40 protein-coding genes, 2 tRNA genes and 2 pseudogenes are annotated in these 50,174 nt (G+C 40.5%); 16 read left to right on the top strand and 28 right to left on the bottom strand.

The genetic code is table 11. The annotated features are described in order from the left end of the window. Both Q0X72_RS05745 and ruvB read right to left on the bottom strand, forming a co-directional pair. A partial coding sequence (locus tag Q0X72_RS05745) for a cytochrome P450 (protein WP_297762744.1) occupies positions 1 to 852 on the bottom strand: 852 nt, incomplete at its 3' end. Beyond that, positions 853 to 1,875, bottom strand: coding sequence for a Holliday junction branch migration DNA helicase RuvB (gene ruvB, locus Q0X72_RS05740; RefSeq protein WP_297762742.1), 1,023 nt, complete (start codon positions 1,873 to 1,875; stop codon positions 853 to 855). It lies immediately after the preceding gene. A gap of 168 nt (positions 1,876 to 2,043) precedes the next feature. Between ruvB and pckA the strand changes: the two genes are divergently transcribed. Then, the gene (pckA, locus tag Q0X72_RS05735; protein ID WP_297762739.1) at positions 2,044 to 3,645 is read left to right on the top strand and encodes a phosphoenolpyruvate carboxykinase (ATP); all 1,602 of its coding nucleotides are present in this window, start codon (positions 2,044 to 2,046) and stop codon (positions 3,643 to 3,645) included. A gap of 55 nt (positions 3,646 to 3,700) precedes the next feature. Here the strand turns inward: pckA and Q0X72_RS05730 are convergent, their stop codons facing one another. From Q0X72_RS05730 to Q0X72_RS05690, 9 genes and pseudogenes are all read right to left on the bottom strand, one after another. Continuing rightward, on the bottom strand, positions 3,701 to 4,528 hold the full coding sequence (locus Q0X72_RS05730; RefSeq protein ID WP_297762737.1) for a head GIN domain-containing protein: 828 nt from the start codon (positions 4,526 to 4,528) through the stop codon (positions 3,701 to 3,703). Positions 4,529 to 4,667: 139 nt separating this feature from the next. Beyond that, the gene (locus Q0X72_RS05725) at positions 4,668 to 6,488 is read right to left on the bottom strand and encodes a cbb3-type cytochrome c oxidase subunit I (protein WP_297762735.1); all 1,821 of its coding nucleotides are present in this window, start codon (positions 6,486 to 6,488) and stop codon (positions 4,668 to 4,670) included. Between the two features lie 43 nt (positions 6,489 to 6,531). Next, positions 6,532 to 7,590, bottom strand: a complete 1,059-nt coding sequence (locus Q0X72_RS05720) for a cytochrome c oxidase subunit II (protein ID WP_297762733.1) — start codon at positions 7,588 to 7,590, stop codon at positions 6,532 to 6,534. A gap of 28 nt (positions 7,591 to 7,618) precedes the next feature. After that, the gene (locus Q0X72_RS05715; RefSeq protein ID WP_297762731.1) at positions 7,619 to 8,941 is read right to left on the bottom strand and encodes a quinol:cytochrome C oxidoreductase; all 1,323 of its coding nucleotides are present in this window, start codon (positions 8,939 to 8,941) and stop codon (positions 7,619 to 7,621) included. Between the two features lie 16 nt (positions 8,942 to 8,957). Beyond that, on the bottom strand, positions 8,958 to 9,518 hold the full coding sequence (locus Q0X72_RS05710; protein ID WP_297762729.1) for a cytochrome c: 561 nt from the start codon (positions 9,516 to 9,518) through the stop codon (positions 8,958 to 8,960). Between the two features lie 10 nt (positions 9,519 to 9,528). Further along, entirely contained in the window at positions 9,529 to 10,050 is a 522-nt protein-coding gene (locus Q0X72_RS05705; RefSeq protein ID WP_297762727.1) for a DUF3341 domain-containing protein, read from the bottom strand. 2 nt (positions 10,051 to 10,052) lie between these two features. After that, on the bottom strand, positions 10,053 to 11,777 hold the full coding sequence (gene nrfD / locus Q0X72_RS05700; protein ID WP_297762725.1) for an NrfD/PsrC family molybdoenzyme membrane anchor subunit: 1,725 nt from the start codon (positions 11,775 to 11,777) through the stop codon (positions 10,053 to 10,055). Positions 11,778 to 11,812: 35 nt separating this feature from the next. Next, a pseudogene (locus Q0X72_RS05695) lies at positions 11,813 to 14,790 on the bottom strand (TAT-variant-translocated molybdopterin oxidoreductase). Between the two features lie 36 nt (positions 14,791 to 14,826). Beyond that, positions 14,827 to 16,209 carry a c-type cytochrome gene (locus Q0X72_RS05690; RefSeq protein ID WP_297762723.1) on the bottom strand — a complete coding sequence of 461 codons (1,383 nt, stop codon included), beginning with the start codon at positions 16,207 to 16,209 and terminating at the stop codon, positions 14,827 to 14,829. A gap of 235 nt (positions 16,210 to 16,444) precedes the next feature. On the opposite strand from Q0X72_RS05690, the gene Q0X72_RS05685 reads away from it, so the two are divergent. Then, positions 16,445 to 16,690: a hypothetical protein gene (locus tag Q0X72_RS05685; RefSeq protein WP_297762721.1), complete on the top strand. Its 246-nt coding sequence runs from the start codon at positions 16,445 to 16,447 to the stop codon at positions 16,688 to 16,690. A gap of 80 nt (positions 16,691 to 16,770) precedes the next feature. Here the strand turns inward: Q0X72_RS05685 and infB are convergent, their stop codons facing one another. Genes infB through rimP form a run of 3 tightly spaced genes read right to left on the bottom strand, consistent with a single transcriptional unit; the run spans position 16,771 to position 21,195 of the window. Continuing rightward, on the bottom strand, positions 16,771 to 19,446 hold the full coding sequence (gene infB, locus Q0X72_RS05680; protein ID WP_297762719.1) for a translation initiation factor IF-2: 2,676 nt from the start codon (positions 19,444 to 19,446) through the stop codon (positions 16,771 to 16,773). A 42-nt stretch (positions 19,447 to 19,488) separates the two neighbouring features. Further along, positions 19,489 to 20,721, bottom strand: a complete 1,233-nt coding sequence (gene nusA / locus Q0X72_RS05675) for a transcription termination factor NusA (RefSeq protein WP_297762717.1) — start codon at positions 20,719 to 20,721, stop codon at positions 19,489 to 19,491. A 12-nt stretch (positions 20,722 to 20,733) separates the two neighbouring features. Next, positions 20,734 to 21,195, bottom strand: a complete 462-nt coding sequence (gene rimP, locus Q0X72_RS05670) for a ribosome assembly cofactor RimP (RefSeq protein WP_297762715.1) — start codon at positions 21,193 to 21,195, stop codon at positions 20,734 to 20,736. Positions 21,196 to 21,396: 201 nt separating this feature from the next. Between rimP and Q0X72_RS05665 the strand changes: the two genes are divergently transcribed. Then, a complete protein-coding gene (locus Q0X72_RS05665) occupies positions 21,397 to 22,716 on the top strand; it encodes a cation:proton antiporter (RefSeq protein WP_297762713.1) in 1,320 nt (439 codons plus the stop codon). Between the two features lie 40 nt (positions 22,717 to 22,756). On the opposite strand, the gene Q0X72_RS05660 is transcribed toward Q0X72_RS05665, so the two are convergent. Continuing rightward, a tRNA-Gln gene (locus Q0X72_RS05660) sits at positions 22,757 to 22,828 on the bottom strand. Positions 22,829 to 22,999: 171 nt separating this feature from the next. On the opposite strand from Q0X72_RS05660, the gene Q0X72_RS05655 reads away from it, so the two are divergent. Further along, a complete protein-coding gene (locus tag Q0X72_RS05655; RefSeq protein WP_297762711.1) occupies positions 23,000 to 26,335 on the top strand; it encodes a DUF2723 domain-containing protein in 3,336 nt (1,111 codons plus the stop codon). A gap of 32 nt (positions 26,336 to 26,367) precedes the next feature. Here the strand turns inward: Q0X72_RS05655 and Q0X72_RS05650 are convergent, their stop codons facing one another. The 3 genes from Q0X72_RS05650 to Q0X72_RS05640 form a co-directional block, all read right to left on the bottom strand. Then, positions 26,368 to 26,664, bottom strand: a complete 297-nt coding sequence (locus Q0X72_RS05650) for a co-chaperone YbbN (protein WP_297762709.1) — start codon at positions 26,662 to 26,664, stop codon at positions 26,368 to 26,370. A 92-nt stretch (positions 26,665 to 26,756) separates the two neighbouring features. Then, positions 26,757 to 27,989, bottom strand: a complete 1,233-nt coding sequence (locus Q0X72_RS05645; protein ID WP_297762707.1) for a metallophosphoesterase — start codon at positions 27,987 to 27,989, stop codon at positions 26,757 to 26,759. Positions 27,990 to 28,044: 55 nt separating this feature from the next. After that, positions 28,045 to 28,767 carry a copper homeostasis protein CutC gene (locus Q0X72_RS05640; RefSeq protein ID WP_297762705.1) on the bottom strand — a complete coding sequence of 241 codons (723 nt, stop codon included), beginning with the start codon at positions 28,765 to 28,767 and terminating at the stop codon, positions 28,045 to 28,047. A gap of 41 nt (positions 28,768 to 28,808) precedes the next feature. Between Q0X72_RS05640 and Q0X72_RS05635 the strand changes: the two genes are divergently transcribed. Together Q0X72_RS05635 and polA are read left to right on the top strand one after the other, a co-directional pair. Next, positions 28,809 to 29,801 carry an isoaspartyl peptidase/L-asparaginase family protein gene (locus Q0X72_RS05635; RefSeq protein WP_297762703.1) on the top strand — a complete coding sequence of 331 codons (993 nt, stop codon included), beginning with the start codon at positions 28,809 to 28,811 and terminating at the stop codon, positions 29,799 to 29,801. Between the two features lie 56 nt (positions 29,802 to 29,857). Further along, positions 29,858 to 32,692 (top strand): DNA polymerase I, encoded by a 2,835-nt coding sequence (gene polA, locus Q0X72_RS05630; protein ID WP_297762701.1) that lies wholly within the window; start codon positions 29,858 to 29,860, stop codon positions 32,690 to 32,692. Positions 32,693 to 32,767: 75 nt separating this feature from the next. On the opposite strand, the gene Q0X72_RS05625 is transcribed toward polA, so the two are convergent. Next, on the bottom strand, positions 32,768 to 33,265 hold the full coding sequence (locus Q0X72_RS05625; protein ID WP_297762700.1) for a lipocalin family protein: 498 nt from the start codon (positions 33,263 to 33,265) through the stop codon (positions 32,768 to 32,770). Positions 33,266 to 33,504: 239 nt separating this feature from the next. On the opposite strand from Q0X72_RS05625, the gene rplM reads away from it, so the two are divergent. From rplM to tsf, 4 genes are all read left to right on the top strand, one after another. Continuing rightward, on the top strand, positions 33,505 to 33,960 hold the full coding sequence (rplM, locus tag Q0X72_RS05620) for a 50S ribosomal protein L13 (protein WP_297762698.1): 456 nt from the start codon (positions 33,505 to 33,507) through the stop codon (positions 33,958 to 33,960). Next, positions 33,960 to 34,346, top strand: a complete 387-nt coding sequence (gene rpsI / locus Q0X72_RS05615; RefSeq protein WP_297762696.1) for a 30S ribosomal protein S9 — start codon at positions 33,960 to 33,962, stop codon at positions 34,344 to 34,346. Before rplM ends, rpsI begins: the two co-directional genes overlap by 1 nt. 224 nt (positions 34,347 to 34,570) lie before the next feature. Further along, on the top strand, positions 34,571 to 35,761 hold the full coding sequence (gene rpsB, locus Q0X72_RS05610) for a 30S ribosomal protein S2 (protein ID WP_297762694.1): 1,191 nt from the start codon (positions 34,571 to 34,573) through the stop codon (positions 35,759 to 35,761). Positions 35,762 to 35,817: 56 nt separating this feature from the next. Beyond that, complete coding sequence (gene tsf, locus Q0X72_RS05605) at positions 35,818 to 36,642, top strand: translation elongation factor Ts (protein ID WP_297762692.1); 825 nt, start codon at positions 35,818 to 35,820, stop codon at positions 36,640 to 36,642. 61 nt (positions 36,643 to 36,703) lie between these two features. Here tsf and Q0X72_RS05600 read toward each other — a convergent pair whose 3' ends face one another. After that, positions 36,704 to 38,575 (bottom strand): peptidase M61, encoded by a 1,872-nt coding sequence (locus Q0X72_RS05600; protein WP_297762690.1) that lies wholly within the window; start codon positions 38,573 to 38,575, stop codon positions 36,704 to 36,706. 146 nt (positions 38,576 to 38,721) lie between these two features. On the opposite strand from Q0X72_RS05600, the gene pyrH reads away from it, so the two are divergent. The 6 genes from pyrH (at position 38,722) to Q0X72_RS05570 (ending at position 46,461) form a co-directional block, all read left to right on the top strand. Further along, positions 38,722 to 39,429, top strand: a complete 708-nt coding sequence (pyrH, locus tag Q0X72_RS05595) for a UMP kinase (RefSeq protein ID WP_297762688.1) — start codon at positions 38,722 to 38,724, stop codon at positions 39,427 to 39,429. 40 nt (positions 39,430 to 39,469) lie between these two features. Next, complete coding sequence (frr, locus tag Q0X72_RS05590; protein ID WP_297762686.1) at positions 39,470 to 40,024, top strand: ribosome recycling factor; 555 nt, start codon at positions 39,470 to 39,472, stop codon at positions 40,022 to 40,024. Positions 40,025 to 40,425: 401 nt separating this feature from the next. Continuing rightward, the gene (locus tag Q0X72_RS05585) at positions 40,426 to 42,831 is read left to right on the top strand and encodes an MMPL family transporter (RefSeq protein WP_297762684.1); all 2,406 of its coding nucleotides are present in this window, start codon (positions 40,426 to 40,428) and stop codon (positions 42,829 to 42,831) included. Between the two features lie 89 nt (positions 42,832 to 42,920). Continuing rightward, a complete protein-coding gene (gene asnS / locus Q0X72_RS05580; RefSeq protein ID WP_297762682.1) occupies positions 42,921 to 44,354 on the top strand; it encodes an asparagine--tRNA ligase in 1,434 nt (477 codons plus the stop codon). A 44-nt stretch (positions 44,355 to 44,398) separates the two neighbouring features. Beyond that, positions 44,399 to 45,856, top strand: a complete 1,458-nt coding sequence (gene rpoN, locus Q0X72_RS05575) for an RNA polymerase factor sigma-54 (protein WP_297762680.1) — start codon at positions 44,399 to 44,401, stop codon at positions 45,854 to 45,856. Beyond that, positions 45,856 to 46,461 (top strand): hypothetical protein, encoded by a 606-nt coding sequence (locus tag Q0X72_RS05570; RefSeq protein ID WP_297762678.1) that lies wholly within the window; start codon positions 45,856 to 45,858, stop codon positions 46,459 to 46,461. The genes rpoN and Q0X72_RS05570 overlap by 1 nt, the downstream gene beginning before the upstream one ends. 20 nt (positions 46,462 to 46,481) lie before the next feature. Here the strand turns inward: Q0X72_RS05570 and Q0X72_RS05565 are convergent, their stop codons facing one another. The 8 genes and pseudogenes from Q0X72_RS05565 to Q0X72_RS05530 all read right to left on the bottom strand — a co-directional run. After that, positions 46,482 to 46,748: an outer membrane beta-barrel protein gene (locus Q0X72_RS05565; protein WP_297762676.1), complete on the bottom strand. Its 267-nt coding sequence runs from the start codon at positions 46,746 to 46,748 to the stop codon at positions 46,482 to 46,484. After that, on the bottom strand, positions 46,723 to 47,061 hold the full coding sequence (locus Q0X72_RS05560) for an outer membrane beta-barrel protein (protein WP_297762674.1): 339 nt from the start codon (positions 47,059 to 47,061) through the stop codon (positions 46,723 to 46,725). The genes Q0X72_RS05565 and Q0X72_RS05560 overlap by 26 nt, the downstream gene beginning before the upstream one ends. 92 nt (positions 47,062 to 47,153) lie before the next feature. Further along, positions 47,154 to 47,636 (bottom strand): biopolymer transporter ExbD, encoded by a 483-nt coding sequence (locus Q0X72_RS05555; protein ID WP_297762672.1) that lies wholly within the window; start codon positions 47,634 to 47,636, stop codon positions 47,154 to 47,156. Between the two features lie 21 nt (positions 47,637 to 47,657). Further along, positions 47,658 to 48,269 carry a biopolymer transporter ExbD gene (locus Q0X72_RS05550; RefSeq protein WP_297762670.1) on the bottom strand — a complete coding sequence of 204 codons (612 nt, stop codon included), beginning with the start codon at positions 48,267 to 48,269 and terminating at the stop codon, positions 47,658 to 47,660. 10 nt (positions 48,270 to 48,279) lie between these two features. Further along, positions 48,280 to 48,723, bottom strand: coding sequence for a hypothetical protein (locus tag Q0X72_RS05545; protein WP_297762668.1), 444 nt, complete (start codon positions 48,721 to 48,723; stop codon positions 48,280 to 48,282). Positions 48,724 to 48,747: 24 nt separating this feature from the next. Continuing rightward, complete coding sequence (locus Q0X72_RS05540) at positions 48,748 to 49,533, bottom strand: MotA/TolQ/ExbB proton channel family protein (protein WP_297762666.1); 786 nt, start codon at positions 49,531 to 49,533, stop codon at positions 48,748 to 48,750. A gap of 343 nt (positions 49,534 to 49,876) precedes the next feature. Beyond that, positions 49,877 to 49,964, bottom strand: a tRNA-Ser gene (locus tag Q0X72_RS05535). A gap of 69 nt (positions 49,965 to 50,033) precedes the next feature. After that, positions 50,034 to 50,174: pseudogene (locus Q0X72_RS05530) on the bottom strand (L-asparaginase 1); the annotation flags it as partial.

The following is a 50,174-nucleotide window of genomic DNA, read 5'->3' as shown; positions in this document are numbered from 1 at the left end:
CTGGAATACTTTTTCCTGAATTTTTGGATACTTGCCCAATAAAAAAAGAGTGAAACTCAAGGCGTTCGCCGTAGTCTCGTGCCCTGCTGTAAAAAGGATGAGCACCTCATCTATCAACTGCCTCCTGGGCATATGAGATCCGTCCTCATAGGTCGACTTTAAAAGCATATCCAGCAAATCATCTTTGTCATTTTCCAAGGCGATTCTATCTTCAATTAGTCCATTGAGCAACTCACGACTCTCCTCGGAATACTTTAAATGTTTTTTTATTTTTCCACTAAGTTTAAACCACCACTTCAGATAAGGCTGACGCATCTCCCGGATCAGCATTTTCTGATTCGTCTCTGTGATTTGCTGAAGTCTATGCATCTTATCCTGAATATCAGCACGACTAAAAAGGGCTTTTGACACTACCTGAAAGGCCAGATCGCCCATTAAAGGAAAAACATCCTGATCCTGATTAGGCTTAATGCGCTTTAGTTCTTCCCGTATCGCCTGCTCCATGATATCTAACAACCCTACCAGCTTCTTTTTATGAAATGCTGGTTGTATCATGCGCCTGTGGGTCCGCCAATGCTCTCCTTCTGAAGTAAGGAGTCCAAACCCAATATATTTGGCCAGATCTCTGGTTTGCAGGGGCGACTTTTGGAATTTCTTATGCTGTTTTTGGAGCACCTTTTGTACAATGTCAGGATCCCTTGTAAAGTCTATATTTTGCCAAGGACCTACCTTAACGCGGAAGGTATCTCCGTATTTTTTAAAATTTTCTGAATGGAAGGGCAAGGGATTTGCCAGGATTCGTTTTCGGTTCTTTAAAACCTCTATATAAGAAACGGTGGTTAGTTCTCGCATTTAAAAAAGGCCTGGCTGATTTTCTCCCTTGATCCTGCCTAAATGTTTGTAAGCCAATTCCGTGACCTCTCTTCCCCTGGGCGTTCTCATGATAAATCCCTGCTGAATAAGGAAAGGTTCATAGACTTCCTCAATGGTTTCAGAACTCTCAGATACAGCGGTGGCTAGCGTAGAGATCCCAACCGGACCGCCTTTGAACTTGTCAATGATGGTCAATAATATCTTATTGTCCATTTCATCCAAACCATGTGTATCTACATGAAGTGCTTTGAGGCCGTATTGGGAAATATCTATATCAATAGAACCATTTCCTTTGATCTGTGCAAAATCGCGTATCCGCCTGAGCAATGCATTACAAATTCTTGGGGTTCCCCGGCTTCTCCCTGCAATTTCGATGGCCGCATCATTGCTGATAGGCACTTTAAGGATATCTGCGCTGCGCTCCACTATGGTCGACAAAAGTTCTGTATTATAGTATTGTAATCTGCTTTGTATTCCGAAACGGGCGCGCATAGGTGCAGTTAGTAATCCGGACCTGGTAGTTGCTCCTATTAATGTAAAGGGGTTTAAGTTGATCTGTACAGATCTTGCATTGGGTCCGGTTTCAATCATAATATCGATCTTATAATCTTCCATGGCAGAATAGAGGTATTCTTCCACTATAGGACTCAGGCGGTGTATCTCATCAATAAAAAGTACATCGCGTTCTTCAAGATTTGTAAGTAATCCTGCAAGGTCTCCCGGCTTATCGAGCACGGGTCCGGAAGTAACCTTGATCCCAACACCCAGCTCATTGGCCAGGACATGTGCCAAGGTGGTCTTCCCAAGCCCGGGTGGTCCGTGAAACAGGGTATGATCCAGGGCTTCATTACGCATATTAGCGGCCTGCACAAAGATCTTAAGGTTTTCCAATACCGATTCCTGACCGGTGAAATCGTCAAAGGTTATGGGCCGTAATGCTCTTTCTATGTCGAGCTCCTCCTGCGAGAAATTTTCTGCCGTTGGGTCCAAATGTTCATTCATACTTTCAAAGATAGTGAAAATCGTAAGGGATTATTACCGCTTAATTTTAATCCATGACATAAAGCTGTAGAATATTTGATTATGATAAAAATCATCTTTTCTTTGATTATTAATTCGCTTCTTTGTATCCTAGAATTAAGTAATTAAATTGTAATTAAAATAATATCCATGACAACATTTGATTTGCACAAATACGGAATTGAAGTAAAAGAAGTTTACAGAAATAGCAGTGTTCCTGTTTTATACGAGCTGGGATTACAACAAGAAAAAGGAACGGCAATTTCTGATGTGGGGGCCCTGATGGTATATTCCGGGGAAAAAACAGGCAGGAGTCCGAAAGACAAACGAATAGTAAGACACCCAGACTCTGAGAAAAATATAGACTGGGGTAATATAAATATTGGGCTGGATGAGCATACCTATATGGTAAACCGGGAACGTGCCCTGGATTACCTCAACACCAGACCCCAACTGTATGTTGTGGATGCCTATGCCGGATGGGACCCAAAATACAGGCTAAAAGTTAGGATCATTTGTACCAGAGCATACCATGCCCTGTTTATGCAAAATATGCTGATTATGCCCACTCAAAAAGAATTGGCCCAATTTGGTGAACCAGACTATGTGATCTTTAACGGGGGAGGTTTCCCTGCCAACAGATACACCTCAGAGATGACCTCCAAGACCAGTGTAGATCTTAATTTGGAAGAGAAAGAGGTTGTGATCCTGGGAACCCAATATGCAGGAGAAATGAAGAAGGGTATTTTTTCTATCATGAACTATTTAATGCCATTGGAAGAAGTACTCCCCATGCACTGTTCTGCGAATGTAGGCGATGCCGGTGATGTTACCATTCTATTTGGTTTATCGGGTACCGGAAAAACCACTTTAAGTGCCGATCCTAAGCGCAAGCTTATCGGAGATGATGAACATTGCTGGACAGACGAAGGAACCTTCAATATTGAAGGTGGCTGTTATGCCAAAGCCATCAACTTATCAGCAGAAAATGAGCCCGATATTTTCAATGCTATCAGATTTGGCACCGTGCTGGAGAATGTGGTCTATGACAAGGATTCTCGCACAGTAGATTATACCGATACTTCCATCACACAGAATACCAGGGCTTCATACCCTATTCAGTTTATAAATAATGTTCAAATGCCATGTATTGCAGGACATCCGGAAAACATCATTTTCCTAACCTGTGATGCCTTTGGAGTCTTACCTCCTGTGAGTAAACTAACTCCAGAGCAGGCAAGCTACCATTTTATCTCAGGTTATACAGCAAAAGTGGCCGGTACAGAAATGGGAGTGACGGAACCTCAGGCTACATTTAGCGCCTGTTTTGGAGCGGCTTTTATGATGTGGCACCCCAACAAATATGCAGAGCTACTGGCCAAAAAGATCAAAGATCACAAGGCCACAGCCTGGTTGGTGAATACCGGTTGGACAGGTGGAGCACATGGAGTAGGCTCAAGGATTAAATTGAAGTATACCAGAGCCATGATAGATGCTATCCATCACAATGAATTTGATAAGGTATCATTTATTAAGGACGAGGAGTTTGGTTTTCAGATCCCTCAAAGTTGTCCGGGAGTTCCAGCCGAAGTATTGATCCCTAAAAATACATGGGACGATAAAGGCAAATACGATGAAGTGAAGAAAAAACTGGTCGGACTCTTTAATACCAATTTTAAAAAGTTTGAGGCCAACGTAAATAAAGAGATCGTTGACGCCGGACCAAAAGCATCCCTATCCTTACAATCATAAAGGAATTGGTTGTTGTTGTATCCCCTTTTCTTATAGAAGAGGGGATTTTTCTTTTCTATTTCTTTCGTTTGAACAATTCAGCGGTGTCTGTGAATTGCTTTAATTCTATTGCAGGATTTCCGTAGAGGTAACAACGAGAAGAGCCTTGTTGTCTTAGGTTTATAGTATCAGTGATATAAAAACGGGCGTTGGATGATGCCATAAGACTAGCGGTTATTTTCCGGGCCTCAAGATCTTCTGCTTTGAGATTGGCATCTCCATCTAAAGTGATCTCAAAATTATCTGCAGTACCCTCTATTTGTAGACGGGTATTGTCCTTCATTGAGAGTGCATTGTTGAATGAATTGGAATAGATACTGGCATCTGCTTTATTCATTAGCATTACAGATAATGAATCTGCAGTAAGATTGAACGTACCTGAACTGTTATCCTGCATGTCTATTTTAACAAGACCAGCATCTGCACCCAGCTCAATTTTGGCAGATCCCAAAGTAGTGATTTTTAATACTTCCGAACTGATCTTGTCTATTGAAGTAAGTTTTCCATCACTGAGCATGATAGAATTAAGTTGTGTATAGGCTATTTCTATATCCAATTTCTTTTTTGAGGTGATCTGGTAAAAAGAAGTGATCACCAGGGTACTATCCACTATCTTAAATTTTAATACATCAATGAGATTATCATCTGCTGTAACGGTATAGGCTTCTTCCGTTGATCTGCGAAGGATAACATCCAGATCATCCCGAAGTTCTAATTTTGTAAATGGCGGTAAGGCATCCTTTACTTCTATTACTGTACGATTTCCTTTGATCTTTGGTTTGCGCTGAGCTTGTATGGCCAATGTGGTGCACAAAAGTATTAAAAGTAGCAATTTTATCTTCATGAGACTTAGGGTATTAAACTATTTGTTGGATTAAAGATATTACAATTTATTGAAGGATGAGATTATTGATATTTACAATAAAAAAAGACCCATACTGTGTAAACAACAGCACGGGTCCTTTAATATCTTGATAGCATCTTTAATGATGTAACTCCTCTTCTTTCTCTTGCAGAGGTACATCCTGAGGCACAAAATCCTGGTCTTTTATCACATAGTCGCCATTAGGCAGTGTCTTACTGTAATCATATGCCCAACGGTGTACTTCAGGTATTTTTCCTTCCCAGTTACCGTGGATATGCTCAATAGGTGCTGTCCATTCTAGCGTATTCGATTTCCATGGATTTTGAACTGTAGGCTTGCCGTAAAAAATACTATGTACAAAATTGTATAGGAACACTAGCTGAGCTGCTCCGGCTATCAGAGCAAATATGGTTATAAGTATATTCAAATCTGTTAATTCATCGAACATTGGGAACGCTGTGTTCTCATAATATCTTCTTGGTACACCTGCCATCCCAACAAAGTGCATTGGGAAGAAAACCCCATAAGCACAAATAGCTGTTACCCAGAAATGTACATACCCAAGGTTCTTATTCATCATCCTCTTAAACATCTTAGGGAACCAGTGGTATACTCCGGCAAAAAGTCCGTAGAGTGCCGATATTCCCATTACCAAATGGAAGTGTGCTACCACAAAATACGTATCGTGTACATTAATATCTAAGGTACTATCCCCTAATATGATCCCGGTTAAACCTCCTGTAATAAAGGTAGAGACCAGGCCAATAGAAAATAGCATGGCGGGGTTTAGCTGTAGATTCCCCTTCCAAAGTGTCGTAATGTAATTGAAGGCTTTCACCGCAGACGGGATGGCTATCAATAAGGTTGTAAAGGTGAAGACAGATCCCAGAAATGGATTCATCCCGGAGATAAACATATGGTGCCCCCATACAATAGTAGACAAAAAGGCAATAGCCAAGATAGAAGCTACCATTGCTCTGTATCCGAAAATAGGTTTTCTGGCATTTGTAGACATCACTTCAGATGTAATTCCCAGTGCCGGCAATAATACGATATATACTTCAGGGTGACCCAGGAACCAAAACAAGTGTTCGTATAGTACAGGAGACCCGCCCTGATAGTGAAGTACTTCTCCCTGGATAAAAATATCCGATAAGAAAAATGAAGTACCAAAACTTCTGTCCATAATAAGTAGTAATGCTGCAGATAATAATACGGGGAAAGAAACCACCCCAATAATTGCAGTTACAAAGAAGGCCCAGATTGTTAGTGGTAGTCTGGTCATAGACATCCCTTTGGTCCTAAGATTGATCACGGTAACAATATAATTCAGGGAACCTAGTAATGAAGATGCAATGAAAATAGCCATTGAGACCAGCCAAAGCGTCATTCCCATACCAGATCCTGGTTGAGCCATGGGTAGTGCACTTAAGGGTGGATAAATGGTCCAACCTGCTGCTGCCGGACCTGCCTCTACAAATAAAGAGATCAACATAATCACACTAGATATAAAGAACATCCAATATGAAAGCATGTTCAGGAATCCTGAAGCCATATCGCGAGCACCTATCTGTAACGGAATAAGGAGGTTACTAAAAGTACCACTTAAGCCTGCAGTAAGAACAAAGAATACCATGATGGTCCCGTGAATGGTAACCAAAGCCAGGTACATATTGGCATCCATTACGCCATCTGGCGCCCATCTTCCTAGAAGAGTTTCAAAGATCGGGAAGGATTCTCCCGGCCAGGCCAGTTGCATTCTGAATAATAAGGACATGGCAATTCCTATGATCCCCATGATCAAACCTGTTATCAGATACTGTTTAGAGATCATTTTATGATCCTGACTAAATATGTATTTGGTAACAAAGGTTTCTTTGTGATGATGTCCATGATCATCTGCATGATCATCAACGTGTGCATGTGCTGTAGCAGACATAATCTAATTTGATTTTATATTAATTTTCTTCTCTAGCCTAATTTTATTGCATGGATGCCATTAACTGGGAGAAGGTCTGTTGACTTTCAATCCAGGCGTTGTATTCTTCTTCTGTTTCTACAATAATCTTCATCTGCATATTGTAATGAGATTTACCACAGATCTTATTACATAAAAGGATATAATCGAACTCCCAGGGATCTGAGTTAGGCTCTCCGTTGGCAGCTCTTTCAGCCCTGATAGCATTTGTTCTTTTCACTTTGTCTACCACATCCGGATTTAAACGCATTTCTTCCGTGGTAATGGAGGGAGTAAAGGAAAATTCAGTGATCATCCCGGGAACACAGTTCATTTGTGCCCTAAAGTGAGGCATGTAAGCAGAATGCAAAACATCCTGTGAACGAAATTTGAAATTGACCTTCCGTCCTACTGGTAAATGCAATTCTTTAACGATCACATCATCGTTGGAATAGGGGTCAGATTCATCTAATCCAAGTACATTGGCTCTGTTTATATCGATCATACGAACATTGGCTCCTCCAAGGACGTTATCGCCTCCTCCGTAACGGGCTGTCCAGTTGAACTGCTGGGCATACAATTCCACGATCAGGGGATCGTCTTCATCATTTATGTCCATTATGTTGGTCCAGGTATACAGCCCCCATAAGATCAAGCCGGCCAGAACAATGACGGGAATAATGGTCCAAATAAATTCAAGTCGATCATTGTCTGCATAAAAGAGTGCTTTTTTTCCTTTTTCGCCCCTGTACTTATACCCAAAATAATGTAATAAAGCCTGAGTGATTGTTTGAACAATAAAAATGATCACCATAGACCATAACATCAAACTGTCATATTCGGCACCGTGTTCTGAAGCTGCTTCCGGGAGTAAGAACTTAGCATATTTCCAAAAGCTAAAAATGGTGATGCCGTAAATAAAGATCAAAAAGGCAAACATCAGATAACCATTATACTTGTTATCCTTATCACTGGCTACCTGTGAATTATCTGCTTTGATCTGCGACAATTCAAAGATCTTGGTCATTTGCCAGATCGCAATTGCCACTAGGACCAAAACAAGTATAGTAAGTAATGTAGTCATTGTCTAAACTAAAAGGTTACTGTATTTTTTAATAGTGAAAATGTCTGCTTTCTTCAATAAACGGATTTCTCTTTGGCTGCAAGGGTGCCTTTGTTAAGGCTCTGAATACCCAAAATATAAATAGCCCTGCAAAGAAACAAACAGCGCCTATTTCAGGAATTCCTATGGCCCACTGGTCACCAACTGTTGCCGGCATTATCATGTTGAAAACATCTAAATAATGTCCTGCCAGTATTACGATCCCGGTCATAACCACAAACCAATTGATTCGTTTATAATCGCTGTTCATCAAAAGTAAAACTGGAAATATAAAGTTCATGGCCACCATTCCAAAGAACGGTAGATTAAAATCTTCAATTCTTGTAACAAAATAGGTTACCTCTTCCGGAATATTCGCGTACCAGATCAACATAAACTGGCTAAACCAAAGGTACGTCCAGAAAATACTGAATCCAAACATAAACTTTGCCAAATCATGGATATGGCTGTCATTAACATCGGGAAGATATCCTTTTGATTTTAAATAAATTGTGATCAAAGCAATGACCGTGATCCCGGATACCATCATACTTGCAAATACGTACCACCCAAAAAGAGTACTAAACCAATGCGGATCTACACTCATGATCCAGTCCCATGACATAATGGATTCTGTAACCAGATAAAAAACCAGGAAACCTGCAGACCATCTGAAATTTTTCTTGAAGTTGCTATCGTCATCAGAAGCATCCTGTGCCAGTGATAATTTCCTTGAAACTTCACGATATAAGATCCATCCTCCCAGAAATATCGCCGCTCTGATCAGGAAAAAGGTTGGATTCAAATACCCGGCTTTTCCCTGTAATAAAGCATCCTCTGCTACCACCTCAGCATCCATCCAAACAAACATGTGATTGAAGTGCATTATGGACAGTACAAAAATGACAATAATTATAATGCCTCCAGGCACCAAATATGCTGTAATTCCTTCCATGACCCTAAACAAGAGAGGTGACCAACCAGCCTGGGCTGCCCTTTGAATGGCATAGAAAGCCAGTACCCCAAGAGCGATCATAAAGAAAAAGAAGGCGGCAACATATAATGCAGACCAGGGCCTGTTTTGTAATTGATGTAATAAATGCTCATCATGTGCCGCATCGTGTTCTGCTACCATTGCATGATCAGCTTCTGCTACCCCATGATCCACTTCTTCGGCATGAGCTTCACCATGACCTTCGTCATGAGCAGCTACCATTGCTTTGGCATCTTCTACTGTGGTAGGAGCAGATACAAAACCAATCCCCATCCCCAAGATCCCAATACCCATAAGGATAAGAGCTCCAATTTTTAATCTGTTAGAAAATGTATACATAGTTTATGTCTGAGTCTTATTTAGTTAGGTCCTGTTTCAGTTGCATAACATACTCGGCCACTTGCCATCTCTCTTCATAGTTGATCTGCCCTGCATAAGATCCCATAGAGTTGAGACCATAATATATAGTGTGATAGGTAGAGCCTACAGAAATATTCCTGGCTGCATCGGCATAACTTGGCACACCTAGTATCTTTTCCCTTTTCACCAATGTTCCCTGGCCTTCTCCTTTTGCCCCATGACAGATGGCACAATAAATATCATATAATTCCTTCCCTTTGGCCAAATTAGCCTCAGTATTTAGAGAATCCAAAGGACTTGGCTGTAACTTAGCCATATCCTTCCCTTCAAGATCATTTGCAAATTCATAAGGCAGCCATCCACGGGATATGGTATTATCCGCAGGTTGCATTGCCTCAGATCCACTGGGTAAGAAATTTACCTGTTGATAGGTTTCGTAGCCCACAGGGAAATACATGTTAGGCATGTACTCATAGTTCCTGTTATTCTTGTCCGCACAAGAAACCATCACAAGTACGGCACTTAACAAAATTCCTATTTTTAGTATACTCTTCATAATTCCTGAACTACTTTTCTACCTTATTAATCTCAACTGCTCCAGATTCCTTAAGCATCGCCATTAATGTTTTCTCATCTCCATGTACTTCTATCTCCATGACAAAATGATCATCGGTGGTACGAGGATCGGGATTTTCCGACTCTTTAAAGGGCCACAACCTACTTCTAAGGTAGAACGTGATCACCATTAAGTGAGCGGCAAAAAATACCGTTAATTCAAACATAATAGGCACAAAGGCCGGCATGTTCTCTATATAACTAAAACTGGGCTTACCCCCAATATCCTGAGGCCAATCATCTATCATGATATAATTCATCATCACTATAGACACTATTAGACCCAGACAGCCATACATAAAAGAAGTAATTGCGATCCTAGTTGGAGCCAATCCCATAGCCTTGTCTAATCCATGAACCGGGAATGGGCAGTACACTTCTTCAATATGATGTTTGGTAGCCTTTACCTTCTTGACCGCCTGCATGAGGATGTCGTCATCATTGTAATAAGCATGTATAACTTTAGAGGCCATATCTATGAGTTCTTATTTAATTTACCGGCCTGTCCGGCCCAATCATCTCGCTGTGCCCTACCAGGGAACGACCCTGTTATTTCATCTAAGAGATCATATTCTGTGTTGGTCATCCTACTAACCTGAGCAAAAGTAAAAATGCCTATCTCATTGAGGGTCTTTTCCATTTTTGGTCCGATCCCTTTTACCTTTTTAAGATCATCTGCTTTGTCTTTTGAAGGATCAAAAGCACCCAATTTGGCTAGAAGATCCGAGACATTGCCTTCCGCCTTAGCCGGAGGTGCAGCTGCCGCCTTTACTTCATTTTTCCCTGCCTTTACAACGGGCATTTGGTACAATGGTTTGCCGGCATCTCTAAGTTTTTTGTATTTAGATCCTGAAGCTTTTAATATTGATTTTACCTCTGCCTGAGCAATTACCGGGAAGGTTCTTGAGTACAATAAGAATAGAACAAAGAAGAAGCCTATGGTACCAATAAATATTCCTATATCGACGAATGTTGGCGAGAACATGGTCCAAGATGATGGAAGGTAGTCTCGGTGAAGTGATGTAACAATGATCACAAAACGTTCGAACCACATCCCAACATTCACAACAATGGAAATTATAAAAGAGACAACGATACTGGTCCTGATCTTTTTGAACCACATGATCTGTGGCGATACCACATTACAACTCATCATCAATAAATAGGCCCACCAATAAGGTCCTGTTGCCCTGTTAAGAAATGCATATTGTTCGTATTCTACTCCGGAATACCATGCAATGAACAACTCAGTAATATAGGCACAACCTACAATAGACCCCGTAACCATGATTACGATGTTCATCAATTCTATATGCTGTACGGTGATATAATCTTCCAGGTGGCTTACTTTTCGCATAATGATCAACAAAGTTTGCACCATGGCAAACCCAGAGAAAATTGCCCCGGCCACAAAATATGGAGGGAAGATTGTGGTATGCCATCCAGGGATAACTGAAGTAGCAAAGTCAAAGGATACAATAGTGTGTACAGAAAGTACAAGAGGTGTAGCCAAACCGGCCAGCACTAAAGATACTTCCTCAAAACGCTGCCAGTCCTTGGCTCTGCCTGTCCATCCAAAACTCACCAGGCCATAGATCTTTTTCTGGAAAGGCTTTACAGCCCTGTCCCGGATCATAGCAAAATCTGGTAATAGACCGGTCCACCAGAAAACAAGGGAAACTGAAAGATATGTCGAGATCGCAAAAACGTCCCACAATAAAGGTGAATTAAAGTTTACCCATAAAGATCCAAACTGGTTGGGAATTGGGACCACCCAATAGGCCAGCCAGGGTCTACCCATGTGAATGATAGGAAATATTCCTGCCTGGATCACAGAAAATATGGTCATTGCTTCCGCAGAACGGTTAATTGCCATTCTCCATTTCTGACGGAACAGTAATAGTACCGCAGAGATCAGTGTCCCGGCATGACCAATACCTACCCACCATACAAAGTTAGTGATATCCCATGCCCAGTTAACTGTTTTATTGAGTCCCCAGGTACCAATACCTGTAGAGATCGTATATATTATAGCACCAATTCCCCAAAGGAGTGCAGCCAATGCGATGGAAAATACTATCCACCACTGCATGCTGGCTCTCCCTTCAATTGGAGCAGAAATGTCTACCGATACGTCATGGTAGCTTTTGTCTCCAATAACAAGGGGTTTCCGTATAGGTGCTTCGTAATGCGACGCCATAGATTTCTGTTATAGTTACGTTCTTTATTTCTTGATTAAGCTTCGTTGGTATTACGCACTTTCACATGATAGAATACATTTGGCTTGGTGCCTACGGCTTCTAACAAGTGGTACATTCTATCTTCTTTTTTCAGTTCGGCTACCTTACTTTCTTCATTGTTTATATCTCCAAAAACAATAGCTCCGTTGCTACAAGCATTAGAACAAGCCGTTTGAAACTCTCCGTCTTCTATAACCCTTCCATCGCGTTTTGCATCCAGGATCGTTTTTTGTGTCATTTGGATACAAAGGGAACATTTTTCAATAACTCCTCTTGATCTTACGGTAACATCCGGATTAATGACCATTTTACCAAGGTCATTGTTCATATGGAAATCGAACTCGTCATTGTTGTTATACAAGAACCAGTTGAAACGTCTCACTTTATAAGGACAGTTGTTAGCACAGTATCTTGTTCCCACACATCTGTTATAAGCCATATGATTTTGTCCTTGTCTACTATGTGAAGTAGCCGCAACCGGACATACAGTTTCACATGGCGCATGGTTACAATGCTGACACATTACTGGCTGAAAGGCTACCTGCGGATTAATCGCTGATCTTTCCATTTCCTCAAAGCCCGATTTTGATTCGAAAGCTCCTGAAAACTCGTCTTTCTTTATATTGTCATCCTCAAAAGTATCTTCCGATGAATAGTATCTGTCTATACGCAACCAGTGCATATCTCTGGACCTGCGAACCTCTGTTTTCCCAACAACAGGTACGTTGTTTTCCGCATGACATGCAATAACACAAGCTCCACAGCCGGTACAAGCATTGAGGTCTATGGACATGTTGAAATGATGTCCGATAGAACGATCAAAAGACGCCCAAAGATCTACTGTTGTAGCAGGCACTTCCTGATGATCCAATGATACCACAGGAACAGGGTTCCACTCGTGTGCATCTTCTGTTGTATATTTCTCAAGGGTGGTTTCTTTAATGATCTCACCCCTTCCCATAAGGGTATTTTGCAATTGTATACATGCAAACTCGTGTAAACCGTCAGCTTTTTCTATAGATACTGACTGAACTGAGTTGAAATTGGTATACACGGCATAGGCGTTGACACCCGTCTGCATCTCCTCTTTCATTCCCACCTTTCTTCCATATCCAAAAGATAGTCCAACCGTTTTTGGTGCCTGCCCAGGTTGAATGATCACCGGAACATTGTCTAGACTAACCCCGTTCACGGTTACTTTGGCATAGCTACCATCTAATCCGCCATTGGCTACATTCTCATTGATAAGTCCTAGTTCAGTAGCATCTGCTTTGGAAACTGTGATATAGTTATCCCAGGTCGTTGAACTGCAGACATTAAGACCATATTGTCTCCTGCTTCTGGATCATTAGACACTTCTGAAGAAGCTGTATCTAAAGAGGTACTTGTGCTGTGGTAAACTCCATCGTGCAATGCCTTATTCCAGGAAGCATCTCCTAATAAAGAGGAGGTCCAGGAATTCTTTATGTACTCATAATAAGATTGATCACTACCCATCCAGGTAAGCAATGCCTGCTGAAATTGTTTGGTATCAAAAAGTTCTTTGATGCTTGGTTGCATAAGGCTGAAATGCCCTTTTTTCAACTCGGCATCTCCCCATGATTCCAGGTAATGGTTGGCCGCAGCCGTAAATTGAGTTCTCTCTGTGGTCTCATTCCAGTTGGTAGAAAAAGTAACAGACAAATCAACCTTCTCAACTCCTTCGGCAAAGTCGGCAGCGTTTGGTAGTGTATACATGGGGTTTACACCATCCATGATCAACATCCCAACTGTACCAGCTTTCATATCAGCGATCAGTTGTTGTACATCTTTGGTATTACCTTGCCTTGTGTACTTCGGTGCCGTTGTATCAAAGGCCTCACTGCTGAGCATTTCGTTTATGGCGAGTATAACTCTTTGCGCATCTACATCATCTATACCGCTAACTACCACGGCTTTACTACCCAATTTTCTGATCTCGGCAGCTGTCATATCCACCATGGCCAAAAGTCCTTCGCTTAGATCTGTTGAGACTTTACCATTGTTAAGTTTTCCGTATAATGCCGCCAGAGCTTTTTTCTGTTCGGAGGGCTTTAATGGGATTCGCTTATCTGCATTGGCGCCGGTAAGAGACATATTAGCCTCAAACTGTATGTGGCGAGACATTTTACCTTCCTTAGGTACTCGTCCTCGGGAATATCCTGCATCATAGCCTCCACCTTGCCAATCTCCTAGAAAATCAGCTCCAAAAGAAACAATAAGTTCAGCTTTCTCTAAATCATAATCTGCCATGGCTCTCTCGCCATAGGTCATTTCATAGGCGTTCAATGCCGCGTCTTGCGCAATGGCGTCGTATGTAATATGTTTGGTATTTGGATAGGCTGCTGTAAAATCGGCAATCAGCTTTGCTGTAGAAGGGCTGGCATAGGTCTGAGTTAACAACACAACCTGTCTGCCTGAATCTTTCAGAGCTCCCAATTTTGCTTTAACATTGGCATCCAATATGGCCCATTCTGCCGGTTCTCCATTGGAGAGTGGTCCTTGTAACCTTGTACTGTCATATAATGATAGAACAGAAGCTTGAATACGGGCATTGGAATTTCCACTGGTTTTGGCCTCTTTGTTATTCTCTACTTTAATTGGCCGGCCTTCTCTTGTTTTAATTAGGATACTGGCGAAATCATAGCCGTTGGCAATAGTGGTAGCATAGTAATTCGCTACTCCGGGAACAATGCGTTCTGGTTGCACAACATAAGGGATCGATTTAATAACGGGACCTTCACAAGCCGCAACAGAAGCTGCTGCCGTGCTAAAACCGACATATTTCAAGAAATCTCTCCGGTTCGTTTTTGAATCGGCAAGTGTTTCTTTGTCACCTAAAAATTCATCAACAGGAATCTCTTCCGGAAACTCATTTTTACTCAGCTTCTGAACAATGGAATCGGTGGGATTTAACTCCTCTTCGTTCTTCCAATATATCTTGTTTGATGCCATACGATCTATCTGTAATTAGCTACTTGTAATTTATTCTTAATAATGACATTTTCCACATTCCAAACCACCAAGTTGTGCAGCGGTAAGTTTCTCCACCCCATATTTTTCTGAGAGTGCCTTATGAATATTTTCATAATAGGCATTGTCTTCCAAATTCACATTGGTTTCCCGGTGACAATTAATACACCATCCCATGGTTAATGGAGCGTACTGATACATGATCTCCATTTCCTCAACAGGGCCATGGCATGTTTGACATTCAATACCCGCCACAGATACATGTTGTGAATGATTGAAATAGGCAAGGTCTGGTAAATTGTGGATACGTACCCACTCTACAGGTTTAGACTCTCCAGTATATTTCTGGTTCTCTTCATCCCAACCAACAGCCTTGTATAATTTTTTTATTTCTCCGGTATAGAATTCATTAGTATATCCATTGGCGATATCTTCGGCTGAAGGACCTTCTGGATTACCTTTATATTCATAAATAGACTTGTGACAATTCATACAAACATTGAGGGATGGGATCCCGGAATGCTTAGAAACTCTTGAAGAAGAATGGCAATATTTACATTCGATCTTATTATCTCCTGCATGTATTTTGTGAGAATAATGAATTGGTTGAATAGGCTGATATCCCTGATCAATACCAATCTGCATTACCCATCCGTAAGCGTAATACGCACTCGCTAAAAGTAATAATATAGAGAAGACTAACCCCAGGAACTGATTCTGAGCAAAAGCTTTCCAAATAGGCAGCCTTTTCTCAGCTTTTGCTTTTTCCAGTACCACCCCATTGGCCTCAGCTATTCTTCTTAAGGTAATATTGACCAGGATCAACATCATCACAAGAAGACCAAAAACAAGAACCAGGGCACCTAGTATAACCTCGTTGGTGATACCCGAAGAGGAACCGCCGCCAGCTGCTGCTTCTCCCGCTACTGCTACAGCCTGAACCGGGGCGGGTGGCGGTGCAGCCGTATAAGCCAAAATATTGTCAATATCTTCATTAGAAAGGGTAGGAAAAGCCGTCATGGCCGCCTGATTGTATTCTTCATAGATCTTGTTGGCATATGCATCTCCTGAAGCGATCATCCCAGCACTATTTTTGATCCAGGTATACATCCACTCCTTATCCAAGCCTTCATCTTCGTAAAGTCTGGTTTCTACATTGGCCAAGGCCGGACCCGTCATTTTCCTGTTCAGGGCATGACAAGCTGCACAATTCTGATTGAATAACTGTTTTCCCTTCTCAGCATCTCCTCCTCCTGCGGCAGCCTCAGTAGCGACCTGCTCAACAGCAACTGCAGGAACTGCCTGATCTTGAGCGAGAATAAAATTTGAAAAGAGTAGAAGAACTACCAAAGAAATACCGGAAATAGTAGAAATCTGAGTGCGGTACAAAACCTTTTTCATATTGAAATTGTTTCTATCGAAATCTTGGCACGATAATTTCTTTATCCAAAGTAAAATATGGATAAATATCGCCAATTTTTATTGGGAGCAAAAATACGACATAGACTTTATTTGGGAAATCGTTAACGATTGATAATTTATAATTTATATTTATTCTAAATAAGGTTTCTCTATACTGTTTAATCCTTAAAAAATTACCTTTGTTTATCACTAATTTAATGAATATTATAATCTTATGAGAATTGCCCTGTACATGCCTATTCAGATAGGTTTTGGCTCTTATTCGGTTGCTTCCAAATTGAAATCTGAGGTGGGATTAGATTTTCCTCAGTACAGTTCCAATATCATTTTTGATTCCCCTACATACAGGGTACATTTAGGTAGGTTTAAAGACAAAATGGACGTAGAGAGAACCTATACTGAAGTACGCAAGAAGTACCCAGAATCTATAATTCTCAAACCGCTCAACGGCAACAAGTAGAAGTGAGAATTAAACACACTAAAAAACATAAAAAAAACCCGTCTTAAAGAAGACGGGTTTTTTGTTAAATATAGTTTTTACTATAGGGTCTTTTTTACCGCTACTTCCTGGAAGGCTTCCACAATATCATTCTCTATTATGTCATTGTAGTTCTTAATCTGAAGACCACAGTCATACCCTTTGGCAACTTCCTTCACATCATCCTTAAATCTTTTTAAGGAAGAAAGTACTCCGGTATAGATCACTACACCATCTCTAATGAGTCTGATATTTGAGTTTCTGAATATTTTTCCACTAGTCACCATACATCCTGCAATGGTGCCAATTTTAGATATTTTGAATGTTTCTCTGATCTCTGCAGTTCCTGTGATCTCCTCTTTGATCTCTGGAGAAAGCATTCCTTCCATGGCATCTTTAAGGTCGTTGATGGCATCATAGATAATAGAGTACATCCTGATATCTATTTCTTCCTTATCTGCAATATCGCGGGCATTACCCATTGGTCTCACATTAAAGCCTATTACGATAGCATCAGAAGCCGATGCCAACAGTATATCCGATTCTGTGATCGCCCCTACTCCTTTATGTATTATGTTAACCTGGATTTCCTCAGTCGATAATTTTTGGAAACTATCTGTCAATGCTTCCACAGAACCATCCACATCCCCTTTCAGGATAATGTTTAATTCTTTGAAATCGCCTAATGCAATTCGTCTGCCGATCTCGTCTAATGTAATATGTCTTTGCGTACGAACTGATTGTTCTCGCATTAACTGACTTCTTTTAGACGCGATCTGTTTTGCTTCCCTTTCATCTTCCAGCACATTAAATTTGTCTCCGGCTTGTGGAGCTCCATCCAATCCCAGAATAGAAATGGGCGTAGAGGGACCTGCTTTTTTCACGATCTTTCCTCGTTCGTCCTGCATGGCCTTGATCTTACCGCTACAAGTTCCGGCCAGAACATAATCTCCTATTTCCAGAGTACCGGCCAATACAAGTACGGTAGAGACATATCCTCTGCCCTTATCTAAAAAGGCTTCTACAACCGTACCGGTGGCAAGTTTGTCAGGATTAGCTTTTAACTCTAACAACTCTGCTTCCAACAGTACTTTTTCTAACAATTCTTTGACTCCTTCTCCTGTTTTAGCAGAAATATTGTGTGATTGTATTTTACCACCCCAATCTTCTACCAACAAGTTCATTGCCGCCAGACCTTCTTTGATCTTGTCTGGGTTGGCACTTGGTCTGTCTATTTTATTTATTGCAAAAACAATAGGTACCCCTGCCGCCTGAGCATGGCTAATTGCTTCTTTAGTCTGTGGCATGATATCGTCATCTGCTGCAATCACAATGATAGCAATGTCCGTTACCTGTGCTCCCCTCGCCCGCATAGCGGTAAACGCTTCGTGACCTGGTGTATCCAGAAATGCAATCTTTTGACCGTTTTCTAACTCCACGCCATAGGCACCGATATGCTGGGTAATACCTCCGCTTTCTCCGGCAATTACATTTTCTTGTCTGATGTAATCCAGAAGGGAAGTCTTTCCGTGGTCTACATGACCCATTACAGTTACTATGGGAGCTCTTGGTTTAAGATCTTCCGGAGCATCCACTTCTTCTTCAATAGCCTCCTCGATATCTGCGGTAACAAACTCTACTTCATAGCCAAATTCCTCGGCCACAATAGAGAGGGTTTCGGCATCTAGGCGTTGATTCATGGTTACCATAATTCCGAGCGACATACATGCAGAAATGATCTGCGTTGTAGGGACGTCCATCATGGTTGCTACTTCTCCTGCTGTAACAAATTCGGTTACCTTAAGAACCTTGTTTTCCAGTTCTTGCTGCTCAAGATCTTTCTCAGACTGCTGCCTGTGCTGATCTCTTTTATCTCGTCGGTATTTTGCTCCTTTTCCTTTTTTGGATTTTCCCTGTAATTTTTCCAGGGTTTCCCGTACTTGTTTTTGTACTTCCTCCTCTGTAGGTTCAACTTTGGAAGTTACTCCAGGTCTGGCCCCTCTTTTATCTCCTGCCCTTCCTCTTCCACCAGATCGGGGACCTGAATCACTAATGATCCTTTTTCTTCTTTTTTTACGGTCGTTGGGATCTGTTTTAGCAGGTGGTTCTTTTTTCTTTTTTGGTTTAGCAAATTTGGTGAGATCAATTTTATCTCCCATGATTTTAGGACCGGAAAGCTTTTTATATTTCGTTTCTATAGCTTTCGATTCTTCTTCTTTAGGCTTTTCAGCCTCCTCTACTTTAGCAGGTTTTTCCGCTTTCTTAGCAACTTTCTTTTCGGGTTTCTCAACAACTGGCGGCTCACTTTTAGCCTCTGTTTCTTCAACGACAGGTGCTGGAACCTCTTCTTTTGCAGGTTTAGCTTTCTTCTTGCTTTCCAGATCTATCTTACCTACCATTTTTGGTCCGGCAAGTTCCGCTTTGGCCTTCACCACTTCGCTGGCAGCGGCGCGTTTTTCTCTGACCAGGCGTCTTTCTTCCTGTTCCTGCTCTAATTGCAGTCTTATGGCTTCTTTTTCCTTGCGCTTTTCCTCACCTACTTCTATGGAAGCAACTTTCTTGCTCATATCGGTTTGGAATTCGTCCAAAAGAACCTGATGTACCTCCTCTGATATTTTGGTGGTAGGACGTGCGTCTATAGTATGCCCTTTGGAGGCAAGAAAGTCCACCGCCCTATCCAGGGAGATATTAAGTTCTCTTAAAACTTTATTAAGCCTTATTGTTGCATTATCTGCCATAAATACTGTTTGCTCTCTTATTTTATTTCGCTAATATATAGCTTAATCTTCAAATTCCGATTTCAGGATCCTAACCACTTCCCGGATGGTCTCCTCCTCCAGATCGGTCCTTTTAATAAGATCATCTACATCTTGCTCCAGAACACTTCTGGCGGTATCAAGACCTATCTTCTTTAATTCTTCGATGACCCAAGCTTCAATTTCATCAGAGAATTCTGTTAATTCCACATCTTCTTCAACCCCTTCTCTAAAGACATCGATCTCGTATCCTGTTAATTGGCCGGCCAGACGAATATTATGGCCGCCTCTTCCAATTGCCTTAGAAACTTCTTCGGGTTTCAGGTATACCTGAGCGGTCATATTCTCATCATTAAGCTTCACGGTAGATACACGTGCCGGACTCAATGCTCTGGTTACCATAAGCTGCGGATTATTGGTCCAGTTGATCACATCTATATTTTCGTTACCGAGTTCCCTAACTATTCCATGGATCCTGGATCCTTTCATACCTACACATGCCCCTACCGGATCAATTCGATCATCATAGGTGTCAACAGCTACTTTGGCCTTCTCGCCAGGTATACGAACTGCCTTTTTAATAGTTATAAGTCCGTCGAATACCTCAGGGATCTCCTGGAAGAATAATTGTTCCAAAAAGGCAGGGGAGGTTCTGGACATGATGATCATTGGTTTGTTCCCCTTTAATTCAACACTTTCAATAATACCGCGTACATTATCTCCTTTTCTAAAGAAATCTGACGGTATCTGTTTGTCTTTTGGCAAGATGATCTCATTTCCTTCATCATCGAGTAAAATAATGGCCTTATGCCTTATATGATGTACCTCAGCAGTATAGATCTCCCCTTCCAGGTCTTTAAATTGCTTGTATATAGTGGTATTATCGTGTTCGTGTATTTTTGAAATCAGATTCTGACGTAAGGCTAGGATACCACGTCTCCCAAGGTTTATAAGTTTAACTTCTTCAGACACATCTTCCCCTACTTCAAAGTCGGGTTCTATTTTACGTGCTTCTGAAAGGGAAATTTCCTCATTGGGTTCTTCCACTTCACCATCTTCTACTACAATACGGTTTCTCCATATCTCCAAATCGCCCTTATCTGGGTTAATAATAATGTCAAAATTATCATCTGATCCAAATTTCTTTTTAAGGGCATTTCTGAAAACATCTTCCAAAATTGCCATTAGGGTTACCCGGTCAATGAACTTGTCATCTTTGAATTCCGAGAATGATTCGATCAATGCTATATTTTCCATTCTGATCTACAATTAAAATTTAAGTACTACGTTCGCTTTTATAATCTTTGAAAAAGGGATGGTCTGATTCTTCACCACGGTTACTTTTCCTTTTCCAACAGGTTTTGGTTCCCTTGCTTTCCATTCTAATGTTATATTATCTTTGGAAGCAGATTGAAGGGTTCCTTCATATGTTGATTCGGAAGTTTTTACTTTCATCTTCCGTCCAATATTTTTTGTGTACTGTCTCGCCATTGTCAGAGGTTCTGAAGCTCCTGTAGAAGTAACTTCCAACGAAAAATCTGTTTCCTCTCTATCCAGATTATGTTCAATTCCCCTGCTTACCTTCATACAATCTTCCAGGGTAACACCGTTATCGCCATCGATCACCACCTTTATACTATTGCCGGCACTTATTGACAGGTCTATCAAAAAAAGACTTGGGTTTTCCTCCAATACCTCATCCAAAAGTGCTTTAACCTGGTCATTCCACATACTTCTAAGTAACAAAAGAGGGGACAAATTGTCCCCTCATGAATACTTTACTATCCTTTCAGTGCCGCAAATATACAAAATTTTTCTTTTTATTTCCTCCAGAAAATCAAATTACATAATTATCGAAAAAGTGTGCGAAAATTATCGATATTAGCTTCAGTTAATATACAAACTAGAACAGGCTAATTTAATAATCTACTCATGGAAATATTTTCTTCGTATAACCTCATCATTGCGGCTTCTGTTATTATTATTTTATCGTTCTGGTTCAACGGAATTGCTAAAAAGACTAATATCCCGTCGGTGCTTATGCTCATTTTACTGGGTGTTATCTTACAATATGTCATACGCTATTTTGTAACTGTACCTCTCAATTTTTTCCCTTTGCTGGAGGTCCTTGGTATCGTTGGGCTTATAATGATCGTTTTAGAAGCTGCGCTGGAACTTGAATTAAAAAGGGAAAAATTATGGCCCATTTTAAAATCTATGGCCATAGCGCTTATAGGTTTATTAGGATCGGCATATGTAGCAACCCTTATTTTATTTCAATTTGTAGAAGGGATGACCATGCATACTGCCTGGTTATATGCTACACCTCTCTCCATTCTATCTAGTGCAATTATTATTCCCAGTGTAAGTGGGTTGGCCCCGCATAAAAAGGAGTTTCATATTTATGAAAGTACCTTTTCTGATATTATGGGTATTATCATGTTTTACTTTTTAGTTGGGCAGCTAGATCCGGCCGAAGCCTCAGGGCCTGTGGGTTTTGTTGGAAATATTCTTCTTACTATCGTCATAGCAGTAGTAGCAAGTTATGCCATCATCCTAATATTTCAGGAGATAAAAAGTCAGGCCAAACAATTCCTGCTCATTGCGGTACTCTTGCTTTTGTACGCACTTGGAAAAAAGATGCACCTCTCGTCCCTTATCATTATCCTGATCTTTGGTTTGGTAATAGCTAATATGAAATTGTTTTTTGGCGGGAAATTGGTCCATTTTCTAAAAAAAGAAAGAGCACATCAGATTTATCATGAACTGCATATAATCACATTAGAGACCGCCTTTGTTGTTCGGACATTTTTCTTTGTAGTCTTTGGAATCACCATTGTGATCTCATCACTTTTTAATTTCAACGTGGCAATGGTAAGTATTATGATCCTGGTTTCTATTTATGCCATTCGCTTTATTATTCTTCGATTATTTTTAGGTAAAGATATTTTACCGCAATTGTTCATCGCTCCAAGGGGCCTTATCACAGTTCTCTTATTTTATGCGATTCCTGTGGAAGCTCAGTTGGCTACCTTCGAACCCGGTATCTTGTTATTCGTGATCATTGGCACGAGCCTTATTATGACCTGGGCCATGATCAAAGACAAAAAGAAAATGGGCTCTGTGATAGATATGGAAGATAAGGAGATACTTGCCAAGGAGAAAGAAGATATAGCGTTGCAAGAAGAGAATGAAGCCCCATCGCCTATTCCTTCAAAAGACCTTCTTAACGAGGACGAGCCTCCGGCATAAAAAAACCCATTACCAAAGTAATGGGCTTAACTCTTTTCTGTTGGCCTACTAGGACTCGAACCTAGAACGACTGGACCAAAACCAGCTGTGTTGCCAATTACACCATAGGCCAATGGTGCTAAAGAGCGTGCAAATTTAAGACAAAGTTTCATTTGCACAAACATTTTTTAAATGTAATCTCGTTAATACATAACCATGCCTGCCTGTTAAAGGTTTAAGAAATATTGATCTCAATATTTATTTAAATTAGTAATTTCGCCACTATTGGTAAAAGGAAGACTGAATGTTTGCGAAAAACTTTGAAAAATGGGACTCTATTCTTGGGTGGGGAGTCTTTTTTATAGCCCTTATAGTATATGGCCTTACTGTTGAACCTACCGGAAGTTGGTGGGATGCAGGAGAATATATCACCACTTCAGCAAAACTTCAGGTAGCACACCCACCCGGAGCTCCATTATTGCAAATGTTAGGCGCATTTTTTGCCATGTTTGCGCTGGAGGCGGACCAGGTTGCCAGAATGGTCAACTATATGTCTGGGGTTTCCAGTGCCTTTACCATCCTTTTTATGTTCTGGACCATTACCAATCTCACACGTAAACTCATTTCCAGTGCTGGTGAATTGAGTAACTCCAAAGCTATTGCTGTTTTAGGTAGTGGTATTGTAGGTGCCCTGGCATTCACTTTTTCAGATAGTTTTTGGTTTAATGCTGTGGAGACGGAAGTATATGCTATGGCCAGTTTTATAATGGCTCTTTTATTATGGCTAGGTCTTAAATGGACAGATAATCTGGATGATCCCAGAGGAAACAAATATTTGATACTGATCTCCTTTGTGGTAGGACTAACCTTCGGGATTCAGTTTATGGGGTTTCTGGCGATCCCTTCTATAGGGCTGCTTTACTATTTTAAGACGTATAAAGAAACCACAATAAAGAACTTCCTGTTAGCCAATATCATTGTAGTGGCCATCTTGATGCTTGTCTATAAATTCTCCCTTACCTACGTTTTAAAACTCTTTGGGTGGAGCGAGGTTTTCTTTATTAATAGTATAGGTCTGCCATTTAACTCAGGATCTATCATCATGGGTCTGATCTTTATTGGCGTATTCTATTATGCCCTTCAATATACCAGAAAGAACAATTACCGTACGGCAAATACCATTACTTTATGCCTTATGTTCTTATTGCTCGGTTTTTCTTCCTGGCTTATGTTACCCATTCGTGCCAATGCCAATGTGGTGATTAATGAGAATAATCCGTCGGATGCTCGTTCTTTGTTGGCCTACTATAACAGAGAACAATATCCCGGAGTAGATAGTCCTATCTATGGCACTTATTATTCAGACACTTTTGCTGCTCCCGGTGATGATAAAGATGATAAACCTAAATATGAAAAAGACGAAGTTCTTGGAAAATATATCATCGTAAACAAATACAAGGATGCCATTCAGGGTCCTAATCCGGGACATCAGGGAATTCTACCCAGAATGTGGAGCGAACAACACGCAGAAAATTACATGAAATTCTTTGGTCCTCTCGAATTCCGAATGACCACCAGCAATGAAGAATTACAAAAAGCGGTATCTCAGATCAAGACAGGCTATGCCAATGGAGAAATCGATGCTGAGCAATACATCAGTTTTCTTCGCCAATTTGGTGAATATCTGGAAGTACAACCCCCAACTATTTGGCAGAACATTAAATACATGGTGCAATTCCAATTTGGATACATGTTTGGGAGATATTTTATGTGGAATTTTGTTGGGAAACAAGATGATCTGCAAGGTCGTTACAATGGCCAGGGGGAATGGCTGAGTGGTATAGGTTTTATAGACAGTATTCGATTAGGGAGTCAGGATAACCTTCCTGGAGATGTGCTTGCTAATAAAGGGCGAAATACCTATTTCTTCCTCCCATTTATTTTGGGGATCATTGGGTTGGTATTCCAAATATCAAAGGACCCCAAGCAGTTTTGGGTTCTTTTCGTGTTTTTTATTTTCACCGGGATCGCTATTCAATTCTATACAAACCCTTACATCTTTCAACCCCGTGAAAGAGATTATTCGCTGGTAGGCGCATTCTATATCTTCGCACTTTGGATAGGATTAGGGGTCTATGGCCTCTATGAAGAATTTAGTAAATTCATTAAGCCCAAAATCTGGGCACCAGCCATTACCATAGTATGTCTCTTGGCTGTTCCGGGAGTTATGGCCTACCAAAACTGGGATGATCACGATCGTTCCGGGCGTTATACTGCACGTTCAGCGGCTATGGCCTATTTAGATTCCTGTCAGAAGGAAGCGGGGGCCATGTTATTTACTATTGGGGACAATGATACATTTCCATTGTGGTATGTTCAAGAAGTTGAAGGATACAGAAACGACGTGCGGGTTATCTGTACCAGCCTTTTTGCTACAGACTGGTATGTAGATCAAATGAAACGCAAAGCCTACCGCAGTGAACCTATTCCTTCACAGCTTAGTCATGATCTTTATCGGTATGGAAATAGAGATGTGATCTATTATCAGGGAATAACAGATAAGCGATGGGATATTAAAGACTTTATGAATTGGGTGGCAAGTAACAATCCGCAAACAAAACTTGGTTCTTTGTTAGAAAAACAAGGGGCCGACCTTAGTGGCTATTCTGAAAGTACCCTGGATCTGGTGTACTATCCCACAAATAAAATTCGGATCCCGGTAAACAAAAAGAATGTACTGGAATCTGGACTGGTAAAAGAAAAGGATTCAGCGCTGATCGTTGATTATATTGATATAGACCTGCCACAAGCGCTTCCAAAAAACCGCATTTTGATGCTCGATATCATGGCCAATAATGATTGGAAGCGACCTATCTATTTTTCAGGAGGTAGTTTTGACAAGGCCGAGTACATATGGATGAAAGACTACCTTCAATTAGAGGGTCTTGCCTATAAATTAGTCCCGATCAAGACACAGAACCGAAGTTCGTACGAAATGGGACGTATAGACACAGACGAAATGTACAGCATCGTTAAAGGATGGGATTGGGGCAATTCTGGTAGTCCGGATATCTATCATGATCCGCAAACCAGAACACAAGGACTTTCCTTCAGAAGTAATCTGGCACGATTGGTTGAAGCCCTGATCAACGAAAATAAGATAGACAAGGCTAAAGAAATTATAGATCTCAGCATTGAGAATTTACCAGTAGCCAAGTTCGGCTTCTATACTTTTGTAGAACCCTTTGTTGATGGGTATTATAAAGTAGGAGAAACTCAAAAAGCAAGAGCCCTTTTCGAAGAATTAAAGCTTATATACCAAGATCGTTTAAACTACTATCAGGGGACTCCGCTCGATGAGCAGTATAAGAATTTAGAGGACATTATTGGCGATATGGAAGGCTATAGGAGGATCATTGACATCCTTATCGAAAATAACGACCGAGAATTGGCCGAAAAGGAGACTGTCGTATTTAATGAGCATATAGATCAGTTCAGCCATTTCTATCAGGACGAACTTCTTGAAGATGCTCCTGTTGAGGACAATTATGAACAGGATATACTTGATACGCTGCCCATTTCAGATACCGTAATACCAGATGCAACCACTGTTGTGGATGAAACGGATCTTGAAAACTAAGTTGTTGAAATTTCCTTTGGATAGGGAATACTCTAAACGTATTCGTTGAGGATCCCGATAAGAGTATTGGCGTCTTGTTCACCACTTTGCCTCCAGACCATCTCACCTTTCTTGTAGATCATAAGGGTAGGCAATCCCTTTACTCTCAAGGCTTGTGAGAGTTCTTTGTTCTTGTCTACATCTATTTTTATGACCTTCCCTTTATCACCAAGGGCGGCAGCCACATCACGAAGTACAGGGTGCATGGCCGTTGATTGTTCATTCCATTCAGCATAGAAATCAAGTAACACAGGTACGTTGAGATCTATTAGTTCACCGAATTTAGACATAGGTATTGCGTTGGGTTACGTCTCAAATGTAAGAAAAAATGTTAAAATTCTAATGAAAGAGTCATTTTTGTAATAATCCCTTAACATTAATCTTACACAACTACTTTCTTTTTAAGGGTAATTACGGTTATTTCTGGCCAGATTCCTACTCTGCCGGGATAACCTATAAATCCAAAACCTCTGTTAACATTGATCATTTGTCCCATTTCTTCATAGATGCCCGCCCAGTATTTATAACGCCATTTCACAGGACTCCATTTTACCCATCCCGGGATCTCTATCCCAAATTGCATTCCATGGGTATGTCCACTTAGGGTTAAATGATAATGATAGTCATCATGAATCACCACATCTTCCCAATGAGACGGATCGTGGCTCAATAATATTTTAAAATCGTCTTTATGGATATCTTTAGTCGCTTTTTTAAGATCGCCCGCTTTTTTAAAACCTCCTCTACCCCAATTCTCAACGCCAATAAGGGCCAGTTTGTCATCACCTTTTTGCAAATAGCGGCTTTCATTCAACATAAGATCAAAACCAATTTCGCGTTGGATCCTTTTAAGGTCCTCCAAATTTTGTGATTTTAGCTCCGGCGTATCCCAGTCTAATTTATAGTCACCATAATCATGATTACCGAGGATGGAAAATTTTCCGTCTTTTGCTTCTAAAGTTGCAAACAATTCTTTCCAGGGCTCCATCTCCCGGGCCATATTATTCACCATATCACCTGTAAAAAATATAGTGTCACTTTGCTGTTCATTTATCAGGTTAACCGCATATTCTATTTTTTTACGATTGTCAAAACTACCGCTGTGAATATCAGAAATCTGAGTGATCTGATATCCGTGAAAGGCTTCGGGAAGGTCATCAAACTCCAGCTCGTATTTCAACACCCTAAAATCGTACTTCCCTCTATACATGCCATATAAGAGGGCGCTAAAAGGAATAGCTCCTATCCCCATAGCTATTAAACTTAAAAAACGTCTCCTTGCAGGAAGACTGAATTCTCCGGAAGAACCGAATATACTTTGAATAGAAGCGGCTATCAATCTGAAAATATCCTCAGAGAACAAGAAGACTATAGTAATTATCTCAAAAGTGAGCATAGCGATCACAAAACCAAAAGCATAACTCCTTGGGCGGTTTAGTACACTACCGTCACTGTCTCCAAATGTAAACTGATATAATAAATTCCCCAGGATCACGAGAGCCAAGGCCATAAATGCATAATAGATATAGGGAAAACGCGAAGCGGTTTTAATTGCCTGCAGGGAATAGTATCCCAGAATACAATAAATAGCAATAAAAACGATCCATCTTAGCATAGCTCTTTTTTACAAATATATTTCTTTAGACTACCCTTAACACTGATTTTTGGAGTTAATTAACGCTTTTAATAACTTTTTTCAAAATGTCCGGATCTGTGACAAGCACCTCATTCTCGCCAATTCCCTTAGCTGCGTTCATGGGAATCTGTGGTAGTACAATAGTATTTAAAACTCTTATGGTAGCCGACAAATGGATGGCTTTAAAACCTGCATGCTTAAAATGTATTGCATTGGTATCACGAATACCCGCACCCGGCATAATGGTACATGTGTTTGATTTTTTCTCCAATTGTTTCAGCAAAGACAAGCCTTCCATGGCAGATCTAGCCTGCCCGGAGGTCAGTAAGGTATCTACTCCCATTTCCTGTATTTTATCAAAAGTCTCCAATGGGTTTGCAACCAGATCAAAAGCCCTGTGAAAAGTAAAAGAGCATGACCCGGAAGCTTTTTTTATTGCAATTGTACGATCCCAATCCACCTGCAGGTCTCGCCTTAATACCCCGGAAACTATCCCATCTACCCCCAGGGATTTGCAAATAGCTATATCTTCTACCATGGTTTGAAATTCCGCATCAGAATAGTAAAAATCACCACTTCTAGGCCGGATCAGCACATGAACAGGAATATTCATGGCCTCCATCACTTTCTTTATAAGTCCATATGAAGGAGTGATCCCTCCTAAAGTAAGTTCCGAACAAAGTTCAATTCTTTGGGCCCCTGCTAGTTGAGCATTTAAGGCAGATTCCAAAGAATTTGCACAAACTTCTACTATCATAATGCTATCTTTAAAGTTATAAATGTAAACATCCCAAGGGTATGGAAAGAAGAAAGTTTTTGAAAAACTCCGGTTTGGGCAGCGCTGCCATCTTAGGAGGAACCTTGATAGGTGCCTGCAAGGAACAAAAAAAAGAGATAGGCGTAACAACAGCTAAAATTACCAAGGGGCCAATAGTAATTGCCACCTGGGATGTTCCAAATGCCACCGCCAAAGCTTTCGGGATATTGGATGGCAATGGCACTTCGCTAGATGCTGTAGAGCAAGGTGTTATGATGGAGGAAGCCGATGTGAGTAACCAATCTGTGGGCAAGGGAGGAAGACCGGACAGGGATGGAAATGTAACCCTGGACGCTTGTATTATGGACAAAGATAGCAGATGTGGTGCTGTGGTATATCTGGAAAATATAGTGCATGCTGTTTCCGTAGCTAGAAAAGTGATGGAAGAAACTCCACATGTTATGTTGGCCGGAGCAGGGGCAAAACAGTTCGCCCTGGAAATGGGTTTCCCTGAAGAAGACCTGCTTACAGATGCCTCTAGAGAAGAATGGCTGGAATGGAAAAAAACTTCTCAATACAAACCTGTCATCAATATTGAAAATCACGATACCATAGGGATGCTTGCCATTGACTCCAACGGGGATATTGCAGGCGCTTGTACTACCAGTGGTATGGCCTATAAAATGGGAGGGCGCATAGGCGACTCCCCTATTATTGGCGCCGGACTATTTGTTGATAATGAAATAGGAGGAGCAACGGCTACGGGTATGGGCGAAGAAGTTGTGCGTACAGTAGGAAGTTTTTTGATAGTTGAATTAATGAGACAGGGGAAATCACCACAAGAGGCTTGTGAAGAAGGTGTAAGGCGAATTATTGCTAAAAAGGAAAACTATCAGGATATTCAAATTGGATTTATTGCCATTAATAAGGCCGGAGAAACAGGGGGATATTGCATACATCCGGGATTCTCCTATCGTCAGTACTCCGGTAAAGGTCATGTGAATACACCCGCAAAGAGTTTTATAGAGGCCTGATCCTTCAGATTGGTTCAGAATCTTTGTAGTTTTGGGCCTGCTCATTATACACTGTTATGGCCGATCAAAAACGACTTTTTTTATTAGATGCTTATGCCCTTATCTTTCGTGGGTATTACGCACTTATTAAAAATCCCAGGATCAATTCAAAAGGAATGGATACCTCAGCGATCATGGGGTTTATGAATTCCTTGTTCGATGTTATCCGAAGAGAAAAACCAGACCATTTAGCTGTCTGTTTTGACAAGGATGGCAGCACAGAACGAACCGAATTATACCCGGAATACAAGGCCAACAGGGACGAAACCCCAGATGCCATTCGTATCGCAATCCCTTATATACAAAAGCTACTCAAAGCCATGCATATTCCGGTTGTTGAAGTTTCAGGACTGGAAGCCGATGATATAATTGGTACTCTGGCAAAACAGGCCGAAAAGGAAGACTACAAAGTTTTTATGGTAACACCAGACAAGGATTTTGGGCAACTTGTATCTGAGAATATATTTATGTACCGCCCTTCTCGTATGGGCAACGGAATAGAAATATGGGGTATTCCGGAAATTCAAAAGAGATTTGGAGTGGAAAGACCAGAGCAGGTCATAGATTATCTGGGAATGATGGGTGATGCTAGTGATAATATTCCGGGATTCCCAGGAGTAGGTGAAAAAACCGCTAAGAAATTCATACTAGAATTTGGCTCTTTAGAAGCTTTGTTAGAAAATACCGATAAGCTCAAGGGTAAAATGAAGGAGAAGGTGGAAGAAAATGCCGAGTTGGGAAGACTATCCAAACAATTGGCAACCATTTGTATTACCTGCGATGTTACCTTTGACGCCAAGGATTATGAACTTTCAATGCCCGATAGTGAAAAGGTGCAGGAGATCTTTGAGGAGCTCGAATTTCGCCGACTCAGAGAACAATTCATAAAACTATTTTCTAGCGAACCCCAAGATACGCCAACCCAGGTAACCAGCACCGCAACAGCAAAAAAAGAGGCACAGGCGGCCGGCAGTGGCCAATTTTCCCTGTTTGGACAGGACGGTTCTGCTCCTGCCACTCTCGAGGTACACACAGGGCGAAAGACCATCAAAGAAGTTCCCCATGTTTACCAGAGCATTCAGGCGGGGATGGCTTTAGAACTCTTCCTAAAAAATTTAATGAAACAAACGGCTGTTTGTTTTGATACCGAAACAACTTCCTTAAATCCCCTTGAAGCAGAATTGGTTGGGATCGCCTTCTCATGGGAAGCAGGGAAAGGCTATTATCTGCCTTTTCCGGAAGATCAGCAAGAATCTCATGATCTGCTCGAAAAATTACGGCCTTTCTTTTCTTCTACCTCCATAGAAAAGATAGGGCAGAATCTTAAGTACGATATTAAAGTGCTGCGAAAATATGGCATGGATGTGAAGGGATCGCTTTTCGATACAATGTTGGCACATTACCTCATCAACCCGGACATGCGTCATAATATGGATGTACTCTCTGAGACATACCTTAACTATACTCCTGTTTCCATTACTGAACTCATTGGAAAAAAAGGCAAGAACCAAATGAGCATGCGCGATGTGCCCTTAGAGGCTCAGACAGAATATGCGGTAGAAGATGCAGATGTCACCTTTCAATTGGCCAGACATTTTGTAAAAGAACTAGCTGATGCTCATACGATGGATTTGTTCAAGAATATTGAGATACCACTACTAAAGGTCCTGGCAGATATGGAACTGGAAGGAATAAACCTGGATAAAGAATTCCTCAATGGGTTATCTGGTGCACTCGACTCCGATATTAAATCGCTCGAAGAAAAGATCTATGAAGAAGCCGGTGAAACTTTTAACATTGCTTCGCCCAAGCAATTGGGAGAGATACTTTTCGATAAATTAAAACTGGTAGCCAAGCCTAAAAAAACCAAGACAGGGCAGTACTCCACAGCAGAAGATGTTTTATCATCTCTGGCCAAAGACCATAAGATCATCAGAGATGTTTTAGATTACAGAGGGCTTGCCAAATTAAAAAGCACCTATGTAGATGCGCTTCCCACCCAGGTGGAAAAGAGTACAGGAAGGGTGCATACAGACTATATGCAAACGGTTGCCGCCACGGGGCGCTTAAGCAGCAACAATCCTAACCTGCAAAACATTCCAATTCGAACCGAAAGAGGGAGGCAGGTACGTAAAGCTTTTATCCCCAGGAACAAAGATTACATATTGCTGGCAGCAGATTATTCGCAGATAGAATTACGGATCATTGCCGCGCTAAGTGATGAAGATACCATGATAGAGGCTTTTATGAACGGGGAAGACATTCATGCTTCAACAGCTTCCAAGGTGTTCAATATACCTTTAAATGAAGTGACCAGGGAACAAAGAGGCAATGCTAAAACAGTGAATTTTGGTATCATCTACGGTGTTTCTGCCTTTGGGCTCAGTAATCAGACAGATCTGTCCCGAACAGAAGCGAAAGAACTTATAGATACGTATTACAAGACCTATCCTAAGTTGAGAAAATACATGGCAGACCAGGTAGACTTCGCCAGAGACAATGGATATGTACAAACGGTGCTGGGTAGACGGCGCTACCTAAAGGATATCAATGGGAGCAATGCGATTGTTAGAGGGGCTGCCGAACGAAATGCCATCAACGCGCCCATTCAGGGCAGTGCAGCCGATATCATAAAGATCGCAATGATAGACATCCACCAAAAATTGCAGGAAGGTAATTTTAAGACCAAGATGCTACTGCAGGTGCATGATGAATTGGTATTCGATGTCTACAAACCAGAGCTGGAGCAAATGAAAGAGATGATAAAGACGGCTATGGAATCTGCCTACTCCTTAAAAGTACCACTGGTTGTTGAGCTGGGACAAGGAGAAAATTGGCTCGAAGCCCATTAACCACTAATTTCACTTCAAAGCATAAAAAAACCCTTCGAAAAATCGAAGGGTTTTGTTTTAGTCAACAGTTTCACTTTATCTTTTAGTGAAAATGAGTTCCCCTCCGGCGTTAAAATTTTGTACATCCAATTCCTGTGCAGCCATTGTCATAGTGCTACCAGATATTGTAAGCGCCACAGAAATGGTCTCCTGGGTATCGTCAATAAAGGTCAATACGCCATCCGCATAGGCGTAGGTGGTGGTTTCCGTATCTCTTTGCGAAGGGCAAGGAACATCCAAACCAGTACCTCCCGGGTTGACACCTATCTCAAGATAATTGGAGGCATCCTCTGTTACCAGCCTCAGATCCTCATTAAAGCTTAGAGATACCAGATAACAATTTGAAGCCGTAAGCATATTCAATATATCCTGGCCAAATTCTTCTTCATCACTAGCTGTTGCTTCATCTATGGTCAGTGCTGTTAGGTCCCATGTTCCAAGAATGGAATTATCAGGATTATCACTCGTCTTATCCGTTGAGCAGGAGCTAATTAACAAGGCTCCTAGTAGAAAAGTAACTACAGTATTTCGCATGATAGAATTGTATTAGTTTATTCTCTCAAACGAACTAAACAGGTGAAAAGTATGGGCAAAAGGATATTCTTTCTGGTCCTGGGCCTGGAATGGTGCACTATACCCTTACATTTGATCCACATTTTCTTTTTAAAAAAAATGAAAAAGTAAGAACCATCCATTTGTAATTCAACTTTATAATTGTACATTTGCAGCCCGTTAAACGGGATTGAACTGTTTAATAATTAAATAAAATAGTAGTGGATACATTGAGCTACAAGACTGTTTCTGCCAACAAGGCTACCGTGCAAAAGCAATGGGTGCTGATAGATGCAGAAGGACAAACACTTGGAAGACTAGCCTCTAAAGTGGCTATCATACTAAGAGGTAAAAACAAACCCAATTTTACGCCTCATGTAGATTGTGGAGATAACGTAATTGTTATCAATGCTGAAAAAGTGCATTTGTCAGGTAATAAATGGGAGGAAAAAACCTATGTCCGTCATACCGGGTATCCTGGTGGGCAGCGTTTTACTACGGCCAATCAGTTAAAGGCTAAGAATCCGGCTTCAGTGGTGGAGAGAGCAGTTAAAGGCATGCTACCTAAGAATAAATTAGGAGCGGAACTTTTTCGCAACCTAAAGGTATATGCAGGAGCAGAACACAATCAGGAAGCTCAAAAACCAACAACAATAATTTTAAAAGACCTTAAATAATGGATGTAATACATAAAATAGGCAGAAGAAAGACAGCTGTTGCACGTGTATATATTTCTAAGGGAAAAGGTGCTATCACGATCAATAAAAGAGATCTGACAGAATATTTTCCTACTGCTACCCTTCAGTACAAGGTAAAACAACCTTTTGCTTTGACCAATAATGAAGATAGCTTTGATGTTAAGGTAAATGTTTACGGTGGAGGTATTACAGGTCAGGCAGAAGCCATCAGGCTAGGCATATCCAGAGCTTTATGCGAAATGGATGCTGAGCATAGATTGGTATTAAAGCCAGAAGGCCTGTTAACCAGAGATCCTAGAATGGTGGAACGTAAGAAATTCGGACAGAAGAAAGCCCGTAAGAAATTCCAGTTCTCTAAACGTTAAGAATAAAAGAAAAGAGTGCCTTATAGGGCATTTATATATAGTAACCCAAGTTCATTGAAAGTCCCTCGTCATGGGACAATTAAAATTCTGAAATCCTGTTTATAGTCGCTCATCGGCTTTGACAGAATTCAGTAACATTTAGTTTAGCATCTAAATGACCAAGGCTTTCTATTGTAGAATACCACTTGGTTATTGCTAATTCATAAGAACGTAAACTAATTAAAATGGCAAAAAAAGTAGAAGTTAAAGATCTTTTAGACGCAGGTGTACACTTCGGTCACCTAACAAGAAAATGGAATCCCAACATGGCCCCCTATATTTATATGGAGCGAAATGGGATACACGTAATCAATTTATACAAAACAGTAGCCAAACTTGAGGAAGCCTCCGAGGCCCTTAAGAAAATTGCTTCCTCTGGAAGAAAGGTACTCTTTGTAGCTACTAAGAAACAGGCAAAAGACATCGTGGCAGAAAAAGTGGCGAATGTAAATATGCCATTCATCACTGAAAGATGGCCTGGTGGAATGTTAACCAACTTTGTGACGATCAGGAAAGCTGTTAAAAAAATGGCCTCTATTGATCGTATGAAAAAAGACGGGACCTTTAACACCCTGTCTAAAAAAGAGCGTTTACAAGTAGACCGTCTTAGAGCGAAGTTAGAAAAGAACCTTGGTTCTATTTCGGAAATGACCAGACTTCCTGGTGCACTATTTATTGTGGACACCATGCGTGAGCACATCGCCGTAAAGGAAGCTCAAAAATTGAATATCCCCATTTTTGCAATGGTAGATACCAATTCGGATCCTCGACCAATCGATTTTATCATTCCATCTAATGATGATGCTTCTAGATCTATTGAAGTGATCATGACCCAAGTGACCAATGCAATAGCTGAAGGATTAGCTGAACGCAAATCCGAAAAGCAGGCAGGTAATGAAGGTGAAGAAGGTAAAGCTCACAGACCTAAAAAGAAAGTGGTAGAGGCCGTTGATAAAGATGAGGTAGCAGGGACCAAGCCTAAAGTTGCTAAAAAGGAAAAAGAAGCTGCTGTGGTTGCTGAAGAACCAGCAAAAAAAGAAGCTCCTAAAAAGGAAAAAGAAGCCGCTGTAGTTGCTGAAAAACCAGCAAAAAAAGAAGCTCCCAAAAAAGCAAAAAAAGTAGCTGCCGATGATCTTACCAAAGTAGAGGGTATTGGACCAAAGATCTCTGAGGTTTTCCAAAGTGCAGGTGTCACTTCTTTTGCTGACCTGGCAGGGAAATCGGAAGAAGATCTTAAAACGATCCTTTCTGAGGCTGGTCCGAGATATGCTTCAAAAAATCCGGCATCATGGCCAAAACAAGCAAAGATGGCTGCCGATGGAAAATGGGATGAGCTAAAGGAATGGCAAGACAACACCAAAGCAGGTGTAGAATAAGAATAAAAACTATATAAAACTAGATACCAATTTTGGTATCAAAAAAAATAATAGACATGGTAAAAATTACCGCTGCCGATGTTAATACATTGAGAAAAACTACCGGTGCAGGGATGATGGATTGTAAAAACGCTTTGGTTGAGGCTGAAGGCGATTTTGACAAGGCTATCGAGATCCTTCGTAAAAAAGGTCAGAAAGTAGCTGCGAAAAGAGCAGATAGAGATTCTTCGGAAGGAGCTGCCATTGCAAAGGTCAATGGAAGTAAAACAGAAGGGGTGATCATCTCCCTGAATTGTGAAACAGATTTTGTAGCTAAGAACGACACCTTTGTAAGTCTGGCCAATGAACTTGCAGATCTGGCGCTTCAATGCAATGACAAGGACTCATTATTGGCCGCCAATTACAATGGTATTTCCGTACAAGAAAAACTTACGGAGCAAACTGGTGTTATTGGTGAGAAAATTGAGATAGGTGGATTTAGAAGACTGTCTGCACCCTTTGTAGGCTCTTACATTCATGCAGGAAACAAGATCGCTACTTTGGTAGGATTATCAGCTGCGGTTGATGGTTCTGCTGAAGCCGCTAAAGATGTTGCCATGCAGGCTGCTGCCATGAATCCTGTGGCCTTAGATCAGACCGGTGTAAATCAGGAGATAATAGATAAGGAAATCGAGATCGCTAAAGATCAGCTAAGACAAGAAGGAAAACCAGAAGCGATGTTAGATAAGATTGCTCAAGGAAAACTAAAACGATTCTTTAAGGACAATACCTTAGTGAACCAGGACTTTATTAAAGACAGCAAACAAAGCGTTGCTCAATATGTAAAGTCGGTCGATGCTAATCTCAAAGTAACAGGTTTTGAACGTGTTGCCTTAGGGTAAGTAGTTAACTGCTCAAACTAAAAAACCGCCTTCAAATGAAGGCGGTTTTTTAGTTGTAAAATTAGTTCTTTAACCAGGCCTCTCTAAGCGCCAAAGCTGCTTCCGAAGGTGTACTTACATCAACGATCTTTTTTTCATTATAGGTGGGTGTCCCAGCTTTTCCTGAAAGTTCTATGGTTTCTCCATCGCGCGCTACGCTCATGGTGACATCTTTCTCTGCATCCCAGCCAAAGCTTTGCCCAATAATACCCCTCATACTTTCAAGGGTAATATCAGTACCATTGATTTTTGTAATGACATCACCCCCTTTTGCCCCTAAATCACGAAAAAAGGAATTCAATTCTACCCCTTTCCTGATAAAAATAGTATCAAGGTTAGCCGGTTTGGCATCTATATAGGGCATTTGACCTAAAAAGAAATAGGTTCCAGGTTGTTCTGAAGAGGTGATCTCCAGGCCTACCTTCTCGAGATATTGATCATAAGGAATGGGCTCATTGCCCAGCAGGTGTTTATCAAAAAAAACTGAAACCTCTGGATAGGTCATTGCTATAATTTCGTCTATAAGGTCTGGGTCATTGAAAGGCGTATTTACATCGTATTTGTTGGAGAGCTCCTTCATTAACCAACGCACGCTTTTTTCTCCTCCGCTAAGTTCTCTTAACAATATGTCCAGGCTCATATTGATCAACGCCCCTTTTTCATAGACATTTGTGTAATTCTCTTTATAAGGCTCTACCAATATATTCTTGCTCATCGTAGTAAATGACATGGTATCATCATAACCCATGGCGTTACTTATTTTATCCATGATCCTTGCATAAAAAGCTGTTTCATCAATAAGTCCTTGTTGAATCTGAAAAAGATTTGCAAAATATTCAGTGGTACCCTCGTACATCCACAAATGCATGGACATCTCAGGTTCATTGAAATCAAAATATTGTATCTCACGTGAATGCACAGACAAAGGAGTAACAATATGAAAGAACTCATGAGACACCACATCTACCATTGATTCTTCCAAACTTTCTTTTGGTAATTGTTCCGGCAGTACCACAACGGTTGATGTATGATGTTCCAAAGCTCCAAAACCAGTTGCATCCGTATTGGATAATTGTGAGAGGTAAAGTAAGATGGTATATTGTTTGGTTCCGTCTATCTCTCCTAAAAATTTCTTTTGGGCCTGCATCATGGCCTCCATTTTAGGCTGCAGGTCTTTGGCCTTGATTGTACCATTAGGTGAATACACACTTAAGGTTACTGAGATGTCCATTATCTGGAACGTAACGGAATTTGGTTTAGAGTATAAAATAGGATTGTCAATGACTTCGAAATATCTGTTTGCTAAAAAGGTTCTCTGACCCTGTTTTAGATCTCCAATTGTTACCTCATTCAATGAAGTTGAAGGCTGTAAAGAAGTTGGAGCTGTAATGGTTATTTCATATGGTATTTCTTTTAATCCCTTGAAATAACCCACAAAGCCATGTAAATTCAACAAAAAATTCTCATTCTTCAGGATATTTGTGCCTGAGGGGGAAAAAACGGGCTCTTCTATTTCTGTTTCTGTGTCAAAAGTATCATTGACAAAATAGGTGATCTTATCTATTTTTTGGGCAGTTGTTAAGAGCCAACTATTGGTGTCGATCTTATTAACAGGTAGGTTTCTTCCTTCGTAATCAATGGCAGTAAGCTCATCAATATACTTACCATAATTGTCCTCACTGTAGGTGCCTGGCACCATCTTGGGGATATAAAAATATATTTCCTCCTGCGTGAACTGACCGGGATCAATGGTTACCAATACCCTATCATCCCGAACATTAACAAGGTCTATACTAACAGCTACAGCTGCCTTATCTGCTGTAGTCAGGGTTTTGGTTGCCCCACAACTTAACAGCAGTACCAGGGAAGATAGAATCAGAAATTTCCTTATCATAAATTCAGAATTTAGAACGCAAGATCATTAATTTTAAATAAGTATAACAGAAATAACATGGAAATATTATAGTTGGATTATTACGAAGCGAAGCAGTTTGGCATCAATATTTTTGACTATTTTTGTCCGTAAACAAGGACATTCACATGCCATACAAAAGAATACTTCTTAAGCTCAGCGGGGAAGCCCTAATGGGTGACAAACAATATGGGATAGACCCTGCGCGACTTTCAGAATACGCCGATGAGATAAAAATGGTGGTAGATAAAGGTATTGAAGTGGCCATTGTCATAGGTGGAGGCAACATATTCAGAGGCTTGGCAGGGGAAAGTAATGGCATAGACAGAGTACAAGGGGACCATATGGGAATGCTTGCAACTGTCATCAATGGTCTTGCACTTCAGAGTGCTTTGGAAGACAAAGGGGTTCAAACCCGCTTACAATCGGCCATAAAGATCAATGAAGTAGCCGAACCATTTATTAGAAGACGTGCCATGCGCCACTTAGAAAAAGGACGGGTTGTAATTTTTGGCGGTGGAACAGGGAACCCTTATTTCACTACAGATTCTGCGGCAGTTTTAAGGGCGATAGAAATTGAAGCCGATGTGATCCTCAAGGGTACACGTGTGGATGGCATTTACACCAGTGACCCGGAAATAGACAAAAATGCGACAAAATTCGATACTATCTCCTTCAATGATGTACTTAGAAAAGGTCTAAAGGTGATGGACTCTACGGCCTTTACTCTTAGTCAGGAAAATAAACTTCCTATTGTGGTCTTCGATATGAATAAAAAAGGAAATCTATTAAAAATTGTTTCGGGACAGAACATCGGAACAGTTGTAAATCTTTAGTTTTTCAAAAAATTATGTTACTTTGTTTTAAAATAATACTATGAACGAAGAGGTTAGTTTTGTATTAGATTCAGCGAAAGAAAGTATGGACGGTGCCATTTCCCATTTGGAAAAAGCACTGGTAAAGATCCGCGCAGGAAAGGCAAGTCCGGCAATGCTCGCTTCTGTAATGGTTGAGTATTACGGTTCCTTAACGCCATTGTCACAAGTATCAAATATCAATACGCCCGATGCCCGTACTATATCTGTACAGCCTTGGGAAAAGAGTATGCTTCAGGTCATTGAAACCGCCATTACGAATGCCAACTTAGGCTTCAACCCAATGAATAATGGTGATTTTGTGATCATCAATGTGCCACCACTAACGGAAGAACGCAGAATACAATTGGTTAAACAAGCTAAGGCTGAAGCCGAAGATGCCAAAGTAAGTGTGCGAAGCGCCAGACAGGAGGCCAATAAAGAGATTAAACACCTTGAAGTTTCTGAGGACCTGGAAAAAAATGCCATCATTGATATCCAGGAATTAACGGACTCCTTTGTAACCAAAATTGATAGCATTCTTGATGGTAAAGAAGTTGAGATCATGAAAGTATAGTCTCCAATAACTCCCTGATTAAACCTGGTATCCTCCGCTGTTTTATAATAATTCAGTATCCCCAAAAAAATAAATGACCAAAATGGCTATGATCACAGCCAAAGCACAAATCACTATTAAAACACGGTAGATTGCACGTTCGTATCTTCTGTATTTTTTATGCTCGGTCATTCTTTCAAGACGTATTTATCTGATGATGAGAGGTAGTATCCCCAAGATACGAACTGATACGTGGTTTTCACGGCTTTATTTCCCAAATTGATACTAGGAACACTGCGAGGCATTTTCTACCTTTGACGGCATTTGAACGGCAGGCGTTCAACATCAAAATTCTGTTAGTCTTTTAAGGAATTAAGATCCATTGAAGCGGAAAAAGATCCGTTGGCTTGCTAAAAAAGAATATGGTAGCAAAGCTCACACAAAATTTTTGGACAAAGACCGCGAGGATCATCCTGAGGAATCGTATTCTTATCTTAATTGTGATTGCCGGCATTACCGTTTTCTTTGGCTTTCAATGGCAAAACATGCAGTTTTCCAATACTCAGGCCAATCTTCTACCAGACGATCATCCTGCAAATCAGGAATATGATGCCTTTCTTGAGCTTTTTGGAGAAGAAGGTAATGCCATAGTACTCGCTGTTAAAGATCCTACCCTATTCACACTTGAAAAATTTAATCGCTGGAATATTCTCAGCAAACAACTCGCGGCATTTCCCGAGGTAGAATTTGTGGTTTCTACAGATAATTTGCAAGAATTGGTCAAGGATAATGAGCGTCAGGAATTTATTTTAACTCCCTTTCTGATAGGTGAACCAGAAAGTCAGCAAGTCCTGGATAGCTTAAAACAACACCTGTTCAATGATCTTCCATTTTACGACCAATTGCTTTTTAATAAGGATACTCAAACACTCCGAACCATTGTATACCTGGATAAGGACATTGTGAACACCTCGGTGCGCAAAGATTTTATCCTGAACGATTTCACCAACTTAGTACACAATTTTGAAAATGAAACTAAGTTAGATGTTCGTATTTCTGGCATGCCCTATATTCGAACTTTGAATGCCCAAAATATCATTGATGAGATTGGGATGTTTATAAGCGCTGCCTTGCTTGTCACCTCCCTTATCTTCTTTTTCTTTTTCCGAAGTTTTAGGGCTACACTTATTTCCATGTGTGTGGTGATCATTGGGGTTATGTGGGCGTTTGGTGTCTTGGGATTACTGAGATACGAGATCACTGTACTTACTGCCTTGATCCCTCCCCTTATCATCGTAATTGGGATACCAAATTGCATCTTTCTGATCAATAAATACCAGCAAGAAGTAAAAAAGCACGGAAACCAGGCGCTTTCATTACAGCGGGTCATTTCCAAAATTGGAAATGCAACCTTAATGACCAATATCACTACGGCCTCCGGATTTGCCACCTTTATAATCACAGACAGTAAACTACTCACAGAATTTGGTATTGTAGCCTCCATCAACATCATTGGGATCTTTATTCTATCCTTATTGATCATCCCTATTATTTACAGTTTTATGGCGATGCCCAAGACTAAACACTTAAAGCATTTGAACAAGCGCTGGATAGATGCCTTCGTAAATTGGATGGAAGGAATTGTGCGTGACAAAAGAATAACGGTGTATGTTATTTCAGTTGTACTTCTGGTATTGAGCATCATTGGCATCTACCAAATAAACATATCCGGAAGTCCTATTGAAGATATGCCCAAAAAAGCTGAATTCTTTGAGGACATCCGTTTCTTTGAACAAGAGTTCGACGGTATTATGCCCATTGAGATAGTCATAGATACTGAGCGCAAGAACGGAGTTTTGCGACCCGTTAATTTGCGAAAAATGGATCAAATAAGTGAACTGATCAAGGAAATTCCCGAATTATCCAGACCTACCTCTGTTGTGGAATTGGTCAAATATTCAAAACAAGCCTTTTATAACGGTATTCCCAAGTACTATCAATTACCTACTTCTCAAGAGAATACCTTTATTATGGATGTGGCCAGAAAGTCGCAAGGGAATGGTAATCTTCTAAAGAATTTTGTCGATTCTACAGGTCAGGTAGCCCGCATCACAACGTTTATACGTGATGTTAAAACCGAAAGGATGGAGGAAATAGAAACCGAGCTCATGGTAAATCTCAACAAGATCTTTCCTGCAGATCGCTACAAGGTAGCTTTAACAGGCAAGGCCTTGCTGTTCCTTAAAGGCACAAAATACCTTGTTAAAAACCTGATCTTATCCTTATCCCTGGCCATAGGATTAATCGCCCTTTTTATGGCTTATTTATTCAGGTCCTTGAGGATGATAGTGATCTCCCTCATTCCCAATTTACTGCCTCTCCTGGTAACGGCAGGTGTTATGGGCTTTGTTGGTGTTCCTATTAAACCCTCAACCATTCTTGTATTTAGCATTGCCTTTGGAATTTCGGTAGATGATACCATTCACTTCTTAGCGAAATACAGACAAGAATTATCTGCTAATAGATGGCGAATTCAAAAGTCTGTATATGCGGCTTTACGTGAAACAGGCGTGAGTATGTTCTACACTTCCATTGTTCTCTTCTTTGGTTTCTCAGTTTTTGTTCTTTCCAGCTTTGGAGGTACGGTTGCCCTGGGTGCCCTTGTATCCGCAACCTTGCTTTTTGCCATGTTGGCAAATCTTATCTTATTGCCTTCTCTATTGTTATCTCTGGAACGAAGTATTGCTAACAAAGAAGTACTTAAAAAACCACAGATCGATATCCTGCCCAAGGACGAACTACCGGAAGGCGAAGATCTGGAAGCATAGTGACCTCCCACATTGAAATATAGGTCTTTCTGGCTATGTAGTTTTACTCAATAAACTATCTTTGCGGGGCAAATCAGAAATAGTTTTTCATGGCTTCGATGCGAATAAATGAACTGCTCCAACAATCACCAAAAGAGCAAAAAGTAGAAGTAAACGGTTGGGTAAAAACATTCCGCAGTAATAGGTTTATTGCCTTGAACGATGGATCAACCCTGCACAACATTCAGTGTGTTGTAGACTTTGATAATTTTGATGAAGGGCTTTTAAAACAAATTGCAACCGGTGCAGCCTTGCACATTAAAGGTCTTCTTGTGGCAAGCCAGGGAAGAGGTCAAACAGTAGAGATTCAGGTTACCGATCTAATAGTTCACGGTACTGCCGATCCGGAGACCTACCCTATTCAACCAAAAAAACATTCCATGGAGTTCCTTCGGGAACAGGCACATTTAAGAGTTCGAACCAATACATTTGCTGCAGTAATGCGGGTACAATCTACCTTGTCCTACGCCATTCACCGCTACTTCCAAAACAACGGCTTCTTTAATATGCATGCCCCTATTATTACCGGGTCTGATGCGGAAGGAGCAGGTGAAATGTTCCGGGTATCTACTTTAGATCCAAAGAATCCGCCCTTAACAGAAGAAGGCGAAGTAAATTATAAAGAAGATTTTTTTGGCAAGGAAACCAATTTAACCGTCTCTGGTCAGTTAGAAGCCGAGGCATATGCCATGGGTCTTGGCAAGGTTTACACATTTGGGCCCACCTTCCGCGCCGAAAATTCCAATACCTCGAGGCATTTAGCAGAGTTCTGGATGATAGAACCCGAAATGGCATTCTTTGACCTCAATGATAATATGGACCTTGCGGAAGACTTTATAAAAAGTGTGCTTAGCTATGTGATCTCACATTGCCAGGTCGACCTTGAATTTTTAGAGAAGAGATTACTCGATGAGGAAAAAACTAAACCACAGGCTGAGCGCAGTGAAATGCCATTATTGGATAAGCTACGATTTGTGATCGATAACAAATTTATCAGACTCACGTATACTGAAGCCATAGACATCCTCAAGAATAGTACTCCTAACAAGAAAAAGAAGTTTAAATACCTAATTGAAGAATGGGGTGCAGATCTTCAAAGCGAGCATGAACGCTATCTGGTTGAAAAACATTTTAAATGTCCGGTCATCTTATTCGACTATCCCGCCAAGATCAAGGCATTTTATATGCGACTTAATGAAGATGGCACAACGGTTAGAGCTATGGATATTTTATTCCCTGGGATCGGCGAGATCGTTGGTGGCTCTCAGCGTGAAGAGCGCTTAGATGTTTTACTCGATAAAATTAAGGCACTGGGAATCGATGAAAAAGAACTTTGGTGGTATCTGGATCTGAGAAAATATGGAACTGCCATTCACAGTGGTTTTGGCCTTGGTTTTGAAAGACTTGTGCAATTTACAACAGGCATGGGCAACATTCGCGATGTTATTCCGTTTCCGAGAACACCTCAGAATGCAGAGTTCTAAAGGTATTTTAATTACTTTTATGTAAGAATGAACAAGGAGCCCCAATGCTAAAGCAACACTTACAATTTAAACTCTCACAAAAGCTATCCCCTCAGCAGATCCAGCTGATGAAGCTTATACAATTGCCTACGCAGGCTTTTGAACAGCGCCTGAAGCAGGAATTGGAAGAGAATCCGGCTCTGGAAACAGGAAAGGAGGAATCTGACACCTATGAGGATGAATTTGAGGATCAGTATGATGGGGACGATGACAATGATTCTATCAACACAGATGATATCAATATAGACGATTATCTGAGTGATGATGAGGTGCCAGATTACCGTACACGCGCGAATAATTACAGTACTGATGATGAGGAAAAAACAGTGCCTTATGCTGCAGGCATCTCTTTTAATCAATACCTCATCAACCAATTAAATACTTTCTACCTCAATGACAAGGAATGGGCCATTGCCGAATTCCTAGTGGGCAGTGTAGATGAGAGCGGGTATATGAGAAGGCCTATTGCAGACATCATGGATGATCTTGCTTTTACGCAAAATGTATATGTGGAACAAGACACTATTGAGAAAGTATTGAAGATCGTTCAGGATATGGATCCACCTGGAGTAGCTGCCAGATCACTAGAGGAGTGTTTATTGATTCAACTCCGAAGAAAAGATCCAACACCGGCCGTTGAATTGGCCATTAGAATTCTGGAGAAGTCCTTCGATCATTTCACGAAAAAACACTATAACAAGCTGCTTCAAAAGCACAATATCACGGAAGAGCAACTTAAAGAGTCAATTTCCGAAATTGAAAAACTAAATCCCAAACCCGGGGGCTCATATGCCGGAGGCAACAAGATCATTGAACATATTGTTCCAGATTTCTCTATTCGCATTGTAGAAGGTGAGTTAGAATTAAGCCTAAACAGCAGGAATGCCCCTGAACTTCATGTATCAAGAGAGTACAACAATATGCTTGCGGGATACAAGAGTTCCAAGGAGCGATCTAAATCACAAAAGGATGCGGTTCTTTTTATTAAACAGAAATTAGATTCTGCAAAATGGTTTATTGATGCAATTAGACAAAGGCAGCAAACTTTGTATATCACCATGAATGCAATCATGGTTTATCAAAAGGAATACTTTCTCACCGGTGATGAGCGTAATCTGCGCCCCATGATCCTCAAAGATATTGCAGATGCCATTAATATGGATGTATCTACCGTTTCCCGTGTGGCTAACAGTAAATATGTTGATACCCCATATGGCACTAAACTTATTAAGGAATACTTTTCGGAGTCGATGAAAAATGAGCAGGGTGAAGATGTCTCTACCAAAGAGATCAAGAAGATCCTAGAGACTGTTATTGGAGAAGAGACGAAACGCAAACCACTTACTGATGATAAACTGGCAGCAATCTTAAAGGATAAAGGCTACCCCATTGCAAGAAGAACCGTGGCTAAATACAGGGAGCAATTAGGTATCCCGGTGGCCCGATTAAGAAAGGAGATCTAATGCGACTTCTCTCCAAATTAGTATCATATCTATTTCATCCTATTTTTTTACCCCTGGCAGGTACAATGTCGTACTTTCTAATTACGCCAAAGTACACTACACTGGAGTTAAAGAGTGGAAACATCTTACCCATTTTTATACTCACCATATTAATTCCTATTCTCAGCTTTTTTATACTGAAAAATATAGGAGTAGTGAGTTCTGTATTCTTAACAAAACCCGAAGAACGCCGGTATCCATTAATGATCAACCTTATCTTATTATTAATGATCCTGTTAAAGGTGATTCCCGATAATTACACTATAGAGTTGTATTTCTTTTTTCTTGGACTTATCGCAGCTACCAGCACATGCCTTCTATTATTGCTTATTCGCTTTAAAATCAGTTTACATATGATGGCAATGGGCAGTATTCTAATGTTCCTAATCGCTTTGAGTTTTCATTTTGAACGAAATATTGTAATAGCCATAAGTGCTATGGTATTTGCATCTGGTGTGGTTGCTACTGCCAGACTTTATCTAAAGGCACATTCCCGGGCAGAATTACTTATTGGATTTTTAGTAGGAATGATGTCCCAACTCCTCACCATTAAATTCTGGTTGTAAGTGCAACTAAAAGTGTAAGCCTAAAGGATGTAAAAGATAAATCCAATACGCAAGGGAGTAAAGGTAAGATCCTGGCCCGTATCCAAACTTAATCCATCCTTAAAGAGGTTATTAAGAGCATAGTAAACATGGATATTAAAGGTGTTATAACCAAAATTAGCCATCAGTCCATATCTGAATTTTTCTACATCCGTCACATAAAATGAATCCTTTCCAGTTTCTGTAACCAATTTAGACCTGCTTCCAAAGGCATATCCCAATTTAGCACCTAAGTATAAACGCCACATATTGAAAATCATTGGTAAGTTCTACTATTTCCAAATTTGTATAATAGGAGTTTACCGCATAGCCCAATCCCACTCCAATTGCGAATGTCCTTGAGGAGTTAAGGGGCAAGTCTTTTATAAATCCAAATTGCAGTCCGTAAGACAAATTCTGTTGATTAACATCTGCCGGCTTATTGAGAATAAAATTATAGGTAAGACCCACATAAAACTGATCCTCAAGGTAGTTAAAATCCACTTCTTGATCCACTTCCTGTGCGCTCATTGGTGTAGTCAAAAAGAAAAGCACTACTACTGTATAAAAGGCATTCCTCATATTCTTAAAGGTAGGATATTTGACTAAAAAGCAATAAAAAAACGCTCCAAAAAATTGAAGCGTTTTCTAACTAAATTTATTGAATATTGATACTACTGTACGTTTCTAAAGGCGTCCCCTTCGTAGGTAGTATAATTTATTTTCAAGGCGTTTACCTTTCTTAATTCCTGTTTGATATCCGCTATTAATCCCATATTGGCATTCTTGTCTACCTTTAACGCTGTGGTAAGAACGTTTTGGAGTTCTTGTGGTTTCTTAGCTCTTTCTGCTAGAATAAAATCCCCAACCTCGCTAACCTGGGCAAACTTATCATTCAACTGAATTCTTGGCTCAGTACCAAAAACCTTTTGATAGTCTCTTGTAGGAGTACCTACATACACATAAAGTACTCTATCTTTTTTCTCCAATTTTTTTACTTCAGACGCATTTGGCAAAACATTTTCCACCATAAGTGAACTGTCCTTCATAACTGTTACTGTCATAAAAAAGAACAATAACATAAAGACAATGTCTGGCAATGAAGCAGTATTTACCGGAGGTAATTCTGATCCTTTTTTCTTAGTGAATTTAGACATAATATGCTGTTTCTAAGTGTATTATTTAGAGGATGAAGTTTCAGCTTCTGATAATTTCTGAGGGAAAAGTTCCTGTACTTTTTGAACTTTGTCCTTTAAACCATCCCGAATATTTGAGGGAGTTTCAGGGTTTAAATACTCCGATTCCATCTGTGTAAAATTTCTTCCGTAAAGTCGTTGTGCCTCCCTGTTCCTAAGTTCGTTATAAGCACCAACCAATTCGTTTTGAACTGTTATATAGGTAGCGTATTTTGTTTCCCTATCATTCTTTAAGGAAATGATGGCCTTGGTAGGATTATCCGAAGAAGCCGCATCTTTTCTTCCTTTGCAATAGTTACAGGTCCCATCTCCACCGTTATCCAAAAAAGTGATCGCTTTTTTACGGAGGTCCTTTAAATTGGTCAGTTCTTCTTCTACGAGCAATTGACCATTTTTATTGATGTTCACCGTAAAGATATTCTTCTGCTTGATTACGACTTGTTCTTCATCTGGCGGATCTATAGGTGGCAACATCCTGTCTAGTCCTGCATCTGTTTCTATGGTAGTAGTTACCAGGAAAAAGATAAGCAATAGAAAGGCAATATCTGCCATAGAGCCTGCATTTACTTCTGGTGGTCCTCCTCTTCTAGACATACTATTTAATTTATTTGTTAGTCATCTTTTTAACTCCTCCTATTAGCATTGCCCCAATGGCAATGGCTACAAGGAAAAAGAACAAGTTGAGTCCGGTTCCGATCCTTTTAACGGTACTTTCAGAAGTTTCTATGCCCCTGCTGGCCATTTCATCCAGACTTACATCTGTTCCTGAGGCCAAAATATAGGAGAATACAACTACAACTAAGAACGACCCAAGAACGATGAGTGTTTTCTTTAAACTTTGAGGATTGGTGAACAGGTTTAGTAAGGTAAAGACCAGACTTACTGCTATCGCAATTCCCAAAAGAATAAAAGTAATGGTAAACATTCCGCTTATGGCCGCACTATCAGCTGCTTCTCCGGCTGGCACTTCCGAGCCGGGTAGAAAATACCATAGTACTGCAGATATAAGACCCAATACTACTAAGGCTATTTTTACAATTTTATTCATAATATCTTGATTTATAGGATCTTATTATTTTTTGTGATCTACCAACATATCGATCAAAGTGATCGAAGAGTCTTCCATGTCATTTACTATACTATCGATCTTAGCGATGATATAGTTATAGAACACTTGAAGTATGATAGCCGTAATAAGACCAAAAACCGTAGTTAATAATGCCACCTGAATGTCGCCTGCGATCAAAGAAGCACTAAGGTTACCTACCGCGCTAATCTTTTGGAAGGCCTGGATCATACCAATTACCGTTCCCATGAAACCAAGCATTGGAGCAATGGCGATAAATAATGTTAACCAGGATACGTTCTTCTCTAACTGACCCATTTGAACACCACCGTAAGCCACAACAGCTTTCTCAGCAGATTCTACACCTTCTCCGGCGCGATCTAATCCTTGATAATAAATAGAAGCAACAGGACCTTTTGTGTTCCTGCAAACCTCTTTGGCAGCTTCAATTCCTCCGGAAGCCAAAGCATCCTCAACTTGTTGCTTCAACTTAGTAGTGTTGGTGCTTGCCATATTTAAATAAATGATTCTTTCAATAGCTACTGCAAGACCAAGTATCAAACATAAAAGTACAATTCCCATGAAGCCTGCACCCCCTTGGATAAATTGCTCCTTTAAAACCTGGGTAAAACCCTTTTCTGCTTCAACAGCTGCCTCTTCTTGTAGCATCACCGTGGCAGCAGTTACTGTCGTAGATAGATTTGAAACTATTGCATTCGCTTTTGCGCTTACCGTATTTGTGCTTAGGACAAATAGCCCGGTCATAACCAGGATCGAGAATAATCTTTTCATTTTGTTCAACTTAAATTTAGTTAGTTAATAAGGTTAAAGATATAAAAAATATACAATTAATAATTAAAAGTTTTGCGTTATAGGCCATATAAACAACCCATCTTTGCCAACTTGACAAATATAACTGGAAAAATTAGAAATCCTAATTTTTAAGCGGTCCTCTTTAGAAAAACATTAAACTTTTTTTTAGATAAGAAGAGATTCACTCGCTACTCTCCTGCTTCTTAAAAAGCTATACTGACAATACATTCATGAACATTTCAGCTATTCATAAATCCATTCGACAGTTCAAAATTTTACTGAAGCGAGCTTAAACAAAATTTCTCTTTCGCAATTGTTTTCGCAGAGAGGAAGGGATTCGAACCCTCGATACACTTTTGGTGTATACACACTTTCCAGGCGTGCGCCTTCGACCACTCGGCCACCTCTCTAGATCCCATTTTAAAGGGCGGGTAAGAAACAAAAAAAAACTTAGTTACTAAAATTTATGGTACTTAATTTTAGGTCATTTCACCACGTAAAGAAGTTTCGAAAATAGTGCCAAAAGATTTTTGCGAAACCTCGCTTCCCAGGAGATACATTAGTTTGGTAATAGCAGCTTCTGTTGTAATATCCCGCCCGTTGATAAGGGACATACGCTC

This window comes from uncultured Muriicola sp., assembly GCF_947258935.1.
Classification (GTDB): domain Bacteria; phylum Bacteroidota; class Bacteroidia; order Flavobacteriales; family Flavobacteriaceae; genus Muriicola.
The sequence above is the reverse complement of the archived record's forward strand: the minus strand, read 5'-3'. Positions and strand labels throughout refer to the sequence as shown.

What these genes read in the sequence shown, in the direction of transcription:
- ruvB (WP_297762742.1), bottom strand. Translation starts at nt 1,875, where the DNA reads ATGAATGAACATTTGGACCCAACGGCAGAAAATTTCTCGCAGGAGGAG.
- pckA (WP_297762739.1), top strand. Translation starts at nt 2,044, where the DNA reads ATGACAACATTTGATTTGCACAAATACGGAATTGAAGTAAAAGAAGTT.
- Q0X72_RS05730 (WP_297762737.1), bottom strand. Translation starts at nt 4,528, where the DNA reads ATGAAGATAAAATTGCTACTTTTAATACTTTTGTGCACCACATTGGCC.
- Q0X72_RS05725 (WP_297762735.1), bottom strand. Translation starts at nt 6,488, where the DNA reads ATGTCTGCTACAGCACATGCACACGTTGATGATCATGCAGATGATCAT.
- Q0X72_RS05720 (WP_297762733.1), bottom strand. Translation starts at nt 7,590, where the DNA reads ATGACTACATTACTTACTATACTTGTTTTGGTCCTAGTGGCAATTGCG.
- Q0X72_RS05715 (WP_297762731.1), bottom strand. Translation starts at nt 8,941, where the DNA reads ATGTATACATTTTCTAACAGATTAAAAATTGGAGCTCTTATCCTTATG.
- Q0X72_RS05710 (WP_297762729.1), bottom strand. Translation starts at nt 9,518, where the DNA reads ATGAAGAGTATACTAAAAATAGGAATTTTGTTAAGTGCCGTACTTGTG.
- Q0X72_RS05705 (WP_297762727.1), bottom strand. Translation starts at nt 10,050, where the DNA reads ATGGCCTCTAAAGTTATACATGCTTATTACAATGATGACGACATCCTC.
- nrfD (WP_297762725.1), bottom strand. Translation starts at nt 11,777, where the DNA reads ATGGCGTCGCATTACGAAGCACCTATACGGAAACCCCTTGTTATTGGA.
- Q0X72_RS05690 (WP_297762723.1), bottom strand. Translation starts at nt 16,209, where the DNA reads ATGAAAAAGGTTTTGTACCGCACTCAGATTTCTACTATTTCCGGTATT.
- Q0X72_RS05685 (WP_297762721.1), top strand. Translation starts at nt 16,445, where the DNA reads ATGAGAATTGCCCTGTACATGCCTATTCAGATAGGTTTTGGCTCTTAT.
- infB (WP_297762719.1), bottom strand. Translation starts at nt 19,446, where the DNA reads ATGGCAGATAATGCAACAATAAGGCTTAATAAAGTTTTAAGAGAACTT.
- nusA (WP_297762717.1), bottom strand. Translation starts at nt 20,721, where the DNA reads ATGGAAAATATAGCATTGATCGAATCATTCTCGGAATTCAAAGATGAC.
- rimP (WP_297762715.1), bottom strand. Translation starts at nt 21,195, where the DNA reads ATGTGGAATGACCAGGTTAAAGCACTTTTGGATGAGGTATTGGAGGAA.
- Q0X72_RS05665 (WP_297762713.1), top strand. Translation starts at nt 21,397, where the DNA reads ATGGAAATATTTTCTTCGTATAACCTCATCATTGCGGCTTCTGTTATT.
- Q0X72_RS05655 (WP_297762711.1), top strand. Translation starts at nt 23,000, where the DNA reads ATGTTTGCGAAAAACTTTGAAAAATGGGACTCTATTCTTGGGTGGGGA.
- Q0X72_RS05650 (WP_297762709.1), bottom strand. Translation starts at nt 26,664, where the DNA reads ATGTCTAAATTCGGTGAACTAATAGATCTCAACGTACCTGTGTTACTT.
- Q0X72_RS05645 (WP_297762707.1), bottom strand. Translation starts at nt 27,989, where the DNA reads ATGCTAAGATGGATCGTTTTTATTGCTATTTATTGTATTCTGGGATAC.
- Q0X72_RS05640 (WP_297762705.1), bottom strand. Translation starts at nt 28,767, where the DNA reads ATGATAGTAGAAGTTTGTGCAAATTCTTTGGAATCTGCCTTAAATGCT.
- Q0X72_RS05635 (WP_297762703.1), top strand. Translation starts at nt 28,809, where the DNA reads ATGGAAAGAAGAAAGTTTTTGAAAAACTCCGGTTTGGGCAGCGCTGCC.
- polA (WP_297762701.1), top strand. Translation starts at nt 29,858, where the DNA reads ATGGCCGATCAAAAACGACTTTTTTTATTAGATGCTTATGCCCTTATC.
- Q0X72_RS05625 (WP_297762700.1), bottom strand. Translation starts at nt 33,265, where the DNA reads ATGCGAAATACTGTAGTTACTTTTCTACTAGGAGCCTTGTTAATTAGC.
- rpsI (WP_297762696.1), top strand. Translation starts at nt 33,960, where the DNA reads ATGGATGTAATACATAAAATAGGCAGAAGAAAGACAGCTGTTGCACGT.
- rpsB (WP_297762694.1), top strand. Translation starts at nt 34,571, where the DNA reads ATGGCAAAAAAAGTAGAAGTTAAAGATCTTTTAGACGCAGGTGTACAC.
- tsf (WP_297762692.1), top strand. Translation starts at nt 35,818, where the DNA reads ATGGTAAAAATTACCGCTGCCGATGTTAATACATTGAGAAAAACTACC.
- Q0X72_RS05600 (WP_297762690.1), bottom strand. Translation starts at nt 38,575, where the DNA reads ATGATAAGGAAATTTCTGATTCTATCTTCCCTGGTACTGCTGTTAAGT.
- pyrH (WP_297762688.1), top strand. Translation starts at nt 38,722, where the DNA reads ATGCCATACAAAAGAATACTTCTTAAGCTCAGCGGGGAAGCCCTAATG.
- frr (WP_297762686.1), top strand. Translation starts at nt 39,470, where the DNA reads ATGAACGAAGAGGTTAGTTTTGTATTAGATTCAGCGAAAGAAAGTATG.
- Q0X72_RS05585 (WP_297762684.1), top strand. Translation starts at nt 40,426, where the DNA reads ATGGTAGCAAAGCTCACACAAAATTTTTGGACAAAGACCGCGAGGATC.
- asnS (WP_297762682.1), top strand. Translation starts at nt 42,921, where the DNA reads ATGGCTTCGATGCGAATAAATGAACTGCTCCAACAATCACCAAAAGAG.
- rpoN (WP_297762680.1), top strand. Translation starts at nt 44,399, where the DNA reads ATGCTAAAGCAACACTTACAATTTAAACTCTCACAAAAGCTATCCCCT.
- Q0X72_RS05570 (WP_297762678.1), top strand. Translation starts at nt 45,856, where the DNA reads ATGCGACTTCTCTCCAAATTAGTATCATATCTATTTCATCCTATTTTT.
- Q0X72_RS05565 (WP_297762676.1), bottom strand. Translation starts at nt 46,748, where the DNA reads ATGTGGCGTTTATACTTAGGTGCTAAATTGGGATATGCCTTTGGAAGC.
- Q0X72_RS05560 (WP_297762674.1), bottom strand. Translation starts at nt 47,061, where the DNA reads ATGAGGAATGCCTTTTATACAGTAGTAGTGCTTTTCTTTTTGACTACA.
- Q0X72_RS05555 (WP_297762672.1), bottom strand. Translation starts at nt 47,636, where the DNA reads ATGTCTAAATTCACTAAGAAAAAAGGATCAGAATTACCTCCGGTAAAT.
- Q0X72_RS05550 (WP_297762670.1), bottom strand. Translation starts at nt 48,269, where the DNA reads ATGTCTAGAAGAGGAGGACCACCAGAAGTAAATGCAGGCTCTATGGCA.
- Q0X72_RS05545 (WP_297762668.1), bottom strand. Translation starts at nt 48,723, where the DNA reads ATGAATAAAATTGTAAAAATAGCCTTAGTAGTATTGGGTCTTATATCT.
- Q0X72_RS05540 (WP_297762666.1), bottom strand. Translation starts at nt 49,533, where the DNA reads ATGAAAAGATTATTCTCGATCCTGGTTATGACCGGGCTATTTGTCCTA.